The sequence below is a fragment of the Castellaniella denitrificans genome (assembly GCF_042653765.1).
Lineage (GTDB): Bacteria > Pseudomonadota > Gammaproteobacteria > Burkholderiales > Burkholderiaceae_B > Castellaniella > Castellaniella denitrificans.
Window position 1 is genome coordinate 56,856 of record NZ_JBHSEZ010000005.1, and the last position, 54,630, is coordinate 111,485.

At 69.6% G+C, this 54,630-nt stretch carries 44 protein-coding genes, 1 tRNA gene and 2 pseudogenes (1 of these 47 cut by a window edge); 20 read left to right on the plus strand and 27 right to left on the minus strand.

The features are described 5' to 3' along the window. Together ACFO27_RS08370 and ACFO27_RS08375 are read right to left on the minus strand one after the other, a co-directional pair. Positions 1 to 542, minus strand: partial view of a polyprenyl synthetase family protein gene (locus ACFO27_RS08370; RefSeq protein WP_376816936.1) — the 5' portion only. Its footprint begins 376 nt before the window's first position; the window shows 542 of its 918 coding nt (coding positions 1-542); the start codon lies at positions 540 to 542; its stop codon lies off the left edge, out of view. Continuing rightward, positions 539 to 817 carry an exodeoxyribonuclease VII small subunit gene (locus tag ACFO27_RS08375; protein ID WP_323023483.1) on the minus strand — a complete coding sequence of 93 codons (279 nt, stop codon included), beginning with the start codon at positions 815 to 817 and terminating at the stop codon, positions 539 to 541. The genes ACFO27_RS08370 and ACFO27_RS08375 overlap by 4 nt, the downstream gene beginning before the upstream one ends. 183 nt (positions 818 to 1,000) lie before the next feature. On the opposite strand from ACFO27_RS08375, the gene ACFO27_RS08380 reads away from it, so the two are divergent. After that, positions 1,001 to 2,239, plus strand: coding sequence for an aromatic ring-hydroxylating oxygenase subunit alpha (locus tag ACFO27_RS08380; RefSeq protein WP_376816937.1), 1,239 nt, complete (start codon positions 1,001 to 1,003; stop codon positions 2,237 to 2,239). A 46-nt stretch (positions 2,240 to 2,285) separates the two neighbouring features. Here ACFO27_RS08380 and ACFO27_RS08385 read toward each other — a convergent pair whose 3' ends face one another. Both ACFO27_RS08385 and ACFO27_RS08390 read right to left on the minus strand, forming a co-directional pair. Then, complete coding sequence (locus tag ACFO27_RS08385) at positions 2,286 to 3,152, minus strand: sulfurtransferase (RefSeq protein ID WP_376816938.1); 867 nt, start codon at positions 3,150 to 3,152, stop codon at positions 2,286 to 2,288. Next, entirely contained in the window at positions 3,149 to 4,069 is a 921-nt protein-coding gene (locus ACFO27_RS08390) for a DMT family transporter (RefSeq protein ID WP_376816939.1), read from the minus strand. The genes ACFO27_RS08385 and ACFO27_RS08390 overlap by 4 nt, the downstream gene beginning before the upstream one ends. 87 nt (positions 4,070 to 4,156) lie before the next feature. Between ACFO27_RS08390 and htpX the strand changes: the two genes are divergently transcribed. Both htpX and ACFO27_RS08400 read left to right on the plus strand, forming a co-directional pair. Continuing rightward, complete coding sequence (gene htpX / locus ACFO27_RS08395; RefSeq protein ID WP_376816940.1) at positions 4,157 to 5,032, plus strand: protease HtpX; 876 nt, start codon at positions 4,157 to 4,159, stop codon at positions 5,030 to 5,032. Positions 5,033 to 5,044: 12 nt separating this feature from the next. Further along, a complete protein-coding gene (locus tag ACFO27_RS08400; RefSeq protein ID WP_376816941.1) occupies positions 5,045 to 6,700 on the plus strand; it encodes a Na/Pi cotransporter family protein in 1,656 nt (551 codons plus the stop codon). Positions 6,701 to 6,747: 47 nt separating this feature from the next. Here ACFO27_RS08400 and polA read toward each other — a convergent pair whose 3' ends face one another. Continuing rightward, complete coding sequence (gene polA, locus ACFO27_RS08405; protein WP_376816942.1) at positions 6,748 to 9,468, minus strand: DNA polymerase I; 2,721 nt, start codon at positions 9,466 to 9,468, stop codon at positions 6,748 to 6,750. On the opposite strand from polA, the gene ACFO27_RS08410 reads away from it, so the two are divergent. The 7 genes from ACFO27_RS08410 (at position 9,467) to ACFO27_RS08440 (ending at position 15,627) form a co-directional block, all read left to right on the plus strand. Further along, positions 9,467 to 10,138: an LOG family protein gene (locus ACFO27_RS08410; protein ID WP_376816943.1), complete on the plus strand. Its 672-nt coding sequence runs from the start codon at positions 9,467 to 9,469 to the stop codon at positions 10,136 to 10,138. The genes polA and ACFO27_RS08410 overlap by 2 nt on opposite strands. Before the next feature lie 162 nt (positions 10,139 to 10,300). Then, complete coding sequence (locus ACFO27_RS08415) at positions 10,301 to 11,089, plus strand: transporter substrate-binding domain-containing protein (RefSeq protein ID WP_376816944.1); 789 nt, start codon at positions 10,301 to 10,303, stop codon at positions 11,087 to 11,089. A 176-nt stretch (positions 11,090 to 11,265) separates the two neighbouring features. Then, complete coding sequence (locus ACFO27_RS08420) at positions 11,266 to 11,955, plus strand: ABC transporter permease (RefSeq protein WP_376816945.1); 690 nt, start codon at positions 11,266 to 11,268, stop codon at positions 11,953 to 11,955. Then, positions 11,952 to 12,662: a histidine ABC transporter permease HisM gene (gene hisM, locus ACFO27_RS08425; protein WP_376816946.1), complete on the plus strand. Its 711-nt coding sequence runs from the start codon at positions 11,952 to 11,954 to the stop codon at positions 12,660 to 12,662. Before ACFO27_RS08420 ends, hisM begins: the two co-directional genes overlap by 4 nt. A gap of 5 nt (positions 12,663 to 12,667) precedes the next feature. Further along, a complete protein-coding gene (locus ACFO27_RS08430) occupies positions 12,668 to 13,435 on the plus strand; it encodes an ABC transporter ATP-binding protein (protein ID WP_376816947.1) in 768 nt (255 codons plus the stop codon). 130 nt (positions 13,436 to 13,565) lie between these two features. After that, entirely contained in the window at positions 13,566 to 14,489 is a 924-nt protein-coding gene (locus ACFO27_RS08435; protein ID WP_376816948.1) for a hypothetical protein, read from the plus strand. Positions 14,490 to 14,679: 190 nt separating this feature from the next. Then, a complete protein-coding gene (locus ACFO27_RS08440) occupies positions 14,680 to 15,627 on the plus strand; it encodes a DUF4351 domain-containing protein (RefSeq protein ID WP_376816949.1) in 948 nt (315 codons plus the stop codon). Positions 15,628 to 15,655: 28 nt separating this feature from the next. On the opposite strand, the gene ACFO27_RS08445 is transcribed toward ACFO27_RS08440, so the two are convergent. Together ACFO27_RS08445 and ACFO27_RS08450 are read right to left on the minus strand one after the other, a co-directional pair. Then, positions 15,656 to 16,189: a GNAT family N-acetyltransferase gene (locus ACFO27_RS08445; RefSeq protein WP_376816979.1), complete on the minus strand. Its 534-nt coding sequence runs from the start codon at positions 16,187 to 16,189 to the stop codon at positions 15,656 to 15,658. Beyond that, positions 16,172 to 16,798: pseudogene (locus tag ACFO27_RS08450) on the minus strand (YqiA/YcfP family alpha/beta fold hydrolase); the annotation flags it as partial. The gene ACFO27_RS08445 and the pseudogene ACFO27_RS08450, both read right to left, overlap by 18 nt. Before the next feature lie 178 nt (positions 16,799 to 16,976). On the opposite strand from ACFO27_RS08450, the gene ACFO27_RS08455 reads away from it, so the two are divergent. After that, entirely contained in the window at positions 16,977 to 17,651 is a 675-nt protein-coding gene (locus ACFO27_RS08455; RefSeq protein ID WP_376816950.1) for a helix-turn-helix domain-containing protein, read from the plus strand. Positions 17,652 to 17,789: 138 nt separating this feature from the next. Continuing rightward, positions 17,790 to 18,704: a DMT family transporter gene (locus tag ACFO27_RS08460; RefSeq protein WP_376816951.1), complete on the plus strand. Its 915-nt coding sequence runs from the start codon at positions 17,790 to 17,792 to the stop codon at positions 18,702 to 18,704. 60 nt (positions 18,705 to 18,764) lie between these two features. Here the strand turns inward: ACFO27_RS08460 and typA are convergent, their stop codons facing one another. The 8 genes and pseudogenes from typA to scpB form a co-directional block, all read right to left on the minus strand. Next, positions 18,765 to 20,585, minus strand: a complete 1,821-nt coding sequence (gene typA, locus ACFO27_RS08465) for a translational GTPase TypA (RefSeq protein ID WP_376816952.1) — start codon at positions 20,583 to 20,585, stop codon at positions 18,765 to 18,767. After that, the gene (truB, locus tag ACFO27_RS08470) at positions 20,582 to 21,340 is read right to left on the minus strand and encodes a tRNA pseudouridine(55) synthase TruB (protein ID WP_376816953.1); all 759 of its coding nucleotides are present in this window, start codon (positions 21,338 to 21,340) and stop codon (positions 20,582 to 20,584) included. The genes typA and truB overlap by 4 nt, the downstream gene beginning before the upstream one ends. Before the next feature lie 35 nt (positions 21,341 to 21,375). Further along, positions 21,376 to 21,786 (minus strand): 30S ribosome-binding factor RbfA, encoded by a 411-nt coding sequence (rbfA, locus tag ACFO27_RS08475; protein WP_376816954.1) that lies wholly within the window; start codon positions 21,784 to 21,786, stop codon positions 21,376 to 21,378. 16 nt (positions 21,787 to 21,802) lie between these two features. After that, a complete protein-coding gene (infB, locus tag ACFO27_RS08480) occupies positions 21,803 to 24,697 on the minus strand; it encodes a translation initiation factor IF-2 (RefSeq protein WP_376816955.1) in 2,895 nt (964 codons plus the stop codon). A gap of 55 nt (positions 24,698 to 24,752) precedes the next feature. Continuing rightward, on the minus strand, positions 24,753 to 26,237 hold the full coding sequence (nusA, locus tag ACFO27_RS08485) for a transcription termination factor NusA (RefSeq protein WP_376816956.1): 1,485 nt from the start codon (positions 26,235 to 26,237) through the stop codon (positions 24,753 to 24,755). Then, a complete protein-coding gene (gene rimP / locus ACFO27_RS08490) occupies positions 26,234 to 26,704 on the minus strand; it encodes a ribosome maturation factor RimP (RefSeq protein WP_323023508.1) in 471 nt (156 codons plus the stop codon). The genes nusA and rimP overlap by 4 nt, the downstream gene beginning before the upstream one ends. A gap of 268 nt (positions 26,705 to 26,972) precedes the next feature. Next, positions 26,973 to 28,673, minus strand: coding sequence for a pseudouridine synthase (locus ACFO27_RS08495; protein WP_376816957.1), 1,701 nt, complete (start codon positions 28,671 to 28,673; stop codon positions 26,973 to 26,975). Between the two features lie 61 nt (positions 28,674 to 28,734). Then, positions 28,735 to 29,430, minus strand: a pseudogene (gene scpB / locus ACFO27_RS08500) (SMC-Scp complex subunit ScpB); the annotation flags it as partial. A gap of 67 nt (positions 29,431 to 29,497) precedes the next feature. On the opposite strand from scpB, the gene ACFO27_RS08505 reads away from it, so the two are divergent. Next, positions 29,498 to 29,574: transfer RNA gene (locus ACFO27_RS08505), tRNA-Met, on the plus strand. 122 nt (positions 29,575 to 29,696) lie between these two features. Here ACFO27_RS08505 and ACFO27_RS08510 read toward each other — a convergent pair. Both ACFO27_RS08510 and ACFO27_RS08515 read right to left on the minus strand, forming a co-directional pair. Next, entirely contained in the window at positions 29,697 to 32,858 is a 3,162-nt protein-coding gene (locus tag ACFO27_RS08510) for a bifunctional diguanylate cyclase/phosphodiesterase (RefSeq protein WP_376816958.1), read from the minus strand. Between the two features lie 170 nt (positions 32,859 to 33,028). Further along, a complete protein-coding gene (locus tag ACFO27_RS08515) occupies positions 33,029 to 34,447 on the minus strand; it encodes a 4Fe-4S binding protein (protein WP_376816959.1) in 1,419 nt (472 codons plus the stop codon). Between the two features lie 80 nt (positions 34,448 to 34,527). On the opposite strand from ACFO27_RS08515, the gene ACFO27_RS08520 reads away from it, so the two are divergent. Beyond that, positions 34,528 to 35,547 carry a zinc-binding alcohol dehydrogenase family protein gene (locus ACFO27_RS08520; protein ID WP_376816960.1) on the plus strand — a complete coding sequence of 340 codons (1,020 nt, stop codon included), beginning with the start codon at positions 34,528 to 34,530 and terminating at the stop codon, positions 35,545 to 35,547. 68 nt (positions 35,548 to 35,615) lie between these two features. On the opposite strand, the gene ACFO27_RS08525 is transcribed toward ACFO27_RS08520, so the two are convergent. The 8 genes from ACFO27_RS08525 to ACFO27_RS08560 form a co-directional block, all read right to left on the minus strand. Continuing rightward, on the minus strand, positions 35,616 to 36,476 hold the full coding sequence (locus ACFO27_RS08525; RefSeq protein ID WP_376816961.1) for an FTR1 family iron permease: 861 nt from the start codon (positions 36,474 to 36,476) through the stop codon (positions 35,616 to 35,618). 25 nt (positions 36,477 to 36,501) lie between these two features. Next, positions 36,502 to 36,849 carry a cupredoxin domain-containing protein gene (locus ACFO27_RS08530; protein ID WP_376816962.1) on the minus strand — a complete coding sequence of 116 codons (348 nt, stop codon included), beginning with the start codon at positions 36,847 to 36,849 and terminating at the stop codon, positions 36,502 to 36,504. A gap of 1 nt (position 36,850) precedes the next feature. Beyond that, positions 36,851 to 37,387, minus strand: a complete 537-nt coding sequence (locus ACFO27_RS08535; protein ID WP_151025514.1) for an iron transporter — start codon at positions 37,385 to 37,387, stop codon at positions 36,851 to 36,853. Between the two features lie 121 nt (positions 37,388 to 37,508). After that, positions 37,509 to 38,081: a polyhydroxyalkanoate synthesis repressor PhaR gene (gene phaR / locus ACFO27_RS08540; RefSeq protein ID WP_376816963.1), complete on the minus strand. Its 573-nt coding sequence runs from the start codon at positions 38,079 to 38,081 to the stop codon at positions 37,509 to 37,511. A 2-nt stretch (positions 38,082 to 38,083) separates the two neighbouring features. Further along, positions 38,084 to 38,821 (minus strand): 3-ketoacyl-ACP reductase, encoded by a 738-nt coding sequence (locus ACFO27_RS08545; protein WP_376816964.1) that lies wholly within the window; start codon positions 38,819 to 38,821, stop codon positions 38,084 to 38,086. A gap of 13 nt (positions 38,822 to 38,834) precedes the next feature. Continuing rightward, positions 38,835 to 40,427 (minus strand): class I poly(R)-hydroxyalkanoic acid synthase, encoded by a 1,593-nt coding sequence (phaC, locus tag ACFO27_RS08550; RefSeq protein ID WP_376816965.1) that lies wholly within the window; start codon positions 40,425 to 40,427, stop codon positions 38,835 to 38,837. Between the two features lie 184 nt (positions 40,428 to 40,611). Next, positions 40,612 to 41,487: a peptidoglycan editing factor PgeF gene (gene pgeF / locus ACFO27_RS08555; protein ID WP_376816966.1), complete on the minus strand. Its 876-nt coding sequence runs from the start codon at positions 41,485 to 41,487 to the stop codon at positions 40,612 to 40,614. After that, positions 41,480 to 42,457, minus strand: coding sequence for an RluA family pseudouridine synthase (locus ACFO27_RS08560; protein ID WP_376816967.1), 978 nt, complete (start codon positions 42,455 to 42,457; stop codon positions 41,480 to 41,482). Before ACFO27_RS08560 ends, pgeF begins: the two co-directional genes overlap by 8 nt. A gap of 100 nt (positions 42,458 to 42,557) precedes the next feature. Between ACFO27_RS08560 and ACFO27_RS08565 the strand changes: the two genes are divergently transcribed. Then, positions 42,558 to 43,352, plus strand: a complete 795-nt coding sequence (locus ACFO27_RS08565; RefSeq protein ID WP_376816980.1) for an outer membrane protein assembly factor BamD — start codon at positions 42,558 to 42,560, stop codon at positions 43,350 to 43,352. Between the two features lie 16 nt (positions 43,353 to 43,368). Here ACFO27_RS08565 and ACFO27_RS08570 read toward each other — a convergent pair whose 3' ends face one another. Next, positions 43,369 to 45,369, minus strand: a complete 2,001-nt coding sequence (locus ACFO27_RS08570; protein ID WP_376816968.1) for an ATP-dependent DNA helicase — start codon at positions 45,367 to 45,369, stop codon at positions 43,369 to 43,371. A 126-nt stretch (positions 45,370 to 45,495) separates the two neighbouring features. Between ACFO27_RS08570 and ACFO27_RS08575 the strand changes: the two genes are divergently transcribed. Beyond that, on the plus strand, positions 45,496 to 47,865 hold the full coding sequence (locus ACFO27_RS08575) for a Tex family protein (RefSeq protein WP_376816981.1): 2,370 nt from the start codon (positions 45,496 to 45,498) through the stop codon (positions 47,863 to 47,865). A gap of 13 nt (positions 47,866 to 47,878) precedes the next feature. Here ACFO27_RS08575 and ACFO27_RS08580 read toward each other — a convergent pair whose 3' ends face one another. Beyond that, the gene (locus tag ACFO27_RS08580) at positions 47,879 to 48,574 is read right to left on the minus strand and encodes a TetR/AcrR family transcriptional regulator (RefSeq protein ID WP_376816969.1); all 696 of its coding nucleotides are present in this window, start codon (positions 48,572 to 48,574) and stop codon (positions 47,879 to 47,881) included. 97 nt (positions 48,575 to 48,671) lie between these two features. Here ACFO27_RS08580 and ACFO27_RS08585 point away from each other — a divergent pair, with 97 nt between their 5' ends. From ACFO27_RS08585 to ACFO27_RS08600, 4 genes are all read left to right on the plus strand, one after another. After that, the gene (locus ACFO27_RS08585) at positions 48,672 to 50,426 is read left to right on the plus strand and encodes a PHA/PHB synthase family protein (RefSeq protein WP_376816970.1); all 1,755 of its coding nucleotides are present in this window, start codon (positions 48,672 to 48,674) and stop codon (positions 50,424 to 50,426) included. A gap of 18 nt (positions 50,427 to 50,444) precedes the next feature. Beyond that, positions 50,445 to 51,905 carry an efflux transporter outer membrane subunit gene (locus ACFO27_RS08590; RefSeq protein ID WP_376816971.1) on the plus strand — a complete coding sequence of 487 codons (1,461 nt, stop codon included), beginning with the start codon at positions 50,445 to 50,447 and terminating at the stop codon, positions 51,903 to 51,905. 14 nt (positions 51,906 to 51,919) lie between these two features. Then, positions 51,920 to 53,011, plus strand: coding sequence for an HlyD family secretion protein (locus ACFO27_RS08595; RefSeq protein ID WP_376816972.1), 1,092 nt, complete (start codon positions 51,920 to 51,922; stop codon positions 53,009 to 53,011). A gap of 6 nt (positions 53,012 to 53,017) precedes the next feature. Next, a partial coding sequence (locus ACFO27_RS08600; RefSeq protein WP_376816973.1) for an ATP-binding cassette domain-containing protein occupies positions 53,018 to 54,630 on the plus strand: 1,613 nt, incomplete at its 3' end.

Here is a 54,630-nt window from a genome sequence, read left to right on the forward strand (position 1 = left end):
ATCGGCAGCGCCCGGCCGACGCTGGCGCAGTCGATGGCCTGGCCGCCGACCATGCCCTCGCTGCCCGCCGCGCGGGCCAGCAGCTGGACCGCCTGGACGGTCAGGGCCGGCGCGATGGGCATCTGCGCCAGGCAATCGAAGGCCAGCGGCTGCAGCGCGTCCCCGGCCAGCATGGCCAGGGCCTCGTCGTCGAACTGGCGGTGCACGGTGGGCCGGCCGCGCCGCAGGTCGTCGTCGTCCATGCAGGGCAGGTCGTCATGGATCAGCGAATAGGCGTGAATCAGTTCCACGGCGGCGGCGGCGGCGTCCAGCGCCAGGTCCTGGGCGGCGGCCGTCCCGGCCGGCGCGCGGCTGGCTTCGCCGGCCGCGTAGACCAGGGCGGCCCGCACCCGCTTGCCCGGCCCCAGGACGGCATAGCGCATGGCCTCGTGCAGGCGCGCGGCATCGTCCTGGACGGGCGGCAGCAGCTCGTCGAGCACCGCCGCGACGTGATCCACCCGATCGCGCAGCCAGGCGTCGAAATTCCCCATCGCAACGCTCATGTCGCGTCCCGCGCCGCGGCGTCGTCGAAGGGTTGGAGCAACTGGTCCTGGAGCACCTGGACCTGCTGCTCGACGGCTTCCAGCCGCCGCTGGCACACCTGGGCCAGCGCCACGCCGCGCTGGTACAGGGCGATGGATTCGTCCAGGCCCAGGTTGCCGTCGTTCATGCGGCCGGCCAGATCCTCGAGTTCGGCCAGCGCCGTCTCGAAGTCCTGGGGCAATGGATCGGCGGGCCGGGGCGTGCGGGCCGGCTGCGGAGTTTGATCGTTGGCCATGGGTTTCATCTGTGCATTCCAGACTGGATTGTACGGGAACCCCGCCGGACCATGAAACCGCCCCGGCCCCGGCCGCCTGCGGGGTGGGGTACAATTTCGTCCCTCGTTCCGCCCGCCAGGATCGCCGGCGCCTGGGGCATCCCGGTGGCGATCCGGGCGGTTCCATTCTTGCGGGGGGAACCAATGACCAACCCTTACATCCCTTCCGGCACGGATCTGGCCAGCCAGCTACCGGTCCACCACTATTTCGATCCAGACGTCCTGGCGCGGGAGCGCAGCCGGATCTTCGAGCGCAGCGCGCGCTACGTGGGCCACGAAAAGATGGTGCCGAACCCCGGCGACTGGCGCACCCTGGTCCACGAAGGCGGGGGACGGGCCCTGCTGCGCGACCGGACCGACGTGCGCCTGCTGTCGAACGTCTGCCGCCACCGCCAGGCCCTGATGCTGGGCAGCCAGACCGGGCGCGACGCCGGTTGCGCTCAAGGAAACGCCGGGCCGTCCCAAGTTTCCTTGCCCCCCTCGGGGGGCGGGCCGGGCGCAGCACGGTCCAGGGGACACTCTACGGGAAATTTGTGCGCAACGGGCGGACGCATCCTGTGCCCCATCCACCAATGGAGCTACGACACCCGGGGCCGCCTGCTGAACGCCCCGCTGTTCCCGGAAAAACCGGACCTGCGGCTGCGGGAATTCCCGCTGCGCAATTGCCACGGCCTGCTGTTCGAGGGCGAGCGCGACCCCCTGGGCGACATCGGCGGCCTGTTCGAGCGGCCGGAATTCGATTTTTCCGACTACGTGCTCGACCACGTGGAAGTCCACCCCTGCCACTACAACTGGAAGACCTTCATCGAGGTCTACCTGGAGGACTACCACGTCGGCCCCTTCCACCCCGGGCTGGGGCGCTTCGTCACCTGCGACGACCTGGAATGGGAATTCGGCGAATTCCACAGCATGCAGCGGGTCGGCGTCCACCAGGCCCTGGGCCAGCCGGGCACCGAGGTCTACCGCCAGTGGCACGACCGCCTGCTGCAATACCGGTCCGGCGCCGCGCCCGATTTCGGCGCGGTCTGGGTGACGTATTTCCCCACCCACATGATCGAGCTCTATCCCCACGTCCTGGTGCTGTCCACGCTGCACCCCGTCGGCCCCCAGGAAACCGTCAACGTGATCGAGTTCTACTACCCCGAGGAGATCGTCGCCTTCGAGCGCGAATTCATCGAGGCCCAGCGCGCGGCCTACCTGGAGACGGCGATCGAGGACGACGAGATCGGCGAGCGCATGGACGCCGGCCGCCGCGCCCTGATGGAGCGCGGCGAGAGCGAATGCGGCCCCTACCAGAGCCCCCTGGAAGACGGCATGGCGCACTTCCACGCCTGGTACCGCCGCATGATGAACCCGGTCACGGATCAGTCCCCTGCGGACTGATCCGTGACTGGTGAATCGGAGCGCCTTGCAAGGCGCGAGGCGGGAGTCACCCGCCTTTCGCCACCGGGCGGGTGGCGTCGGCGCACCACTCGCTCCAGGATCCCGGATACAGGGCCGAGCCGCGCAGGCCGGCCAGTTCCATGGCGAACAGGTTGTGGCAGGCGGTAATGCCCGAACCGCACTGGTGGACGATGCCGTGGTCCAGCCGGTCGCCCAGCAGGGATTCGAATTCCGCGCGCAGCTCGCCGGCCGGCTTGAAACGCCCGTCCACCCCCAGATTGCAGGCAAACGGCCGGTTCAGGGCCCCCGGGATGTGCCCCCCCACCGGGTCGATCGGCTCGACCGCCCCGCTGAAGCGCTCGGGCGCGCGCGCGTCCAGCACCGTGAAGCGCGGCTCGTCCAGGTTGGCCAGGATGGCGCGGGCGTCGACGACGGGCATGGACGGCTTGCCCGAAGGCACGAGGCCCTGGATCGCCTGGGCCTCGCTGAGGGAAGGCGCCCGCGCGCCGGTCTCGGAAGCCCCGCCGGCCGCCCGCCAGGCGGCCCAGCCCCCGTCCAGGACCGCGACGGACTCGTGCCCCAGCCAGCGCAGCATCCACCACAGGTGCGCCGCGAACATGGCGTTGTCGGCATCGTAGACCACCACGTCGGTGCGGGCCGTCAGGCCCTGGGCCCGCATCAGCGCGGCGAAATCGGCTCGATCCGGCAAGGGGTGGCGGCCGTTGCGCCCGGTCTTGAGGGCGCACAGCTGGGTTTCATGGTCCAGATACAGGGCTCCGGGCACGTGGCCCGTCTCGTAGGCCCGCCGGCCCGCCCCGTGGTCCGCTAGGTCGTGGCGCACGTCGAAGATCAGGCACCCCGGCCGGGTCAGGCGGTCGCGCAGGGCCTCGGGCTGAATCAGCAATGCGGTCATGACGGGTTTACCTCCTTCGTGGGAATGCCTGCGCCTTCGGGGCGCGCCGCCCGGCCGTCGCCCCGCAGGGCGCGCGCCTCGGTGTACGTGCGCCAGACCGACAGCAGGCCGGAACCGATGATCAGCGCCATGCCCGCCCAGGCCAGCGGCGCCGGCCGGTCGCCCCAGAACAGGACGCCGATCAGGGCGGCAAAGATGATGGTCATGTACTGCAGCGCCGCCGTCAACAGGGTAGACCCCAAACCGAAGGCCCGGGTCATGGCCAACTGGCCCACCAGCCCCGCCAGGCCCAGCCCGACCAGCGCCAGCAAGGCCAGGGGATCGCTGGTGCGCCAGCCCTGCAGCGCGATGCCGGCCAGGCCGCTCAGGCAGACCCCCAGCGAGAACAGCAGCACCGTGCGCCATTCGGGCTCGCCGACCTGGCCCAGCTGGCGGATCTGCATCATGGCGATCGCCGCCAGCCCGCCCGCCCCCAGCCCCATCAGGGCCGCGATCCACTGATCATGCTGGATGCTGGGGCGCAACACGCCCAGCACGCCCAGGAAGCCGGCCAGCACGGCCAGCACGCGCACCGGATCGCGCTGGGCGCCGCCGAAGAACAGCATCCAGCCGGCGATGAACAGCGGCGCCGTGTAGTTCAGGCTGATGGCCGTGGGCAGGGACAGGCGGGACAGCGCGAAGAACCCCAGCCACATGGACGTGATGCCGCTGAGATTGCGCCAGACGTGCAGGCGCCAGCTGGACGGGCGGATCGTGCGCCGCGTGGAGCGCGCCCAGAAATACAGCAGCAGGACGGAGGGAATGCCGCGGAACAGGACGATTTCCGGCAGCGTGGCGCCGAGATCGGCGGCGACCTTCACGAGGGCCCCCATCGCGGCGAACATGGCGCAAGCCAGCAACATCCACAGAGACTGCATGCGTCACCAAAGACAGGGATACGAACCGGAAGCCGATACTATACACTTCGCACATCGTCGTCCCCTTCTTGCGGAGCCCTGCCCCACATGAAACGCATCATTCTGTTCCTCGTCACCAACATGGCCGTGATGCTGGTGCTCAGCATCACCATGAACCTCCTGGGCGTCGGCCGCTACCTGACGGCCAACGGCATCGACCCGGTCGCACTGCTGGTATTCGCGGCGGTGCTGGGGTTCGCCGGCTCGTTCATCTCGCTGCTGATGAGCAAATGGATGGCCAAGTCCAGCACCGGCGCCCGGGTCATCGATCCCCAGGCGCCGCGCGACCGGCGCGAGGCCTGGCTGGTGGCGACCGTGCACCAGCTGGCCGACCGGGCCGGCATCGGCCGCCCGGAAGTCGCCATCTACGAAGGCGCGCCCAACGCCTTCGCCACCGGCGCCTTCCGCAACGACTCCCTGGTGGCGGTGTCCACCGGCCTGCTGTCGTCCATGACCGAAGAGGAAGTCACCGCCGTCCTGGGCCACGAAGTCGCCCACATCGCCAACGGCGACATGGTGACCCTCACACTGATCCAGGGCGTGGTCAACACCTTCGTCATCTTCCTGTCGCGCCTGGTCGGCTACTTCATCGACCGCGCCGTGCTGAAGAACGAGCGCGACGTCGGCATCGGCTATTACGCCAGCGTCTTCGTCTGTGAAATCCTCTTCGGCGTGCTCGCCTCGATCATCGTCGCCTGGTTCTCCCGCCAGCGCGAATTCCGCGCCGACGCGGGCTCGGCCCGGCTGCTGGGCGCGCGCGAACCCATGATCCGCGCGCTGGCCCGGCTGGGCGGGGTCGAGGCCGGCGAACTGCCAAAGTCCTTCGCCGCCTCGGGCATCGCGGGCGGCGCCATCGGCGCCCTGTTCGCCTCGCATCCGCCCATCGAACGGCGCATCGAGGCCCTGCGCCAGCAGGCAGCCTAGGGAAGGCCGGATGTGCGCGAACTCCAGGTCCTGATCGCCTTCGGCGGTTTCGTCGCCCTGCTGCTGTGGGGCGTACACATGGTGCAGACCGGCGTGCAGCGGGCCTTCGGCAAGACGCTGGGCCTGTGGATGGGCCGCGCCATGGGCTCGACCCCGCGCGCCTTCGGCACGGGACTGCTGATCACCGCCGCCATCCAGAGCAGCACGGCCACCGGCCTGATGATCACCGGCTTCGCCCTGGACGGCCTGGTGCCCCTGGTGCCGGGCCTGGCGGCCATGCTGGGCGCCAACGTCGGCACCACCCTGATCGTCCAGGCGCTGTCCTTCGACCCGACCGCCCTCGCGCCCGGCCTGGTGCTCGCCGGCGTCTGGATGTTCCGCCACTACGAGCCGGGCCGCGCCCGCGACCTGGGACGGGCCCTGATCGGCCTGGGCCTGCTGCTGCTGGCCCTGCACGAACTGGTGACCCTGTTCGAGCCGCTGCAGAACGCGCCGTTGCTGGGCAGCGCCCTGCTGGCCCTGGCCGGCGCACCGGTGATCGCCCTGGTGGCCAGCGCGGCGCTGACCTGGGCCTCGCATTCCAGCGTCGCCGTGGTGGTGCTGATCATGTCGCTGGCCCACCACGACCTGATCCCTCCGGAACTGGCCTACACGCTGGTGCTGGGCGCCAACCTGGGCACCGCCATCAACCCCGTCCTGGAAGGCGGCGGCGACGGCAACCCCGCCTCCCGCCGCGTGCCCATGGGCAACCTGGGCACCCGCGTCGCCGGCTGCCTGCTGGGCCTGGCCCTGCTGCCCTGGGCCGGCCCGGTCATGGCGGCGCTGGGCGACGCCGCGCACTCCGTGGCGAACTTCCACCTGCTGTTCAACCTGACGGTGGCCGCCTGCTTCATGCCCGCGCTGCGGCCCTACGCCCGGCTGCTGCAGCGGCTGCTGCCGCCGCGCGCCGACCCCCACGATCCGGCCCGCCCCCAGTACCTGGACGAGTCCGCCCGCGAAGTCCCGGCCGTGGCCCTGGGCCAGGCCGCCCGCGAGGCCCTGCGGCTGACGGACCTGCTGCGCGAATCGCTGCGGCTGACCGGACAGGCCCTGCTGCGCGAGGATCCCCGGGCCGGCGGCCAGGCCCGCTACCTGAACGGCGCCATCAGCCAGCTGGACCGGTCGGTGACCGCCTACCTGGCGACCCAGGACCAGGAAAGCCTCAGCGCCGACGACGCGCAGTACCTGAAGTCCATCCTGACCTTTTCCATGAATATCGCCCACGCCGCCGACGTGTCCGGCATGGGCCTGCTGGGCCACGCCGGCCGGCTGAACAAGAAGCACTGGACGCTGGACCCCGAGCAGCAGGCGGAACTGGCCGAAGTCCTGGAACGGCTGCAGCGCAACCTGCGCCAGGCCGCCGCCCTGTTCGTCTCGGGCGACCGCGCGGCGGCCCGCGCCCTGGCCTTCGAAAAGGAACACTTCCGCGCCCTGGAGGCCCGGGCGGCCGAACGCTACCTGGAGCGCATCAAGACCGGCCGCATCGACGCCGCCGACGTCGGCGCCTTCTACCTGGAAATCCTCCGCGACGCGGGCGGGGTGAATGCCTGCCTGGTCAACGCGGCGGCCTACCCCATCCTGGACCGGCACGGCGAACTGCGCCCCAACCGGCTGCGCGAATCGGAGTGAGCCGGCCGCGCCGCGCGGGGCGGCATGGCTCGGCGGATCGCCGCCGATCAGTGCGCGGCGCCCCAGTCGGGGCCGACGCCCACCTCGGCCACCAGCGGCACCGCCAGTTCCGCCACGCCCGCCATCAGCACGGGCACCCGCTCGCGCAAGGCCTCGATCTCGTCGTCGGCGGCGTCGAACACCAGTTCGTCGTGGACCTGCATCACCATCAGGCTGCGCAGGCCCTCGGCGTCCAGCCAGTCCTGGACCGCCACCATGGCCATCTTGATGAGGTCGGCCGCCGTGCCCTGCATGGGCGCGTTGATGGCGGCCCGCTCGGCGGCGGCCGCGCGCGGCCCCTTGGCGCCGGACAGCTCCGGAAAATACAGGCGGCGCCCGAACACGGTTTCCACGTAGCCCTGCTCGCGGGCCTGGCGGCGGATGCGGTCCATGTAGTCGGCCACGCCGGGGTAGCGCATGAAATAACGGTCGATGTAGGACTTGGCCGCCGCCCGGGTGATGCCCAGGTTGCTCGCCAGGCCGAATTCGCCCATGCCGTAGATCAGGCCGAAGTTGATGGCCTTGGCCGCCCGCCGGTGCTCGGCGTCGACCTGGTCCAGGGGCAGGCCGAAGACCTCGGCCGCCGTGGCGCGGTGGATGTCCAGCCCCTGGGCGAAGGCCTGGCGCAGGTTCGCGTCGCCCGACACATGGGCCATCACGCGCAATTCGATCTGCGAATAGTCGGCCGACACGATCTTCCCCAGGCTGGACACGAAGGCCGAGCGCACGCGGCGGCCCTCGGCCGTGCGCACGGGGATGTTCTGCAGGTTCGGATCGGACGAGGCCAGCCGCCCGGTCACCACGGCGGCCTGGGCATAGCGCGTGTGCACCCGGCCGGTGCGCGGGTCGATCATGCGCGGCAGCTTGTCGGTGTAGGTGGATTTCAGCTTGGCGATGCCGCGGTATTCGAGCAGCAGGCGCGGCAGGGGATAGTCGGCCGCCAGGCGGGTGAGGACGTCCTCGTCGGTGGACGGCGCGCCGCCCGCCGTCTTGCGCAGGACCGGCAGCTGCATGCGCTGGAACAGGATCTCGCCCAGCTGCTTGGGCGAATTCAGGTTGAAGGGCTGGCCCGCCAGCGCGTGGGCCTGGGCCTCGAGGTCGATCATCTGCCGGCCCAGCTCGTGGCTCTGCGCCGCCAGCACCTTGGCGTCGATGGCCACGCCGTTGCGCTCGATGCGCGTGAGCACGTCGGAGGTGCGGATCTCCAGTTCGTAGATGCGCTTCAGGCCGGCCTCGGCCTCGACCTTGGGCAGGAGGACCTGGTGCAGGCGCAGGGTGAAATCGGCGTCCTCGGCGGCGTAGTGCGCCGCCTGGTCCAGGGCGACCTCGTCGAAGCCGATCTGGCGCGCGCCCTTGCCGCACAGGTCCTCGTAGGTCGTGCCCGTGAGCCCCAGCCACTGGATGCACAGTTCCTGCAGGTTCACGCGCCGGTGGGACTGCAGCACGTAGGCCTGCAGCATGGTGTCGTGCCTCACCCCGCGCAGGGCGACCCCTTCATTGGCGAACACGTGGGCGTCGTACTTGGCGTGGTGCAGCAGCTTGGGCGCGGCCGGGTCCTCCAGCCAGGGGCGCAGGCGCTCGAGCACCAGGGCGCGGTCGAGCTGTTCGGGCGTGCCCGGCCCGCGGTGGCCCACCGGCACGTAGGCCGCGCGGCCGGGCTCGACGGCGAAGGACACCCCCACCAGGCGGGCCGCCATGGGATCCAGGCTGGTGGTCTCGGTGTCCAGCGCGGCCAGGGGCGCGGCCCGCAGGCGCTCCAGCCAGCGGTCCAGCGCCGCCTCGTCGAGGATGGTTTCGTACCGCACCTCGTCGGGCGCGGGCGGCGCCTCGCGCGCCGCGCGGGCGTCCTGGGCCGGGATGCGGTCCGGCTCGCCGGTTTCCTCGCGCAGCCAGGTCCGGAAACCGTAGGCTTCATACAACCGGACCAGCGCCTCGTGGTCGGGCGTGCGCAGGCCCAGCGCCGACGGCGCCCACTCGGGCTGCAGTTCGCAGTCCAGGCGGATCGTCAGCAGTTCCCGCGTCATGGGAAATTTCGGCGCCGCCGCGCGCAGGTTTTCCCCGGCCACGCCGCGGACGTCGCCGGCATGGGCGACCAGCGTGTCGATGTCGCCGTATTCGCCCAGCCACTTGGCGGCGGTCTTGGGGCCGACCTTGTCCACGCCGGGCACATTGTCCACGGCATCGCCGGTCAGCATCAGGTAATCGACGATGCGCTCGGGCGGCACGCCGAACTTGCGGATCACGCCTTCGCGGTCCTGGCGCTCGCCCGACATCGTGTTGATCAGTTCGACCCGGTCGTCGACCAGCTGGGCCAGGTCCTTGTCGCCCGTCGAAATGATGGTATAAAAGCCGTTTTCGCCCGCCTGGCGCGCCAGGGTGCCGATGATGTCGTCGGCCTCCACGCCCGGCGCCGAGATCACGGTCCAGCCCAGCGCGGCGGCCGCCTGATGGATCGGCTCGATCTGGGCGCGCAGGTCGTCCGGCATCGACGGCCGGTTGGCCTTGTAGTCGGGATAGATCGTTTCCCTGAAGGAGCCTCCCGGGGCGTCGAACACGCAGGCCCCATGGGTCGCCACGTCCTTGTAATCCAGCAACAGCCTCCGTAACATGGAGACGACGCCATACAGGGCTCCGGTGGGTTCGCCGCGCGCGTTGCGCAGATCGGGCATCGCATGATAGGCGCGGTACAGGTAGCTGGACCCATCCACGAGCAACAAGGTTTTTTTCATGACGGACAATAAGACGAAACGCGTTTCGGCCGAAGAACAGATTCCCACGATTATTGCAGAGATGCGCGCGGCGGCCGCGGCTTTCCAGAAAATCGGCCTGGGCGTGAGCCTCTTCGGCAGCGCCCGGATCCCCCGCGACCACCCCTTCTACGCCCTGGGCATGGAACTGGGCGCGCGCATCGCCCAGCTGGGCCTGCCGGTGATCGCCGGCGGCGGCCCCGGCCTGATGGAAGCCGCCAACCGCGGCGCCTTCGAGGCGGGCGGACGCAGCGTCGGCCTGAACATCCGCCTGCCGCGCGAAAAGACCGACAACACCTACCAGACCGACAGCCTGCACTTCGAATACTTCAATTCGCGCAAGGCGTCGTTCTTCATGCACAGCCTGGCCTACGTGGTGCTGCCCGGCGGCTTCGGCACGCTGGACGAGCTGTTCGAGGCCATCACGCTGGTGCAGACGATGAAGCAGCCCCCCGCCCCCATCATCCTGGTGGGCGTGGAATTCTGGTCCGGCCTGATGGACTGGGTCCGCGACCAGCTGCTGACCCACGGCATGATCGGGCCCTTCGACCTCGACCTGCTGCTGGTCTCCGACGACATCGACGAAATCGTCCGCCTCATCCAGGAAGCCGCCCAGATCGAGCAGCGCCGCGAACCCGCGCTGCCGACCTGAACCTCCCGGACGCGAGGGGCCGCGCGCGCCCTCCCGGGAGCGTCCCGGGCCGCCCCTAGGGGTAATGCTCGATGCGCCCGGGCGAAGACCTGGGTTAACATCACGCCTTGTTACCGCCGGCCGGCGCCGTCCGCCGCCCCGGCTCCCCAGGAGAACGATTCGATGAAAACCACCCTGCTTGGCGCCGCGCTGCTGATCGCGGCCGGCCTGATCCCCGCCGTCGGCTCCGCCGCCGACGCCAAGGAACTCAAGATCGCCACCGAAGCCGGCTACCCGCCGTTCGAATACCGCAACCCCAACGGCCAGCTCGAAGGCTTCGACATCGACATCGGCAACGAAGTCTGCAAGCGCCTGAACCGCACCTGCGTGTGGATCGACCAGTCCTTCGACAGCCTGATCCCCGGCCTGCAGGCGCGCAAGTTCGACCTCGCCAACTCCACCATGACCGCCACCGAGGCGCGCAAGAAGGTCATCGACTTCTCCACGCCGATGTACATCGTGCCGGTCAAGCTGATGGTCAAGAAGGGCAGCGGCCTGGAACCCACCGCCGAATCACTGAAGGGCAAGCGCGTCGGCGTCCAGCAGGGCACCACGATGGAAACCTACGCCCGCAAGCACTGGGCGCCCAAGGGCGTCGAAATCGTCGCCTATCCCAGCTACACGAACGCCTACGTGGACGTCACGGCCGGCCGCCTGGACGCCACCTTCCAGGAAGCCCAGAGCGCGGTCGACGGCTTCCTGAACAAGCCCGAGGGCGCCGACTACGAACTCGCCGCCATGACGCTGGACGATCCGATCCTGAACGAGCCCATCGCCATGGGCATCCGCAAGGGCAACGCGCTCAAGGCCGACGTGGACAAGGTCCTCAAGGCCATGCTGGCCGACGGCACGCTCCAGGGCTACGCGAAGAAATACTTCGCCGAAGGCCTGATCCAGTTCCCCGCCCAGTGATCCCGCGCCGGCCGCGCCATGCCGCCTGACTGCGCGTCCGGACCCGGCCTCCGCCCCGGCGGGGGCCGTCCGGCCGATCCGGTCGGGCGCGGCGCGGCCGGCGGCCCCCAATCCGGGCACGGCGGCCCCGGCGCGTACGCCGGGGCCGTCCATCCCATCGTCCATCCCCGATTTCCATGTTTCTAGACGGCTACGGCCCCCTGCTGCTGGCGGGGACCTGGGTCACCATCAAGCTGGCGTTGCTGTCCCTGGCCGTGGCCGTGGGACTGGGGCTGCTGGGCGCCTGGGCCAAGCTGTCGGCCTCGTGGGCGGCCCGCCTGGCCGCCACGGCCTACACCACCCTCATCCGCGGCGTTCCGGACCTGGTGCTGATGCTGCTGATCTTCTTCAGCATGCAGATCTACCTGAACGACCTGACCGACCTGCTCGGGCTGGACCCGATCGACATCGACCCCTTCGGCGCCGGCGTACTGACGCTGGGCTTCATCTACGGCGCCTACTTCGCCGAGACCTTCCGGGGCGCCTTCATGGCCGTGCCGTACGGCCAGATGGAAGCCGCCACGGCCTACGGCATGCGCGAGTTCCAGGTCTTCCGCCGCGTCCTGTTCCCGCAGATGATGCGCCATGCCCTGCCCGGCATCGGCAACAACTGGCAGGTCCTGCTGAAATCCACCGCCCTGGTGTCCCTGATCGGCCTGAGCGACCTGGTCAAGGTCGCCCAGGACGCCGGCAACGTCACCTTCCGGGTGTTCCTGTTCATCAGCCTGACCGGCCTGATCTACCTGGCCCTGACCACCCTGTCCAACGGCATCCTGTACTGGCTGGACCGGCGCTACAGCGTGGGCGTGCGCGAGGTGCAGCTATGACCGACGTGCTCGAACAATTCTGGCGCGCCTACCTGTATGCCAGCAACGGCAGCCCGTCGGGCATGGCCGTCACCCTCTGGCTGCTGGTGCTGTCGGTGTCGATGGGCTTCTTCATCTCGATCGGCCTGGCCGTGGCCCGCGTATCCTCGCGCCGCTGGCTGTCGATCCCGCTGTGGCTCTTCAGCTACGTGTTCCGCGGCACGCCGCTGTACGTGCAGATCCTGTTCATCTACGCCGGCATCTACAGCCTGGAATTCGTCAAGGGAACCCCCGCCCTGGCGGCGTTCTTCCAGAGCGGCTTCAATTGCCTGGTGCTGGCCCTGACGCTGAACACGGTCGCCTACACGACCGAAATCTTCGCCGGCGCCATCCGCGCCACCAGCGCGGGCGAGATCGAGGCCGCGCGCGCCTACGGCATGACGCGCTTCGCGATGTACCGCCGGGTGATCCTGCCGTCGGCCCTGCGCCGCGCGCTGCCGGCCTACAGCAACGAGGTCATCCTGATGCTGCACGCCACGTCCCTGGCCTTCACCGCCACCGTGCCCGACATCCTCAAGATCGCCCGCGACGCCAATTCGGCCACCTACCAGACCTTCGCCTCCTACGGGCTCGCCGCCCTGCTCTATCTGTGCCTGTCGTTTACACTGATCGGGCTGTTCCGCCGGTTCGAGCGCCGCACGCTGGCCTACCTGGGCACCCACCGCTGATCCCCATGTCCAAACTCGAAGTACTCAACATCCACAAACGCTACGGCGACAACGAGGTCCTCAAGGGCGTCTCCCTGACGGCCAACGCCGGCGACGTGATCTGCATCCTGGGCTCCAGCGGCTCGGGCAAATCGACCTTCCTGCGCTGCATCAACTTCCTGGAAAAACCCAACCAGGGCTCGGTGTCGCTGAACGGCGAACTGCTGAAGATCGTCCACGACAAGCACGGCGAACCCCACGCCGCCGATCTGGACCAGCTGCGGCGCCTGCGCTCGAAGCTGGCGATGGTGTTCCAGCACTTCAACCTGTGGGCGCACATGAACGTGCTGGGCAACGTGATCGAGGCTCCGATCCAGGTGCTGAAGCTGGGCCGGGCCGAAGCCGTCGAACGCGCCCGCCACTACCTGGCCAAGGTCGGCCTGGATCCCAAGGTCGAGACCCAGTACCCCTCGTCCCTGTCGGGCGGCCAGCAGCAGCGCGTGGCGATCGCCCGCGCCCTGGCCATGGAACCCGAAGTCATGCTGTTCGACGAGCCCACCTCGGCGCTGGACCCCGAGCTGGTGGGCGAAGTGCTGAAGGTCATGCAGAAGCTGGCCGAGGAAGGCCGCACCATGCTGGTCGTCACCCATGAAATGGGCTTCGCGCGCAACCTGGCGTCCCAGGTCATGTTCCTGCACCAGGGCGTGGCGGAAGAAACCGGCGCCCCGGCCGACATCTTCGACAATCCGCAGAGCCCCCGGCTGCGGCAGTTCCTGTCGGGCAACCTGAAGTAAGAGCCCCCCGCATGCTTCACCACGGCGCCCATCGGCGCCGTTTTCCTGAATGATGCCCCACGCGATTCGTTGCGATTCGTTCATTCGAATGAATCGCTTTCGCGCGCCGCTTGATAGACTGCCTTCAAGAATGAAAAAGGGAGGCGGCATGGAAGGCAAGGGCACCGGCCTGGCGCTGATCGTCATGGGCCTCACGGCCGTCGTGGCGCTGTCGCTGATCCACATCGCCTGGAAACGCACCGACATCCACGATCACATGCTGGGGGCGGTGCTGGGCATCATCCTGCTGGCGGCGGTGCTGGCCATGGTGTTCCTGTTCTTCGCGATGCCGGGCAACCGGCGGCCCGTCGTCTTTTTCCTGACGTTCTTCGTCCTGCTGACCCTGCCGGGCAGCGTCTTTCTGCACGCGCGGGCGTATACCGGTTTCAGTCTCAACGCCTACGACCTCGACGCGCCGGGCATGCCCTCGCCGCTGCTGTTCCTGCTGCCCTACATCGCGCTGGTGGCCCTGGTCTTCATCCGCCTGGCGAGCTGGTCCATGACCTTCGAGCCCGAACCGGGATCCCGCGCCATCGGCGCCCAGGATCTGCGGCAGCGCCTGCGGACCCTCGACGACGGCGCCGAATTTCCCTTCACCGTCACCCCCGGAAAGCGCGCGGACGAATTGATCGTGGATTGGAAATACGCCGACGCCGTCTGGCTGGACCTGCTCCGGCTGCACAAGATCTCGGAACTCGCCCGGCTCACGATCCGCCTCGACGAGTCCGATCACACGGCGCGGGTGCGCGAAATGCAGTCCCAGTTCAACGCCTCGGCCGGCGCGGGCGGCGCCGGCCTGTCATTCAAGATGCAATGGGGCGCCATTACGTTCTACGAAACCAAACGGGAGACGGTTTACGGCATCCAGATCGAGAACGGCCGCCCGGTGGCCAGGCTCGGCTACCGCTACGGCTTCGACATCCGGGAAATGCGCGATCCCCTGCTGAAACTGATCACGGCGAACGGCTGGACGTTCAAATGCGTGCCGCTGCCCATCAAATGGCTGACCGGGTAGGCGGGCAGGTCTACCGGGCAGCTCACCGTTGTGCGCTTTTCATCCGTCAGTATTTCCCAGTCTGGCGGGGCGACGGCGGCATCTCCAGAATGAGGCTTCCCGCCTCTGGAAGCCTGCCATGCCATCCCGGAAAGCCTCGCCGCTCCACACCGCGACAGCAGACGACCATGACAGTCCCTGGAAAGACGCCTTGGAGATTTTCTTCCAGCAAGCCATCGAATTGCTTGTCCCCGCATTGTTCGCGACCATCGACTGGTCAGCTGCACCGGTGTTTCTCGACAAGGAACTGCAGGCGATCGAAGTCCCGGACGGCCCCCCTGGCGATGGCCGTCTGTATGCGGACAAACTGGTCCAGGTCCGCCATCTGAACGGCGCCGATGCATGGGTCCTGGTCCATGTCGAAGTGCAAGGCGGCGACGCCGGCCCCCAGGCGACCGCCCGGATCACGCACCGTATGTACCGCTATCGGACGCGCATCGAGGACCGGCACGAAACACTCAGTGCCCAGGCCGGACAGCTCCCGCCGGCCCTGTTCAGTCTGTGCATCCTGGTCGCCAGCCGGTCGGGGCCGGATCACCTGGGATACCGGCGCGAATTCCTCGGCCAGGGTGTGAGTTTTTCCTTTCGCGTCGTACACTTGTCCCAGTGGCTGGACCGCTGGGATGAACTGGAATCGCTGGCTCGCACGAACCCGTTCGCGGTGGTGATCATGGCACAATTGCAAGCTTTGCGGCATCATGGGGCGCAGCGGATGGCACCCGCCGTATCGCTTGCGCGGCTGCTGTATGGATATGGCTACGATCGTGACCGGATCCGGCCGCTGCTGCGACTGATCGAATGGCTGCTGCGTCTGCCCAAGGACCAGGAATCAGTCTATCTGGCGGCGCTGAAGCGCATCAAACAGGAGCAAAAGATGGGTTATGTGATGATCGCGGAGCGTCTGGGAATGGAGAAAGGCGAGGCGCTGGGCGAGGTCAAAGGCCAGGCCAAGCTCCTGCTGCGCCAGATCGAACGCCGCTTCGGCCCGGTGGATGCCGAGATCACACGACGGATCCAATCCGCCCGTGCCCGAGACCTCGAAACCTGGTCGCTGAACATCCTGGACGCCACGACGCTGCCGGACGTCTTCCGTCCCTGATCCCTCTCGGGACCATTCCCGCGCCCTCTCAGAACCGCCGCCGCATCACCCGATGCGGGATCCCCGCGTCCATGAAGGTCCCGCCCTCCTCCACGAAACCATGGCGGGCGTAGAAGGGGCGCGCCTGCAACTGGGCATCCAGCACGACTTCCGCGTCGCCCCGGAGGCGGGCCGCGTCCATCAGCGCGTTCAGCAAGAGCGAACCGACGCCCTGGCCACGCCAGGCCTTGCGCACGGCCATGCGGCCGATGTGGCCGTCGGGCAGCAGGCGGCCGGTGCCCATGGCCCGGCCATCGGCGTCGTAGGCGATGGCGTGCAGGCACTGCGCGTCGCGGGCGTCCAGCTCTTCTTCCAGCGGCACCCGCTGTTCCTCCACGAAGACTTCCAGGCGGATGCGGCTGGCCTCGGCGCCCAGCGCATCCCAGTTTCCCGTGACGACGCGGCGGCCTTCGGCCAGCCCCTCATGCGGCTTGCCGGCGGACCCGTGCCGCGATTCGCCGGCGCGGGGCGCTTCCTCCGATGCGGACGCCCGGACGGCGCCATCCAGAGCGAATGCCAGCACTTCGGGCAGCCAGTCGGCGAAATCCGAGAGGCCGTGATCGCCGCCCTCGATGATGCGCTGGCGGCTGCCCGCGAAGCGGGCCCGCATTTCCCGCCAGTCCAGGACCTCGTCGCCGGTGGCGGCGAGCAGGAAATACCGTTCCGGACGCGTCAGGACCGGGATGTCGGCTTCGGCTCGCGCCAGTTCGTCCACGTAGCCGGGCAGGAACTCGAAAGGCTCGTCGCCATGGAAGGTGCGGTGCGAGCCGACCTGGGTCGCCAGGTCGCGGGCCGCATGGACGACGGGATTGAGCAGCACGGCGCGGCAGCCCAGGCGTTCGGCCAGCCAGGTGGCGTAGAAACCGCCCAGGGACGAACCGATGACGGTCAGGCGGTCCGCCGCGTCGTCCCGCGCCGGCGCCGCGTCCCGCCGTCCGCCCCGGAAAGCCGCCTCGGCGTTCAGGCCCGCCTCGGCCAGGCTGAGCGCCAGTTCCAGCGCGGCCGCCGGGCTGGCGGGCAGTTGCGGGCAGTGCCATTCGTGCGCCCGGCCGCGCTCGGCCACGGCCCGGGCCATCAGGCGGGCCTTGAAGGAGTCGGGAGAGGAACGGAATCCGTGCAGGTAGAGAATCATGGCATCCAGGCGGCGCGCGGCTGCCCGGGCGCCCGGCGGCGCGCGACGGAGCCCCGCCGCCTCATTGTAAGCAGCTTCGCGCGGGACCGCCGGCCCCGCCATCCGTCCCGCCCCGTCCGCCGCGAGACGCTGTAAGATCGACACATTCCCCATCCGGACATCCGTTTCCTTTCCCGCCATGCCGCTACTCGAACCGGTCAGCACGCTGCGTGACTACGACGGACAGGCCCACGTCCACGTCCACGATCATGCGCAGGTGATGGCGCCGCTGGCCGGACGCATGGAACTGGAAGTCGACGGACACGCCCTGTTCACGGACCCGTCCTGCGGGATGCTGATCCCGGCGGGCGCCCGGCACGCCTATTGCGCGCGGCCCGGCACCCGCATCCTGGTGATCGACGCGCCCGAATCGGCCGGCCTGGAACGGCTGCGGCGCTTCGCCCTGACGCCCGCCTGCCGCACCCTGGGCGGCCAGGGCGACGCCGCGCGGCAGCTGGCCCTGCTGCTGGATCTGCCCACGGTGCTGTCCTCGCGCCGGGGCCTGGACCTGGCGCGCCTGGACACCGCCCTGGCCGGGGCATTGCACGAATCCTGGCCGACGGCCCGCATGGCGCGGCTGTTCAATCTCAGCCCGCAGCGCTTCCACGCGCGCCTGCTGGAACTGTCCGGCCAGACGCCGGGCGACCATCTGCGCGCCCTGCGGCTGGAGCACGCGAGCCGGGCGCTGGCGCGGGGGGCGACGCTGGAAGTCGCCGCCGCGCAGGTCGGCTACCGGTCCGGCAGCGCCCTGGCCTACGCGCTGCGGCGCGACCGGGGCACCGGCGCCCGCGCCCTCCGGCGGTCCACCTCCTGAGCCCCCGCGCGCCGCATGCCGGGCGGCATGCGAGAGCCCGCGGCCGGCGATGCGCCCGGGCACCGCGCCGCCGGAGCGGGCGAAGACCACGAGCGTTTCTCGACAAATGGCCGCCGGCCGCGCTGCCATCATGGCGGCATGAGCACGATACCGAATCCCTCCCCGGCCGCTTCCCGGGTCCGGCCCCTGCGGGGCATCCTGCTGGTGCTGGGCGCCGGCATGCTGTGGGGCACCACAGGCACGGCCCAGAGCTTTTCCGACGGCGCGCTGTCGCCCTACTGGGTGGGCGCCCTGCGCCTGGGGGTGGCATCCCTCTTCTTCCTGGCCTACGCCGGCTCGATCAACGGGCTGCCCCACCTGGGCCGCCAACTGGCGGGCCTGGACTGGCGCCGCACCGCATGGGCCGGCGCCTGCATCGCGGGCTACAACCTGGCGTTCTTCGCCGGCGTGAAAGCCACGGGCGTGGCGGTGGGCACGGCGCTGGCCATCGGCAGCGGCCCGATCTGGGCCGGCCTGCTGCAACTGGCCGGCGGCGCCCGGCCCGGGCCGGGCTGGTGGACGGGCACGCTGCTGGCGGTGGGCGGCGGCGTGCTGCTGGTGTTCGGGCGCGGCGGCGACATCCAGGCCGATCCGCTGGGCATCGTCCTGTGTCTGGCCGCCGGCCTGGCCTACGCGCTCTACACCTTGCTGAACAAGCGGCTGGTGGATCGCTCGGCGCCGGCCGTCACCACACTGGGCGTGTTCCTGGTCAGCGCCCTGCTGGCCCTGCCGGCCGCCGGGCTGTGGGCCGGACCGCTGCAGATCACGGCCTCGGGCTGGCTGATGGTCGGCTTCCTGGGCATCGCCTCGACGGGGATCGCCTACCTGCTGTTCAGCACGGGCCTGCGCGGCATCAGCGCCGCCACCGGCGTGTCGCTGGCCCTGATGGAACCCGTCACCGCCTTCCTGCTGGCCCTGGCGGTGGTGGGCGAGCGGCCCGGCGCGCTGGCCTACGCGGGCCTGGCCGCGCTGCTGGCGGGCCTGGCGATCGTGATCCGGGCGGAGACACGGTAAACCCGGCAAAATGCAGAAACCCCGCGAAGCGGGGTTTCTGCATTCAGGCCATTCAGCGCATCAGGCCGATTCGCGCAGGCTGCGGCGGCGCTCGTGCTCCTGCAGGTAGCGCTTGCGCAGGCGAATCGACTTGGGCGTGACCTCGACCAGTTCGTCGTCGGCGATGAATTCGACGGCGTATTCCAGGCTCAGGGCGATGGGCGGCACCAGGTCGATGTGCTCGTCCTTGCCGGAGGCGCGGACGTTGGTCAGCTTCTTTTCCTTGATCGGATTGACCACTAGGTCGTTGTCGCGCGAATGGATGCCGATGATCATGCCTTCGTAGACCGGATCCTGGGGCGACACGAACATGCGGCCGCGCTCCTGCAGCTTCCACAGGGCGTAGGCCACGGCGGTGCCGTCGTCCTGGCTGATCAGCACGCCGTTGCGGCGCTCGCCGACGCCGCCCTCGCGCACCGGCGCGTAGTCGTCGAAGATGTGGCTCATCAGGCCCGTGCCGCGCGTGAGCGTCAGGAATTCACCCTGGAAGCCGATCAGGCCACGCGCCGGAATGCGGTATTCCAGGCGGGTGCGGCCGCGCCCGTCGGGCTGCATGTCCTGCAGGTCGCCCTTGCGCCGGCCCAGTTCCTCCATCACGCCGCCCTGGTGCGAGTCTTCCACGTCCACGGTCAGCAGTTCGTACGGCTCGCACTTCACGCCGTCGATGTCCTTGAACATCACGCGGGGACGCGACACCGCCAGCTCATAGCCTTCGCGGCGCATGTTCTCCAGCAGGATGGTCAGGTGCAGTTCGCCCCGGCCGCAGACTTCGAACACGGTGTCGTCGTCGGTGTCGTTCACGCGCAGGGCGACGTTGGACTTCAGTTCGCGGTCCAGGCGGTCGCGCAGCTGGCGGCTGGTGACGAACTTGCCCTCGCGCCCGGCCAGGGGCGAGGTGTTCACCATGAAGTTCATCGTCAGCGTGGGCTCGTCGATGCGCAGCATCGGCAGCGCCTCGGGCACGGCCGGATCCATCAGGGTGCAGCCGATGCCGATGTCCTCGATGCCGTTGATCAGCACGATGTCGCCAGCCTCGGCCTCGCTCACCAGCTCGCGCTCCAGGCCCTTGAACTTCAGCACCTGGTTGACGCGGCCCTTGAAGGACTCGCCCTCGGGGCCGAACTTCACCGCCACGTCCTGGCCGGCGCGCAGGCGGCCCCGGTTGATGCGGCCCACGCCGATCTTGCCGACGTAGCTGCTGTAGTCCAGGGAAATGATCTGCAGCTGCAGGGGGCCGTCGGCGTCGTCGTCGCGTTGCGGCACGTATTGCAGGATGGCGTCGAACAGGGGCCGCATGGTGCCGGAGCGCACGTCGTCGGTCAGCCCGGCGTAGCCCGACAGGCCCGAGGCGTAGATCACCGGGAAGTCCAGTTGCTCCTCGGTCGCGCCCAGCTTGTCGAACAGGTCGAAGGTGGCGTTGACCACGTAGTCCGGGCGCGCGCCCGGGCGGTCGACCTTGTTGACCACCACGATGGGCTTCAGGCCCAGCGCCAGCGCCTTGCGTGTGACGAAGCGGGTCTGCGGCATCGGGCCTTCGACGGCGTCGACCAGCAGCAGCACGCCGTCCACCATGGACAGCACGCGCTCGACCTCGCCGCCGAAGTCGGCGTGGCCCGGGGTGTCGATGATGTTGATGTGCGTGCCTTCGTATTCGACGGCGCAGTTCTTGGCCAGGATCGTGATGCCGCGCTCGCGCTCGATGTCGCCCGAATCCATCACCCGCTCGGACACCTGCTGGTTGTCGCGGAAGGTGCCGGACTGCCGCAGCAGCTGGTCGACCAGTGTGGTCTTGCCATGGTCCACGTGGGCGATGATGGCCACGTTGCGCAAAGCTCGTTTCATAGAATGTTTTCCTCGGTGGAAACACTTGCCGGGCGCAGGCCGTCCGGCAAGGCGTGTAAAGGGATCAGCGCCGTCGCCGGCGCTTCCATGGCCTGCAGGGCTTCCAGCCCCACGGCCCGCTCGATCGAAAACGGCCCGACGGCGGTGCGCCGCAAGGCCGACAGGTGCGCCAGGCAACCCAGGCGGCGGCCGATGTCCTGGGCCAGGGTGCGCACGTAGGTGCCCTTGCTGCAATGCACCCGCACCCGGGCGCCGCGGCCGTCGCATGCCAGCAGGTCCAGCGCGTGGATCGTGATCCGGCGCGGCGGACGCTCCAGCTCGATGCCCTGGCGGGCGTATTCGTACAACGGCTTGCCGTCGCGCTTGAGCGCCGAGACCATGGGCGGGATCTGCTCGATCTCGCCCCGGAACGCGGCCAGCGCGGCCTCCAGCGCGGCGGCGTCCACGCCGGAAAAATCATCCGGCGCGCGCGCCGTGACGTGGCCCGTCAGGTCGCCGCTGTCGGTCTCCTCGCCGAAGGCCAGGGTCGCCTCGTAGACCTTGTCGGCTTCCAGCATGGCGGCGGAAATCTTCGTCGCCCGGCCGAAACAGCAGATCAGCAGGCCCGTGGCGAACGGGTCCAGCGTGCCGGTATGGCCCGCCTTGCGGGCGTCCACGGTCCGCTTGGCGCGCTGCAGCGCATGGTTGCTCGACAGGCCCTCCGGTTTGTCCAGCAACAGGACTCCGTCGAGCATCTGCCCGCGTCGGGAAGCCATCGTTCAATCCGTCCAGATGAGTGACGACCGCCCTGTCAGGGCTGGCCGTCCGGGTCTTCGAGTTCGGGGATGTCCGAAGCGCCCGCCTGGGGACGGTTGGCCCGATCGATCAATTGCGTGAGTTCGATGCCGCGCGCCAGCTGCTCGTCGTGCACGAAGCGCAGGGTGGGCACCGTATGGATGTGCAGCAGGCGGAAGAGCTGCGAATGCAGCCAGCCCGCCTTGTCGTTCAGGGCCTGGGCGGCGGCGGCGGGCTCGGCGCCCAGCACCGTGAAGTAGACCTTGGCATGGGCGTAGTCGGCCGACAGATCGACGCCGGTGAGCGTGATCAGGCCGGCGCGCGCGACGTCGAGCTCGCGCTGCACCAGGGCCGCCAGGTCCTTCTGGATCTGGTCGGCCAGGCGCGTGTTGCGTCCGGGATTCGGCTTGGATTTATGACGACCCATGATTCTTGCCGCGCGCTCAGAGCGTGCGGGCGACTTCCTTGATTTCGAAGACTTCGAGCTGATCGCCGACCTGGATGTCGTTGTTGCCCTTGAGCGTGATGCCGCAATCGAAGCCGGCCTTGACTTCCTTGGCGTCGTCCTTGAAGCGGCGCAGCGAATCCAGGGAGCCGGTCCAGTGCACCACGTGGTTGCGCAGCAGCCGTACCTGGGAATCGCGGCGCACCACGCCTTCGAGCACCATGCAGCCGGCGATATTGCCCACGCGCGACACGGTGAAGATCTCGCGGATCTCGACCAGGCCGATGACTTCCTCGCGCTTCTCGGGCGCCAGCATCCCCGACATGGCGTTGCGCACGTCGTCGATCGCGTCGTAGATGATGTTGTAGTAGCGCAGGTCGATGTCGTTGGTCTCGGCCAGCTTCTTGGCGGGGGCGTCGGCCCGCACGTTGAAGCCGATCACCACGGCGCCCGAGGCGATCGCCAGGTTGACGTCGCTTTCGGAGATGCCGCCCACGGCCGCGTGCACGACCTGCACCCGGACCTCGTCGGTGGACAGCTTGAGCAGCGACTGCACCAGGGCTTCCTGGGAACCCTGGACGTCGGTCTTGACGATCAGCGGCAGCGTGCGCACGCCCTCGCCCAGGTTGTCGAACATGGATTCCAGCTTGGCCGCCTGCTGGCGGGCGAGCTTGACGTCGCGGAACTTGCCCTGGCGGAACAGGGCGATCTCGCGGGCCTTGCGTTCGTCGTTCAGGACCAGGACCTCGTCGCCGGCGGCCGGGACTTCGGCCAGGCCCTGGATCTCGACCGGGGTCGAGGGGCCGGCTTCGGCGGTGGGCTTGCCGGTGTCGTTCAGCATGGCGCGCACCTTGCCGAAGGCCACGCCCGCCAGCACGGCGTCGCCGCGATGCAGGGTGCCGCTCTGGACGAGGATGGTCGCCACGGGACCGCGGCCCTTGTCGAGGCGGGCCTCGATGACGATGCCCTTGGCCGGCGCGTCGACGGGCGCCTTGAGTTCCAGGATCTCGGCCTGCAGCAGGACGTTTTCCAGCAGCTCGTCGATGCCCTGCCCGGTCTTGGCGGACACGGCGATGAAGGGCACGTCGCCGCCGTATTCCTCGGGCACGACTTCCTCGGCCACGAGTTCCTGCTTGACGCGGTCGGGATTGGCTTCCGGCTTGTCGATCTTGTTGATCGCCACCACCAGGGGCACGTTGGCCGCGCGAGCGTGGTGGATGGCTTCCTTGGTCTGGGGCATGACGCCGTCGTCGGCCGCCACCACCAGGATGACGATGTCGGTGGCCTGGGCGCCGCGGGCGCGCATGGCCGTGAAGGCCTCGTGGCCCGGGGTGTCCAGGAAGGCCACCACGCCGCGATCGGTCTTGACGCTGTAGGCGCCGATGTGCTGGGTGATGCCGCCGGCCTCGCCCGTGGCGACCTTGGTGCGGCGGATATAGTCCAGCAGCGAGGTCTTGCCGTGGTCGACGTGGCCCATGACGGTGACGACCGGCGCGCGCGGCAGGGCCTCGACCTCGTCGGCGGTCTCGGTGTCGGCCAGGAAGGCTTCCGGATCGTCCAGCTTCGCGGCGATGGCGGTGTGGCCGAGTTCCTCGACCACGATCATGGCCGTTTCCTGGTCCAGGATCTGGTTGATGGTGACCATCTGGCCCAGCTTCATCAGGTGCTTGATGACCTCGGCCGCCTTCACGGACATCTTGTGGGCCAGGTCGGCGACGGAAATCGTTTCCGGCACGTGGATTTCACGCGCGATGAATTCGGCCTGCATCGGTTCCTGGTGATCGGCCTGGCGGCGGCCCTTGCCGCGCGCGCCCTTGCCGCCCCGACCGCCGGCCTTGCCGCCCGCGCGCCAGGCATCGCGCCCGGCGCCCGGCGACAGCGTCTCGGCCTTGGAAGGCTTCTTGCGGCCGTCGTTGGACCAGCTCGAGGACACGTCGGCCGCCTTGATGACCTTCTTGCCCTCGGATTCCTTCTTGACGGTGGCGGCCTTGGTGCCGGCGGGCTTGTGCAGCGTGCCGGTGGTGGGCGCTTCCTCGGGTTCGGGCGCGCGCAGGACCTTGCGCGGCTGGCGCATCATTTCACGCAGGGCGGCGGCTTCGGCCTCGGCGGCGCGGCGCGCGCGTTCGCGGTCGGTGTCCGCCGGGGCGCGGCGGGCCTTGCCCGGCGTGGCCTGGGGCGCGGCCACCGGCGCGGAGGACGCGGGCACGGGTTCGGCGCGCGGCGCGGGTTCGGCGGCCGGGGCCGGTTCGGCCGCAGGCGTCTCGGCCACGGGCTCGGCGACAGGGGTTTCGCTCACGATATCCTGTTGGGGTTCGGCCGGGGCCTGGGCCTCGGCGGGTTCTTTCTGTGCCGCGGGTTCGGCCGCCGCGGGTTCGGCCGGGGTTTCGGCCTGCGGCGCCTGGGGCGCGGCCGGCGCCGTCTCGGGCACGGAGGATTCCGCCGGACGGGCGTCGGCGGCCGGCTCGGCCGCGACCGGGGCCGCCGGCGTCTGGGCGGAAGGTTCTTCGGTCCGGGGCGCGGGCGCGGGCGCCGCTTCCGCGGCCGCCGGAGCGGCCTGGGCGGCGGCCTCGGCGCGGGCTGCCTCGGCCGGTTCGGGGCGGTCGCGCTTGACCAGCACGCGCTTCTTGCGGACCTCGACCTGGATCGTGCGCGAGCGGCCCGAGCTGTCGGCCTGGTGGATTTCCGACGTCTTGCGGCGCGTCAGCACGACTTTCTTGCCCGTGTCGGAGCCGTGCGAACGCCGCAGGGATTCGAGCAGGGCGCTCTTGTCTGCTTCGGTCACGTCGGCGTTCACCGAATCCAGCTCGACGCCGGCCGAGCGGAAATGATCCAGCAGGACGTTGGCGGGCATGTTCAGTTCTTCGGCGAATTGGGCGACGGTGTTACTCGGCATTCGACTCTCTCTTTGACTACGTTTAAGGGCGGCGCGGTTCGATGCGACGAAGCAATCAGGCTTCGTCGTCCTCGAACCAGTGGGCCCGCGCCTGCATGATCATGTCGCTGGCGGTGTCCTCGGGCAGCCCGGTCAGTTCGGCCAGTTCGTCCGCGGCCAGTTCGGCCAGGTCGTCCAGCGTGGTGATGCCGTTTTCGGCCAGCTTCGCCACCAGGGCCGGGTCCATGCCCTTGATTTCCAGCAGGTCGCGGGCGGTCTGCACGCGCTCTTCCTGGGCAATGGCCTCGGTCAGCAGGGCATTGCGCGCACGCGTGCGCAATTCGTTGACGGTTTCCTCGTCGAAGGCTTCGATGTCCAGCAGTTCCTGCAGGGGCACGTAGGCGATTTCCTCGAGGCCGGTGAAGCCCTCGTCGATGAGGATGTCGGCGACTTCCTCGTCCACGTCGAGCTTCGTGATGAAGGTGTGGCGCAGCGCGGCGCGCTCGGCCTCCTGGCGGCTCTGGCTTTCCTCGGGCGTCATGATGTTGATCTGCCAGCCGGTCAGCTCGGACGCCAGGCGGACGTTCTGGCCGCGCGCGCCGATGGCCTTGGGGAGGTTTTCCTCGTCGACGACCACGTCCATCGCGTGCTTGTCCTCGTCCACCAGGATCGATTCGACGTGCGCCGGCGCCAGCGCGCCGATCACGAATTCCGCCGGATCGTCGGCCCACAGGACGATGTCCACCTGCTCGCCACCGAGCTCGTTGCGCACGGCTGTGACGCGCGAGCCGCGCATCCCGACGCAGGTACCGATGGGATCGATCCGCTTATCGTACGCCACGACGGCGATTTTGGCACGCACGCCCGGATCGCGGGCCGCCGCCTTGATTTCGAGCAGGCCCTGCTCGATCTCGGGGACTTCGTTCTCGAACAGCTCGCGGATGAAGTCGGGCGAAGTGCGCGACAGGATGACCTGCTGGCCGCGGGCGGTGTGATCGACCTTCAGGACGTAGGCGCGCACGCGATCGCCGGCGCGGATGTTTTCCTTGGGGATCATCTCGGTGCGCGGCAGGCGCGCTTCCACCTTGCCGATCTCGATGATGGCGTCGCCCTTGTCCAGGCGCTTGACCGTGCCGGACACGATGGTCTCGCCCCGGTCCAGGAAGTCGTTGAGCACCTGCTCGCGCTCGGCGTCGCGGATCTTCTGCAGGATGGCCTGCTTGGCCGCCTGCGCGCCGATGCGTCCGAACTCGATGGGTTCCAGGGGTTCTTCGATGTATTCGCCGACCTCGATGCCCGGCACGATGTCCTGGGCATCGGTATAGAGTTCCTGGGCGTCGGGTTCCTGCAGGCCGGCCTCGTCGGGCACGACCAGCCAGCGGCGGAAGCCCTCGTGCTCGCCGGTCTGGCGGTCGATGGCCACGCGGATGTCCACTTCTTCCTTGAACCGCTTTTTCATGGCCGAGGCCAGCGCGCTTTCGAGAGCGCCGAACACCACATCGCGTTCGACGTTTTTTTCACGCGCCAGGGCGTCGACCAACAGCAGAATTTCGCGACTCATCGCTTCTTACCCTTGAAATCGAGAACGGGGTCCAGCCGGGCCCGGTCCACATCGTCAAAAGAAAACGGCAGCGTCCGTGTCTGGCCGGACTGGTCTTCCCAGTCCAGGCTGAGCACGGGCGGCTCATCCCCGCTGGCCCTCAGGATGCCGGTAAAGGTCTTGCGGGATTCGACCGGCTCGTGCAGGCGCAGTTCGATGCGCTCGCCGGCGAAGCGGACGTAGTCCGCGAGGCGGCGCAGGGGCCGGTCCACGCCGGGGGAGCTGACCTCCAGGCGCTTGTAGTCGATGTTTTCGACTTCGAACACATGCGACAACTGGCGGGACACCTGTTCGCAGTCCTCGATGCGGACCCCTTCGGGGCGATCGATCACCACACGCAAAAGCCCCAGGGGCGCGCGTTCCACATCGACCAGTTCCACATCGAAACCCAGCAGGGCCTGCTGGGCGACCGTCAAGATATCCGCCATAAATTCCAAAAAAAAGGGGCTGTCCCGCAGCCCTTTGTACCGCCCCGGTGAACCCGGGGCCCATTCAGGAACCGCCGAAGACCCGCCCGCGCCGGCCCGCATCGCCAAAATCGGCATGCGCGGCCAGGGTCAAAGACGGCAAAGCCCCCGGTGGACACAGCACAAAGGTGCTGTAAAGCCTTACATTATAACAGCATTTCTTTGCTGAAAACGCACTTTCGCGCGATCTTCGCGCGGGGCCCCGATACCGGACGGCCCCGCTCCCGGATCAGCGGCCGCGCCCCCCCAGGAAACCCAGGCGCGATTCGTGCGCATGGGCGCCCCGGGGCTGGCGTTCGCCGCCCCCGCCCTCGCCGCCCGCCTGCTTGCGGGGGGATTTGTTGCCCGGCTTGCCACCCGGCTTGCGGCCGGGCTTCTGGGCGGCCTTGGGCGGGCGCGCCGACGCGGGCGCCATGTCGGCCTGGGGCTGGCCCGCCCCGCCCTGGGCATGCTTGCCGGGCTTGCCGGCGCCAGGCTTGCCGGACCGGGCCGGCTTGCCGGCGGGTTTCCCCGCGGGTTTTCCGGCGGCGCCGGCGGGCTTGCCCGGTTTCCCCGGACGGGCGGGCCGGGCCGGCCGGTTCGAGGCGGGCCGGCCTTCGGCATGCGCGTCCTGGGCGTCGAAGCCCTGGGCATGGGATTTCCTGGCCGGCTTGCGGCCGGGCTTCGCGTCCTGGCGGGCCTTGCCGCCATCCGGATGGCCGTTGGCCAGCCCGCCGCTGATGAGCAGCCCGGTGGTGAACGGATCGATGCCGCCCTTGCGGCCGCCCGACACCTTCCCCCGGCGGTTCAGGCGCGCGCCGTTCTGGCCATTCTGGCCCGGCGTGCCGAATCCCGGCGGCAGGGCGCTGGCATGCGACAGGGGCTGGCGCTCGGACTGGCTGTCGTCCTCGTCGGCGCCGCGCAGCAGGCCCAGCTGGACCATCAGCGCCCCGACCAGGCCGGAATCCAGCTCGTCCCAGCGCCCCCGGCGCAGGTTGGTGGGCAGCATCACGTCGCCGAAGCGCGTGCGGATCAGGCGGCTGACGGTCACCCCCGCCGCCTCGAACATACGCCGCACTTCGCGGTTGCGGCCCTCGCTGAGCGTGACCCGGTACCAGCGATTGCTGCCTTCGCCGCCGATGTAGTCCAGGGAATTGAACCGGGCCTCGCCGTCTTCCAGCTGGATGCCGCTGGTCAGGCGGGCCTGTTCCGCTTCGCCCAGTTCGCCCAGGATGCGGACCGCGTATTCGCGTTCCGCCCCGTAGCGCGGATGCGACAGCCGGTTGGCGAGGTCGCCCGAGGTCGTCAGGATCAGCAGGCCCTCGGTGTTCAGGTCCAGGCGCCCCACCGACAGCCACTTGCCGGTGCGGATGCGCGGCAGGCGGGCGAACACGGAAGCCCGGCCTTCGGGGTCGTCATGGCTGACGATTTCGCCGGCCGGCTTGTGATAGAGGATCACGCGGGGCAGCTTGCCCGCCTTGGGACGGGTCACCAGGCGGCCGTTGACGCGGACCTTGTCGTCCGGGCCGATGCGCTGGCCCACGTGGGCGGGCTCGCCATTGACCGAGACGCGGCCGGCGACGATCAGCTCTTCCATCTCGCGCCGCGAGCCCACGCCCGCGTCGGCCAGGACCTTGTGCAGCTTCGGCATCAGGACGTCGCTGTTCAGGTAGCGGTCCAGGCGCCGGGCGGTCGGATGGGCGTCCTTCAGGTAATCCAGGGCGCGGTCGGCTTCTTCCGCCGAACCCGCGTCGACGGCCTCGGCGGCCTCGGCCTCGCGGGCCTCGCCACCCTGGGCGCCGGCCTGCTGGGCATCTCCCCGGCGGCGGCGAAACGGCGTGCGCAGCTTGCGCCCCCGCGGCTTGCCGTTTTCCGGCCGGTTCTCGGCCGCGGGCGGCGTTTCGGGCGCGCCCTGCGCGGCGCTCGGCATCGTCTCGATTTCTGCTGTCATGGGGTTCGGTGACTCCTACACAAAATTCCGTTCTTCATTCATCCGGGCCGCGCGGCCCCGGGGCCGGGGAATCGTCCGCATCGGCGTCCGGAGACGCGGCGGCATCCACGGGCGCCTGGCCGGGCGCATCCGCCCGGGCCGCCTCGCCGGCGCCATCCTCTTCATCCACCACTGCTTCCGCGCCCCGCGCGGCATCCGGTCCATCCGCCGCATCGAACGCGAGGACTCCCAGCGCTTCCGCGGCCTCCTCGGCATCGAGCGCGGGCAGTTCGTCCAGCGCCCGCAGACCGAGGTCATCGAGGAAGCGGCGCGTCGTCCCCAGCAGGGCCGGACGCCCCGGCGCGTCGCGATAGCCCAGGGTTTCGATCCAGCCCCGGTCTTCGAGGGTGCGGATGATCTGTGCCGAGACCGTGACGCCGCGGATGTCCTCGATGTCCCCGCGCGTCACGGGCTGCCGCCATGCGATGATGGCGAGCGTTTCGAGCACGGCGCGAGAATAGCGAGGCGGTTTTTCGGGGCTCAGGCGCCCCAGGTAACGCTGCATGTCGGGACGGCTCTGGAAGCGCCAGCCACTGGCGAGCTGCACCAGTTCGAGCCCCCGTTCCTGCCAGTCGAGCTGCAGGGCAGCCAGATGGCGGCGGATGTCGTCCCCGGAAATCGTGTCTTCGAAGAGACTGCGCAGATCGGCGACCGCGAGAGGCGCATCGGCGCACAATAAAGCCGTTTCCAATACGCGCAGGATTTCCGTTTCCGTCATTTTAGCTTGAACTCCGATCGGTTGCTTGCATTATTTTCGCAGACTTGCTATAGTCTTGTTTTCCAGACGCGGGGTGGAGCAGTCTGGCAGCTCGTCGGGCTCATAACCCGAAGGTCACAGGTTCAAATCCTGTCCCCGCAACCACAATTCGAATCAAGCCCGGATACCGCAAGGTTCCGGGCTTTTTTCATTCCGGCCGCCCGCATGCCAGGCGGCCAGGACGCGCCAGCCGGCGCACCGGCGCACCGGCGCGCCTGGCGGGCACGCTAGGCTCCGATCCCCGGCGCGTCCGGATGCGTCCGCACCGCCCGTTCCCGCACCAGCGCCTCGAATTCGGCCGCCGGCAGCGGGCGGCTCAGCAGGTAGCCCTGCCAGGCATGGCAATGATGCCGCTCCAGGAAGGCGCGCTGGGCCTCGGTTTCCACCCCCTCGGCGATGACGCGCAGGCCCAGGCTGATCCCCAGGGCGACGATGGTGCGCGCGATCGCCGCGTCGTTGGGATCGGTCAGCACGTCGCGCACGAAGCTCTGGTCGATCTTCAACTGGTCGAGCGGCAGCCGCTTCAGGTAGGCCAGCGACGAATAGCCGGTGCCGAAATCGTCCAGCGAGAACCCCACGCCATAGCCCTTGAGCTGCACCATCTTGCGGATCGTGTCCTCGATGTCCTGCAACAGCAGTCCTTCGGTCAGCTCGAGCTCGAGCCGGCTGGCGTCCGCGCCGGTGCCGGCCAGGGCCGCCAGGGCCTGATCGACGAAACCGGATTGGTGGAACTGGCGCGGGCTGACGTTGACGGCCAGGCTCAGGTGCGCGAACACGGGGTCCTGCGCCCAGCGGGCCAGTTGCTCGCAGGCGGCCCGCAGCACCCACTCGCCCAGCGGCAGGATCAGGCCGGTTTCCTCGGCCAGGGGGATGAAGGCGGCCGGCGAGACGAAGCCATCCTGGGGATGATGCCAGCGCAGCAGCGCCTCGCAGCCGATGATGCGGTCCCGGTCCACCTGGGGCTGGTAGAACAGCTCGAACTGGCCCTGCTCCAGGCCGATGCGCATGTCCAGCTCCAGCGCGGCCCGCCGATGCACCGCGGCCTGCATGAACGGATCGTAGAAGCGCAGGGTGTTGCGGCCCGCCGCCTTGGCCTGGTACATGGCTAGGTCGGCCCGCTTGAGATGCTCGTCCACTCCCTGCTCCAGGCCGTGGAACACCGCCGCCCCCATGCTGACCGTCGCGTGATAGTGCTCCGCGCCCAGCAGGTAGGGCGCGCTCAGCAGCGCCAGGATGCGCTGGCCGATTTCCTCCGCCCGCGCGGCGGCTTCTTCGGGAGAGGCGCCCAGGTCCTCGAGGACGACCACGAATTCGTCGTCCCCGTGCCGGGCCACGGTCTGCGAGTCGGGCAGGCAGGTCCGCAGGCGTTCGGCCACCTGGCGCAGCACCAGGTCTCCGCTGTCGTGGCCCCGGGTCTCGTTCAGGGTCTTGAAATGGTCCAGGTCCAGCATCAGCAGCGCGCCCCAGCGCTGATGGCGCGCGGCCGAGGCCAGGGTCTGCTGCAGCCGGTCCAGCAGCAGGCGGCGGTTGGGCAGGCCGGTCAGGGAATCGTAAAAGGCCAGGTAGTTGATCTCCTCCTCGGCCGCCTTGCGCTGGGTGTGGTCTTCCAGGGTCAGCAGATAGTCGTCGCCCAGCAGGACCCCGGCGACCTCGATCGTCCGGTGGCTGCCGTCGCTGCACAGGATCTGGTATTCGCCCGCCGCGATGACGCCTTCGCCCGACCGGCGGGCCGCGTCGCACAGGCGCGCCCAGCGCAGGCGCGCCCGATCGCGAATGTCCGGATCGGGACAGATGCGCGCCCACCAGGCCTGCACGTCCGGGACCTCCTGCTCGGTGTAGCCGAAGATCTGCACGAACTGCCGGTTGCGGAACGTGATGCGCTCATCGTGCCGCACCAGGCACACCCCCACCGGCAGGTGATCGAGGATGCTGCGCAGGCGCCGCTCCCGCTCCCGCAGCGCATCCTGCATGCGGCGCCGTTCGTCGATGTCCTGGATGACGGCGACGTGGTAGTCGGGCGCCTCGCCCGGCTGCCAGATGGGCGACACGGTCAGGTCCACCCAGATCGGCTCGCCGGTCTTGCGCAGGACGCGCTTTTCGAGCCGGAATTCGCGGATTTCCCCCGCCTGGACGCGCCGCATCTGCTCCAGGTCCAGCGCCAGATCGTCCGGATGGGTCAACTGCCGGAAATCGAGCTGCAGCAGTTCGTCGCGCGCATAGCCCAGGATGTCGCAGTATTTCTGATTGACGCGAACCAGGCGGCCGGTCTTCACGTCGGTCACGGAAACGCCGACCGCCGCCTGGTTGAAGACGGCGCGGAAGCGTTCCTCGCTGCGCCGCAGGGCCTCGTGGGTGGAAGCGACTTCGGTGAAAGCCCGCGTGCGCTGGCGCGCCAGCAGGCCGGCCAGCGCCGTCAGCAGCAGGGTCAGGGCCACGCCCGCGCCGCCGATCCACCAGGGCATCATCCGCTCGGTGGGGGACAGCAGGGGATGGCTGGGCGTGAAACCCAGACGCCAGACCCGGCCCATCACGTCCAGCAGGCGGGTTTCCTCGAGCGATGCCCGGGGCGCGGGGTCGTCCGGCGACAGCGCCGAAACGCCCAGCATGGCCGGCACCCCCGGGACGCCGCTGGCGCCGACGTCCTGCAGCCGCACCGACAGGCCGCGCAGGAATCCGGACGCGCGGATGGCGTCCAGCATTCCGCTGACCCGCACCACGGCGGCGACCGCACCGATGAAGCGATCGCCCTCGCCGTGATGGAACACGGGGAAACGCAGGACGAAGGCCGTGTTGTCCTCTTTTTCCTGCAACAGGGCGAAAGGCGCCGACACCATCGGACGGCCCGTCGCCCGCCCCATCAGCAGGGAGGCCAGGTTCGCGGGCTGGGAGGCGATGTCCAGCCCCCAGACGCCCGCGTTGCCTTCCCGGGGCCAGAGATATTCGACGACGTAATGGTCGGGCCGGTCGATGCGCGGGTGGACGACCGGCGCCGCGGGATCCGCCCCGGGGAAGCGGGCGCGCAGCCGCGATTCATAGGCGGGCAGTTCGGCGGCGGGCACCCAGCGCACGAAGGACAGGTTCACCAGTTCGGGATAGTTCCTGCGCACGTCGTGCTGCGCCACCACGCGCTCGAACATCCTGTCGTCCAGGTCGGGATTCACCATGAACAGGTCCCGCAGACCGGATACGACCTCGGCATAGGCCACGATGCGCTGGGCGATCGCGTCGCTGGAGGAACGGACTTCCTCGGAAAACCGGAGCTGGGCGATCGATTCCCCCGTCTCCCGCTGCTGCAGCGCCAGCGCGCCGGTGAGGCCGAGCCCGGACACGGCCACCAGCAAACAGGGGAACCAGAGGTTGAATGTTCGTCTTGCGGAAAATGCCGCCATGAGACTCCTCGATCGAAAGGGCAGGCAAAGACGCAGGGGAATTCATGCGCGCCCCGCCGGGCGGCGGCGCTCCCGGGGTAAGAATAGCGGTTTTTCCCCGGCTGTCGTGAAATGTTTCAAACAACGGCGCACACGGCCCTGAAGCACACGTCCGGGCAAAGGGGCGGGATTCACCAGCGCACGAAGAACAGCACCCAGGCCCAGCAGAACGGCAGCAGTCCGGCCGCCACCAGGACCACGGCCCCCAGTCTGCGCAGCGGCTCCGGCGTGCGCAGGCCCGCCAGCCGCCATTCGAAGCGCAGGCTCCAGGCGAGCGCCAGCGCCAGCAGGGTGAAGCGCACGGCATTGGCCCAGCCGGTGGGCACGCCCTCGTGCTGCAGCAAGGTCAGCGTCGTGGCCGACAGCCCCAGGAACACCCCCACGCCCGCCGCCGGGATTAGGCCCTGGGCAAGCTTGTGCACGCCCGCCAGGCGACTGCGCAGCAGCCGGCCGTCCGCGTCCCGCACCCCCGGGGTTTCCGCCGCCGGCAGCAGGCGATCCGCCAGCCACAGGCCGCAGAACACGGCGCCGCCCACGACGACGGCCGCGCCGCCGATGAAGAACAGGATGACGGCGCCGTCCAGCCAGCTGAAGCTGTCGTTGACGTCCGGGTAGTGGGTCAGGATGAACCAGGGCGCGTTGTCGGCCAGGGGCCAGTAGATGTCCCTCGCCACCAGCCAGGTCGCGGCGGACTGCTTGATGGACACGAACCAGGGGCTGGCGCTCCACAGGAAGGCGCCCACGGCCAGACCCATCAGACCGAAGACGATCAGCGCCGTCTGCCAGCCCCCGCCTTCGGCCACGTGGACGATCTCGGCCTCCGGCGAGCGGGGCGTCAGGGTGATGGCGCCCCGGTAGTCGCTGCAGCGCCCGCACATGTGGCATTCGGCCGCCCCCTGCATGTTGCGCAGGGGCAGCAGGGGCGCGCAGTTGATGGATTCGGTCCGCCGCACGGGCGCGCGCCAGGCGGCGGCGTCCACCCGGTAGTGCCAGGGCGCGAGCTTGGCCAGGAGGTTGAACACGCCATTGACCGGGCACAGGTACTTGCACCACACGCGCTTGTCGCGCCCGTAGAGCCAGCCGACGATCATGGCGGCCACGGTGGAGCCGCCCAGCACGGCGGCGACCGCCCAGGGATACTGGTAGACGCTGACCAGCTGTCCGTAGATCGTGGTCAGACTGAAGGCCACGAAGGGCCAGCCGCCCCAGCGCATCCAGCGCGGGATGGCCCGGCCGCGCCCATGCCGGCTGGCCCACTCGGTCAGGGCGCCCTCGGGACAGAACAGGCCGCACCAGGCGCGCCCGAACAGGGGGATGGACACCAGCACGAACGGCCACCAGATGCCCCAGAAGGCGAACTGTGCCAGGATGGTGAGATTGTTGAAGACGGAGGCGGTGCGGTCCGGCAGCGGCATGGCCGCCGGAATCGCCAGCAGGGCGACGTAGACGGCGACGATGGTCCATTGCACCCGCCGGATCGCGCGCTGGTGATCGCGCAGGAAATCCCCCGCGCGAGCGACACTGGAACGGAACGAATGCGACGAAATCATGCGGCTATGCCATTTCACGTCATGTGGCCAAGGCGGTATTCTCCCCGCATCCCCTCTTCCAAGCAAACAGGAGTTGCCTCATGAAAGCCATCGGATACCGACAGGCCGGCCCCCTCGACCGCGACGACGCGCTGGTCGACATCGAACTCGATCGCCCGGCGCCGCGGGGCCGCGACCTGCTGGTCGAGATCGCGGCGGTGTCCGTCAACCCCGTCGACACCAAGATCCGCAGGAACGTGTCCCCCGGATCCGGCGAGTGGAAGGTCCTGGGCTGGGACGCCGTCGGACGGGTCGCGGCCGTCGGCCCCGAGGCCACGCGCTTCCAGCCCGGCGACGCGGTGTTCTACGCCGGGGCGCTGAACCGGCAGGGCGCCAACAGCGAATTCCACCTGGTCGACGAGCGCATCGTCGGCCGCAAGCCCGGCACGCTCGGCGACGCCGAGGCGGCCGCCCTGCCCCTGACGGCCATCACCGCCTGGGAAATGCTGTTCGACCGGCTCGACGTGCGGCGCGCCGTGCCCGGCGCGGCGAACGCCATCCTGATCGTCGGCGGCGCGGGCGGAGTCGGCTCGATCGCCATCCAGCTCGCCAAGGCGCTCACGGACCTGACCGTCGTCGCCACCGCGTCCCGTCCGGAGACCCGCGCCTGGGTCGAGGCGCTGGGCGCCGACCACGTCGTGGATCACCGCGAACCCCTGGCCGCACAGGTGGCGGCCCTGGGCATCGGCCAGCCCGCCTTCGTCTTCTCGACCACCGCGACCGACCGGCACGCCGCGCAGATCGCGGAACTGATCGCGCCGCAAGGCCGCCTGGGCCTGATCGACGACCCCGAGAGCATCGACGTCAAGCTGTTCAAGCGCAAGTCGGTGTCCATCCACTGGGAATTCATGTACACCCGCTCGATGTTCGAGACCGTGGACATCGAGGAACAGGGCCGCCTGCTGGACGAGGTCGCCCGGCTGGTGGACGCGGGCCGGCTGCGCACCACGCTGACCGAGATCCTGCGCCCGATCGACGCAGCCAATCTGCGCAAGGCGCATGCCCTGCTGGAAAGCGGCCGCGCCCGGGGCAAGATCGTGCTGGAAGGCTTCGGGGACTGAAGCGGCGGCGCGGGGTGCGGGCGGCCCCCGGCCGCCGCGCCCCGCGCATGCCGCGCATCGGCCACAGGCTAGGCCACCACGCCCGCCTTGGCCCGGCCGGACGGCGCCGGCGCGGCGGCGCGCGAGGCGCGGCGCAGCAGCCACGCCACGGCGCACCAGTACGCCAGCCAGATCAGCAGTTGCGACAGCGCGGGGTAGGCGCGATAGCCGGCGAAATCGGCCAGGATCTTGCCCAGCCCGCCTTCGGTGTCCAGCAGCCAGGACGTGTCCCACACCGGGTCCATCAGGGCCGGCAGCACGTCCAGGGAAATCAGCCGGTCCGTGGCCGACACCAGCAGCGCGCCGGCCAGCAGCAGCAAGAGGATCTCCGTCAGCTTGAAGAAGCGCCGCCAGGTGATGATCCGCCCGCCCAACTGCAGCAGCCAGAAGGTCAGCAGCGCCGCCGCGAATCCCCCCAGGCCGGCCAGGACCATGGCGCCGACGCCGCCCGATTCCTGCGAGGACAGGACGGTGCCGTACAGGAAGACCACGGTTTCGCTGCCTTCGCGCGCGACGGCGATCATGACCAGCGCGAGCAGGCCCCACCAATGATCGCCGCCGATCTGCTCGGACGCGCCCGATTCCAGTTCGCGCTTCAGGCCGCGCCCATGGGCGCGCATCCAGACGACCATCTGGACCACCAGCCCGCAGGCCGCCAGCGCCATCAGGGCCTGGAACCATTCCTGCCCCTCGTCGGACAGCCAGGAGGAAATCCCCAGCAGCACCAGCGCCAGCGCGCCGGCCAGCAGCAGCCCGGCGCCCACGCCGCCCCACAGCCAGGGCAGCCCGCGCCGGCCTTCCGGCGAGGCGCGCAGCCAGGAATACAGGATGCCGACGACCAGCAGGGCCTCGACACTTTCACGCCAGACGATGAAGGCGACTTGTTCCATGATGATCAGGACCCGCTCGTACGCATCAGGGCTTGGGCAGCACCACCAGGGTGCCCTTCACCTGGGGATGGAAGTCGTCGAAGAAGGGATACTCGCCCGGCCGCGACAGGGACAGCACCACGAACGAGGTCACCCCCGGCCCCAGCACCTTTTCCTTGCGCAGCGGCAGGCTTTCGAATTCGACGGCCTCGCTGCTTTCGTTGACCAGGACGATCTTGAAGCGACCCGCCGGCACTTCCAGGCGGGCCGGTTCGAAGGTGCCGTCGGCCTTGAAGGTCAGCGTGTAGACCGGCATGTCGGCGGCACGGGCCGCCGGCACCGGCGCAAGCCAGCCCGCCCACGCCAGGGCCGCCAGCGCGATCCAGACGCGCATGTCAGTAGCCGCCCTTCTTGCCGGTGCCGGCATAGACGAACTCGTACTTGACCTCGAAGGTCTTGAACCACGGCGCGACGCCGGTTTCCTTGTCGACGTGGCGGCCGAAGTGGTTGTTGTGCGCGGTCTCGGGCGAGCCAATGACGAAGGTCAGGTTGTATTTGCCCGGGCCTTCGAGCTTGACGTTGTCGCCGTAATGCGGACCGTCGTTGGCCACCATAGGCATCAGGTCGCCCTTCAGGACCTTGTCGCTGCCCTGCTTCTGCAGCACGTACTGGATGTTCAGGTACGGCGCCCAGGCGCCTTCGGGCAGGCCGTTCTTGTTGTCCGCCGTGGCGTGGATGTCGGCTTCCAGGTGGATGTCGGAGTCCTTCGCGGCGCGCATCATGCCTTCCGGTTCCATTTCCACCGGCTGCAGATAGACCGCCGCCACTTCCAGCCCGTTGAGCTCGCTGGGCTCGCCGATGGGATATTCGGCCGCCAGGGCGGAAGAAGCCAGGCCGATGCCGGCCAGCGCGACGAACAGTTTTTTCACCATGAACGATCTCCGTGCTAATAAGAGGAATGATTCTCGTTACTATAACATCAGGAGACCGCCACGGAATGAAGCTGGATCAAGAAAATACGACGCGAGGCCGGACGTTTCGCCCGGCCCGCGGTCACTTCTTCTTTTTCCCGCTTTCGGGCGGCTGCCCGGGAAAGGGAAAGGCCGAGAACATGGTGCGCGTCTGGTCCTGCATCTGGTCCTGCATCTGGACGAACAGGCTGCGGCTTTGCTCGATGTAGTTGTTCATCATGTTCTGCAGGGCCGGCGTCTGCATGCTCATCAGCTGGGCCCAGGCCTCCGGGCCGAAATGCTGCTGGTACAGCCCCTGGGACTGCTCGGCCATGCGATCCTGGATGTCCATCAGCACCTGGATGTTCTTTTCCAGGAACGTGCCCATCACGCCCTGCATGGCGTGGCCGTAGAAGCGGATGATCTGCGCCAGCGCCTCGGCCGAGAACATGGGCACGCCGCCGGATTCCTCTTCGAGGATGATCTGGAGCAGGATGCTGCGGGTCAGGTCGTCGCCGGTCTTGGCGTCGACGACCTTGAACACCGCGTTGTCCAGGACGAGCTGCTTGATGTCGGCCAGCGTGATGTAGGCGCTGGACTGGGTATCGTAGAGGCGGCGGTTGGGGTACTTCTTGATGAGCCGTTCCGCCTGGGGTGAAGTGGTATGCCTCGCCATGATCAGCCCATGTGCAAGCCGCCGTTCAGCGAGAAATCCGCCCCGGTGGCAAAGCCTGAATCGTCGGACGCCAGCCAGGCGACGATGGAGCCGATTTCTTCCGGCGTGCCCAGGCGCTTGACCGGGATGGTGGCGACGATCTTTTCCAGCACGTCGGGGCGGATGGCCCGCACCATGTCGGTGCCGATGTAGCCCGGCGAGATGGTGTTGACGGTGACGCCCTTGCTGGCGACTTCCTGGGCCAGGGCCATGGTGAAGCCGTGGATGCCGGCCTTGGCGGTGGAATAGTTGGTCTGGCCGAACTGGCCCTTCTGGCCGTTCACCGAGCTGATGTTGATGATCCGCCCCCATTGGCGGTCCACCATGTCGTCGATGACCTGCTTGGTCACGTTGAACAGGCTGTTCAGGTTGGTGTCGATGACGGCGCGCCAGTCTTCCCGGCTCATCTTGCGGAAGACGCCGTCGCGGGTGATGCCCGCGTTGTTCACCAGCACGTCGACCGGGCCGAACTGTTCCTTGACCTTGATGAAGGCCTCGACCGTGGAATCCCAGTCGGACACGTTGCCGACCGAGGCGCTGAACTTGTAGCCCAGCGCGGCCTGCTCGTCGAGCCACTTGGCATGGTCCCGGCTGGGGCCGCAACCGGCCACCACCGTGAAGCCTTCCTTTGCGAGACGCTGGCAGATCGACGTTCCGATGCCGCCCATGCCCCCCGTCACGTAAGCCAGTTTGCCGCTCATGGTGTTCTCCTTTTCAGACTGCTTTGACTTTGACATAGCGCCCGGGTGCGGGTTCTATGGCGGGATATTTTCGATTGCCCGGGGTGCGGCGGGCGGGCCGCCAGTCGCCCGAATGCCCGGCCAGCCAGTCCAGCCAGTCGGGCCACCAGCTGCCGCCGGCATGGGCCGCCTGGTCCAGCCAGGTGTCTGGGTCGCCCGGCAGGACGGCGTCCTGGTCCCAGGACCAGTAGCCCCGGCGGCCGCGCGCCGGGGGATTGACGACCCCCGCGATGTGGCCGGACTCGCCCAGCACGAAGCGCAGCGGCCCGCGCAGCAGCCGCGTCGAGGCGTAGGCCGAGGTCCAGGGCACGATGTGGTCTTCGCGCGAGGCGTACAGATAGGCCGGCATGTCCAGGGCGCGCAGGTCGGCCGGCGCGCCGCAGATGCGCAGCTGGCCGGTTTCGAGGCGGTTTTCCAGGTAGGTGTTGCGGAAATACCAGGTGAAGAACGGTCCCGGCAGGTTGGTGCCGTCGGCGTTCCAGGCCAGCAGGTCGAAGGCCCTGGGCGACTCGCCCATCAGATAGTTGGAGCCGACGTAGTTCCACACCAGCTCCGAGGGCCTCAGGAAGGAAAAAGTGGTGGATAGTTCGCCCGCCGTCATCAGGCCACCCGCACCCAGCTGCTGCTCGCGCGCGCGGGCATGCTGTTCGTCGACGAAGACGTCGAGGATGCCGGTCTCGCGGAAATCCAGGAAGGTGGTCAGCAGGGTCAGCGCGGCCACCGGATCCTCGTCCCGGGCGCGCGCCACGGCCAGGGCGCTGGAGAGCAGCGTACCCCCCACGCAGAAGCCCAGGGCGTTGATCTGCGCCTGGCGGGTCACGTCGCGCACGACCTGGATGGCCCGCAGCACGCCGTCCTCGACGTAGTCGTCCCAGGTCTTGCGCTCGATGTCGTCCTGGTCCTCCGGGAGCGGATTGCGCCAGGACACCATGAAGACCTCGAACCCGGCCTGCACGGCGTGCAGCACCAGGGAATTGGCCGGCTGCAGGTCCAGGATGTAGTACTTGTTGATGCAGGGCGGCACCATCAGCAGGGGCCGGCGGCGGACCTTTTCCGTCTGCGGCCGGTACTGGATGAGCTGCATCAGGGGGTTTTCGTAGATCACCGACCCCGGGGTGACGGCCAGGTTCTCGCCCGGCACGAAGGCGGATTCGTCGGTCTGCGTGATGCGGCCCCGCGTCAGGTCGCGCATCAGGTTCGCCAGCCCCCGCTGCAGGGATTCGCCGCCGCTGTCGACCAGGGCCCGCTGGGCGTCGGGATTGGACGCCAGGAAATTGGACGGCGAGGCGGCCTCGACCCATTGCATGATCGAGAACTGCAGGCGTTCGCGCGCGGCGTCTTCGAGATCGGCGGCCTGCGCGAGGCGCCGCAGGGCGTCGGCCATGACGAGGTAGGCGTGCGCCGAGAACAGGGCCTGGGGATTGCCGGCCCAGGCGTCCGACGAGAAGCGGCGGTCGGCGGGCGGCGTCAGCGCGCCCTGCCGGAACCGATCCAGCAGCGACTGCCAGGCCTGGATGAAATCTGACTGAATGGACGCCAGTTGAGCGGGAGCGACCCCGGGCGGCATCCGCCTTTGTGAAGAATTCCGATCAGCCATTCCACCATCCCTTGTACCGCCAAGATTCCGAAACAACACGGAACCTTTCGTCTGTCTATTCTGTCATTGTGGCAAATCGCGTCAATTCGGGTAAGTCGCTAGCCCGAATAGCGCGCATGCCGGAGCCGGCATGGGTCAAAATAACGGTCTCCCGCTATGCCCGCCTCGCGGCCCGCATGCCGCTCGGATCCGTCAGGCACGCCACTGTCGCCTGCCGGCCCGACCCGGGATCGCGCCGATGGGAAAAGTACCGGTCCGCCCGCGTCCAGGTGCATTCCCCGCTCGCCTCCACCCGGTCCACGCCGGCGCGCAGCAGCCGGGCGCGCGCCAGGCCCGCCAGGTCGGCCAGCCATCGAGGCCCCCACGCCGCGCGGCCTGCGGCCGCTTGCTGTCCCCCGAGGAGGCGCTTTTCGCCTTCGGACGGTCCAGCGGCAAAAAGACCGCGATCCGGCTGGAAAACGAAGCAGGCCTCCAACCCCGCATCCAGATCCAGGAAGGCTTCCCGCACTTCGGGCCCGACCTGGAAGGCCCGCGGGCCGATGCCCGGCCCGATCCAGGCGCGCCAGCGCGCGGCCGGCGCCCGGCGGCGCATCGCGTCCAGCGTGTTTTCCAGCACGCCGGCCGCCAGTCCGCGCCAGCCCGCATGGGCGACGCCCAGCACGGTGCCGGCCTCGTCGGCCAGCACGACCGGCAGGCAGTCGGCGGTCATGATCGCCAGGGGGCGGCCGCGCCGGGTCGTCACGGCGGCGTCGGCGCGGGGGACGGGCGCATCGGACGCCGGCGCGGCGTCGGCGTCGAACACGTCGGTGCCGTGCACCTGTTCCAGCCAGACCGGCTCGTCCGGCAAGGCGCGCCGCAGCCGCGACCGGTTTTCCCGCACGGCCTCCGGGTCGTCCCCGACGTGCGTGCCCAGGTTCAGGCTGTCCCGGGGCGCCAGGCTGACGCCGCCGACGCGCCAGGTCGAGAAATAGCGCACGCCGGTCCAGGGTTCGCCCGTCACGCCCCGCAGGCCGGGAGCCGGTTCAAGCACGGTCGTCGCCATCGCCTTCCCAGAGTATGCCGTCGAGCACGCGGCGGAAATCGTCCGGCGGCTCCGCCGTGAAGGCGCAGGGCCGTCCGGTGACGGGATCGTCGAAGCCCAGCGCGCGCGCGTGCAGCATCTGCCGGCCGGCGCCGGCCTCCAGCCGCCCGCCATACAGGGTGTCGCCCAGCAGGGGATGCCTCAAGCGGGCCATGTGGACGCGGATCTGGTGCGTGCGGCCGGTTTCCAGGCGGCACAACACGCGGGACACGGCGAGCCCGCCGAAATGCCCGACGCCCAGGGACTCGTAATGGGTGACGGCGGGTTTGGGCGCCACCGGACGGTCCGAGCTCATGCGGACCGGAACCCGGGCGTCGCGGCCGATCGGCGCGTCCACCGTGCCCCGCCCCGACAGCGCGCCGTGCACCAGCGCGCAGTATTCGCGCTTGACCGTGCGGGCCTGGAGCTGGCGCACCAGTTGCGTCTGGGCGGTCTCCGTGCGGGCCACGACCAGCAGCCCCGAGGTGTCCTTGTCCAGCCGGTGGACGATGCCGGCCCGGGCCACGCGGGCCAGTTCCGGATAGCGGAACAGCAGGCCGTTGAGCAGCGTGCCGTGCCAGTTGCCCGCGCCCGGATGCGTCACCAGTCCAGCGGGCTTGTCCACCACGATCCAGTCCGGGGAATCGTCCACGACGCGGAAGGCGACGTCTTCGGGCACGAAGGCCAGATCCTCGGGCGCCTGCTGGGGCCAGACCTGGATGAGGGCGCCGGGCCCCACCCGGGTGCGCACCTTGCCCACGGCGCCGTCGACCTCGACGTGGCCGTCCTCGATCCAGGACTGCAGGCGGCTGCGCGAATGCCGCGGCATCAGGCGGGCGAGCGTCTTGTCCAGCCGGTCCGGCAGGATGTCCGGCGGCAGGCGGAACACCTCGGGCGCGTCGGGGCCGGTGTCTTCGGTGGCGATATCCGTGTACGGCATGGCGACAAATCATATAATCTGCCGACAATGCTAACACCTTGACCAAGGACGCCCCGTGGCCGCGCATGCCCCCGTTTTCCCGAAAGCCCTGTCAACCCGCATCCGGCTGGTCCTGGCTTGCCTGTGCATGGCCCTGGCGGCGGGCTGCAGCTCGACCAAGGGCAACATCGATCCGACCGCGGGCTGGAGCGCGGAACGCCTCTACAGCCAGGCCCGCTCCGACATCAGCTCGGGCAACTGGTCCGACGCCCGCAAGAACCTCGAAGCCCTGGAAGCCCGCTACCCCTTCGGCATCTACGCGCAGCAGTCCCTGATCGACCAGGCCTACGTCAACTGGAAGGACGAGGAACCCGAACAGGCCAAGGCCGCGATCGACCGGTTCATGCAGCAATATCCGAACCACCCCGGCACGGACTACATGCTGTACCTGAAGGGCATGATCACCTTCACGCCGCCCAGCGCCATCCTGTCGAACTTCACGCGCCAGGATCCCAGCGAACGCGATCCCAAGGGCCTGCGCGAATCCTACGAAGCCTTCAACGAGCTGATCCGGCGCTACCCCGACAGCCGCTACACGCCCGACGCCCGCAAGCGCGCCGCCTGGCTGGTCAACACCATCGCCGAGAACGAAGTCCACATCGCCCAGTACTACTACGAACGCGGCGCCTACGTGGCGGCGGCCAACCGCGCCCAGACCGTGGTCACCGACTTCAAGGGCGTGCCCATCGCGGAAAAGGCCCTCTACCTGATGATGCTCAGCTACGACAAGCTGAACCTGCCGGAACTGCGCGACGACGCCAAGCGCGTGCTCGACCAGAACTTCCCGGACAGCAAGTACTACAAGCAGGGCCTGGACGAGCCCGTCAACCGCTGGAACCCCATCAACTGGTTCTGATCCCCGGGCGCGCCGCTCAGGACCCGGCGGCGTCCTCGGCGGCCGGCTCCCGCTGGCCGGGCGGATGGCCCAGGAAATCCAGGGCCACCTCGGCGTCCCGGGTACGGGCGAAGGGCGGCAGCCCCTGCCACAGCAGCCGCCCGTAGGGCTTGTCCACCAGGCGCCCGTCGCCCACCACCAGCACCCCCCAGTCGGTCTCGGACCGGATCAGGCGCCCCGCGCCCTGCTTGAGCAGCAGCGCCGCCTGCGGCAACTGGTATTCCATGAAGGGATTGCCGCCCTCGGCCCGGCAAGCATTCAGGCGCGCCTCGAGCACGGGATCATCGGGCGGGGCGAACGGCAGCTTGTCGATCGCCACCAGGGTCAGCGCGTTGCCCGGCACGTCGATGCCTTCCCAGAAACTGGTGCTGCCCACCAGCACCGCGTTGCCGGCCGAGCGGAAGCGCTCGAGCAGCACGCCGCGCGAGGCCTCGCCCTGGCGCATCACCGGCCGGTCCGAGGACAGCATGCCGCGCAGCAGGGCATCGGCCACCCGGTCGACGGCGCGCAGGGTGGTGCACAGCACCAGCACCCCGCCCGCGCAGGCGTCCACCAGCGGCAGCAGGGCGCGCGCGAACGCATCCGTGAAGCCGGGATCGCTCGGCCACGGCAGGGACCGGGGCACGTACAGCAGCCCCTGCGCCGGATAGTCGAAGGGCGAGGCCCAGCTGCGCGTCTCGGCGTCCCCCAGTCCCAGCTGGCGCTGGAAGTGCTGGAAATCGCCGCGTACCGACAGGGTGGCCGAAGCCAGGACCCAGGACTGGCCCGGCCGCCGGAACCCCGAAAAGATCCGCGCCACCGACAGGGGCGCCCGCTGCAGCCGCACCGAGTGCGCGCTGTGCTCGATCCAGCGCACGGCGGCCTGGTCCTCCGTTTCCGCTTCGCCGCGGGCCGGATGGGCCCATTGCCACAAGCGGGCGCGCAGGGTGCGGGCGGTCCGGGCGGCCGCCGCCAGGTCCGGGTGGCGCTCTTCCTGGGCGCCCAGCGATTCGGCCAGCCCGTCCAGCGCCTGCGCCAGGCGGTCCAGGGACTGGTCGAAGGCCTCGGCCTCGGGTATCTGCTCGAAGGTCGCCCGGCCGCCCGGCAGCCGCCCCACGGGGGCGCTGACGAGGCGCAGGTCGCGCGCCGCCGCGTCCAGGGCCTGGCACAGTTCGCTCCAGCGGACGGTTTCGCGCGCGTGCGCCAGCCCGGCCGCCTCGGCCTGGCGGGCGCAATCCAGCACCTGGTGCAGCGACAGGCTCTGGCCCAGGAAACGGGTGGCGGTGTCGGGCAACTGGTGCGCCTCGTCGAAGACCACCAGCCGGGTCTCCGGCAGCAGGTCGGCGACGCCCTCTTCCCGCAGCGCCAGGTCCGCCATGAACAGGGCGTGGTTGACCACCACCACGTCGGCTTCCTGGGCATGGCGGCGCGCCTTCAGCAGGAAACAGTCGCGCACATAGGGGCATTCCTGGCCCAGGCAGTTTTCCCGGGTGGAGGTCACGCGGTTCCAGATGTCGGCGGTTTCCGGCACCTCGGGCAGGTCGGCGCGGTCGCCGCTGCCGCTTTCGCGCACGAAACGGCGGATGGCGCGCAGCTGGGGCATTTCCTCGCGCGACTTCAGGGCGCGCTCGTCCTGCTCGACGCGTTCCAGGTGGTAGTGGCAGACATAGTTGCCGCGCCCCTTGAGCAGCGCCACGTCCACCGGCAGGGCCAGCGCGTCGCGCAGGCGCGGGATGTCGCGGCGGAACAGCTGGTCCTGCAGGGTGCGGGTGCCGGTGGACACCAGCACCTTGCCGCCCGAGAGGAACGCGGGCGCCAGGTAGGCCCAGGTCTTGCCCGTGCCGGTGCCGGCCTCGGCGATCAGCACGCCGCCGCCTTCCAGGGTGTCGCGGATGGCCTCGGAAAGCTCCAGCTGGGCCGCGCGCGGCACGTAGCCCGGCAGCTGGCGGGCCAGCGGGCCGTCGGGGCCGAAGAGGTCGGCGAGGTCGTCGGAAAACATGATGCGGGGCGGGACGTGGATGCGGATCAACCTCCGGATGATACGCCAGGGAACCCCGGCCGGACGGAGCGGGTGTGGCAAAATGCGCCGCTTGTACCGGTACTACGCTACGCGACACACATGACCATGACCCGCTCCGATTCCCAGACCCATGCCGTCGATCCCGCCCGCGTCCTGCGGCTGCTGACGGCGGAACTCGACGCCCGCCCCGCCCAGGTCGCGGCGGCGGTGGACCTGCTGGACTCCGGCGCCACCGTGCCCTTCATCGCCCGCTACCGCAAGGAAGCCACCGGCGGGCTGGACGACACCGTGCTGCGCCAGCTGGAAGTGCGCCTGCTCTACATCCGCGAGCTGGAAGGCCGCCGCGTGGCGATCCTGGACTCCATCGCCGGACAGGGCAAACTGGATGACGCCCTGCGGGCGCAGATCCTGGAAGCCGACAGCAAGCAGCGGCTGGAGGACCTGTACGCCCCCTACAAGCCGAAGCGGCGCACGCGCGCCCAGATCGCCCGCGAGGCCGGCCTGGAGCCCCTGGCCGACACCCTGCTGGCCGACGCCGGGGCCGACCCCGAGGCCCTCGCGGTCGGCTACCTGAACGCCGAGGCCGGCTTCGAGGACGCGCGCGCCGTCCTGAACGGCGCGCGCGACATCCTGGCCGAGCGCTTCGCGGAAAACGCCACGCTGCTCGACACCCTGCGCACGGAGCTCTGGAACACCGGCCGGATCACCGCCCAGGTCGTGGCGGGCAAGGAAACCGAGGGCGCGAACTTCCGCGACTGGTTCGACTTCAGCGAAAGCCTGCGCACCCTGCCCTCGCACCGCATCCTGGCGCTGCTGCGCGGCCGCCAGCAAGGCATCCTGGACCTGCGCCTGGGGCTGGACCCCGAACGCGAGGCCGAAACCCCGCACCCCTTCGTGGCGCGCGTGGCCGGCATCCTGGACCTGGACGCGCGCTTCGACGCCCGCGCCACCCCCCGCCAGCACTGGCTGGCCGAAGTCTGCCGCTGGACCTGGCGGGTCAAGCTGCTGACCGGCTTCGAGACCGAGCTGATCGGCCGGCTGCGCGAAACGGCCGAGGCCGAGGCCATCCGCGTGTTCGCCGCCAACCTGAAGGACCTGCTGCTGGCCGCGCCCGCCGGCCCGAAGGCCGTGCTGGGCCTGGACCCCGGCATCCGCACGGGCGTCAAGGTCGCCGCCATCGACGCCACCGGCAAGCTGCTGGAGACCGCCACGATCTACCCCTTCGAGCCGCGCCGCGACGTGGAGGGCAGTCTGCGGACCCTGGCCGCCCTGGTCGCGCGCCACCGCATCGGCCTGGTGGCCATCGGCAACGGCACCGCTTCTCGCGAGACCGAACACCTGGTCGCCGCGCTGCGCGAGCGCCACCCCGAACTGGCCTTCGAGCGCGTCGTCGTGTCCGAGGCCGGCGCCTCGGTCTATTCGGCCTCCGAACTGGCGGCCCAGGAATTCCCCGAGCTGGACGTCAGCCTGCGCGGCGCGGTCTCCATCGCTCGCCGCCTGCAGGATCCGCTGGCCGAACTGGTGAAGATCGAGCCCAAGGCCATCGGCGTGGGCCAGTACCAGCACGACGTCAACCAGCGCGAGCTGGCCCGTTCCCTGGACGCCGTGGTCGAGGACTGCGTGAACGCCGTCGGCGTGGACGTGAACACGGCCTCGGCACCGCTGCTGACGCGCGTGTCCGGGCTGAACCAGTCCCTGGCGCGCAACATCGTCCAGTGGCGCGAGGCGCACGGCGCCTTCCGCAACCGCAAGTCCTTGCGCGACGTGCCCCGCTTCGGCGACAAGGCCTTCGAGCAGGCGGCCGGCTTCCTGCGCGTCCCGGGCTCCGACAACCCCCTGGACGCCTCGGCCGTGCACCCCGAGGCCTACCCCGTGGTCGAACGGATCCTGCTGAAGGCCGGCCAGCCCGCCGCGGCGGTGATGGGCAACGCCCAGGCCCTCAAGGGCCTGTCCCCGGCCGACTTCACCGACGAGCGCTTCGGCCTGCCCACGGTGCGCGACATCTTCGCGGAACTGGAAAAACCGGGCCGCGACCCCCGCCCCGAATTCAAGACGGCGAAATTCAAGGAAGGCGTCCACGACATCAAGGACCTGGCGCCCGGCATGGTCCTGGAGGGCGTGGTCAGCAACGTCGCCAATTTCGGCGCCTTCGTGGACATCGGCGTGCACCAGGACGGCCTGGTGCACGTGTCCGCCCTGGCCGACAAGTTCGTCAAGGACCCGCGCGACGTGGTGCGCGTGGGCCAGACGGTGCAGGTGCGCGTGCTGGAAGTCGACGTGGCGCGCAAGCGCATCGCCCTGAGCATGCGCAAGGACGATCCGGAACCGCGCCCCTCGGGCGGCGCAGCCGGCGCGGGCCAGGGCGCCGGACGGCCGGGCGGCCGCGGCGGCCCGCGCGGCGGACGATCCGACCGGCCCGCCGCCGCGCCCCAGGGCGCCATGGCCGAAGCCTTCGCGCGGCTGAGAAAGAACTGAGTCCCGGCCGGCCTCAGGCGGGGTCGTGCGGCAGCATCTGCTCCAGCAGCAGGCGGCGATGGGCCGCCCGCAGCCGGGGCAGCACGGCGCTCACGTGCGTGTCGTCCTGCAGCATCCTCAGGACGGCCGCCAGCAGGATGGGGGCGTGGATCAGCTGCACCATGTCCGTCAGCGCGCTGTCGCGCAGGGCGCCGCCCTCGACCGCGCGCCGCATCATGGCCTGCTGGCTCTGCAACAGGCGGAGATGATTTTCGCGCCAGCTTCCGAGGACCTCCGGCACCCTCGGCCCCTCGGCGATCAGCAGGTGCAGCGTGCGGATGAAGTCATCGTCCCCCAACCGCTCGTAGGCGCGGTCCAGGAAGCTGTCCACCAGGGCCGCCAGCGCCGCCTGCGGGGACTGCGCATCCGCCGAGGGCGGCCGTTCGCCGAACAGCAGGTCGGGCAGCAGCATGCGCTGCATCAGCGCCTGGAACACGGCATCCTTGCTTTCGAAGTGCGCGTACAGGCCGCCCTTGGACAGGCCGGCCCGGGCGGCGATGTCGTCCATCCGCGCCGCGCCGAACCCGCGTTCCGAGAATTCGTGCAAGGCCGCGTCCAGGATCTGGTCGCGGCGTTCGTGGGCGGGCAGGCGCCGATTCCGGGGTTTGCGGCCGGGAGCGGCCGGCGGAGGGCCGGCGGAGGGCGGGTTCGAGGACGAAGTGTTCGGCATGGCGATTGATTCTGGAAGAAAAGTTCGGCGGCGCCATTGATCTGCATCATGACTGGCGGGTGAATTATCGACTAAAAAGTCGTTAAGGGGGACCGCCATGCCACCATCTTCGAACGGCCGCACCACAGATTTCCGGGCCGCAGCCCGGGCCACCGACCAATATTTCCACGCCAGCCAGGCGCGCGCCTTCGCGTCGCTCTCGCCCGCCTCGCTCAGCCTGGCGTGGCTGGACTGGGCCCTGCACATGGCGGCCTCGCCCGGCAAGCAGACCGAACTGCTGCGCCTGGCCGCCAGCCACCAGCGCGAACTGGCGCTCTACCTGTACGACTGCCTGAAGGCGTCCGGGGATCCGTCCCGGGTCTGCGTCACGCCGCCCGAGACCGACCGCCGCTTCAGCGACCCGGCCTGGTGCCGCTGGCCGTACAACCTGCTGCACCAGGGATTCCTGCTGACCCAGGCCTGGTGGGAAGAAGCCACGTCCGACCTGTGCGGCACCGATCCTCACCACATGCAGCAGATCTCGTTCTGGGCGCGGCAGTGGCTGGACATGATGTCGCCCGGCAACCAGCTCTGGACGAACCCGGTCGCCCTCAACCGCACGGTCGAGGAAGGCGGGATGAACCTGCTGCGCGGCGGCGGCTATCTGCTGGAGGACATCATCCGCCACCAGGCCGAGATGCCGGTCGCCGGGGCGGACAAATTCCGCGTCGGGCACGACGTGGCCGCCACCCCGGGCAAGGTGGTCCTGCGCAACCAGCTGATCGAGCTGATCCAGTACGCCCCCACGACCGGAACCGTGCGCCCGGAACCGGTCCTGCTGGTGCCGGCCTGGATCATGAAGTACTACATCCTGGACCTGTCGCCGCACAATTCCCTGGTCCGCTTCCTGCGCGACCAGGGCTACACCGTCTACTGCATCTCCTGGAAGAATCCCACCGACCAGGATGCCGAGCTGGGCATGGACGACTACCTGCGCCACGGGTTCTTCGCCGCCCTGGACGCCATCGGGCGCATCCAGCCGGAGCGCCGCGTCCACGCCACCGGCTACTGCCTGGGCGGCACGCTGCTGTCGATCGCGGCCGCCGCCATGGCGCGCGACGGCGACGCGCGGCTCGCCAGCGTCAGCCTGTTCACGGCCCAGGTCGATTTCAGCGAACCGGGGGAAATCGGCCTGTTCATCGACGAGGCCCAGGTCCACATGCTCGAAGCCCAGATGGGACGCCGGGGCTACTTCAGCGCCGACCAGATGGCGGGCGCCTTCCAGATGCTGCGGTCCTACGACCTGCTCTGGTCGCGCGTCATCCACGAATACCTGCTGGGAGAACGGCGGCCCATCAACGACCTGATGGCCTGGAACGCCGACACCACCCGCATGCCCGCCCGCATGCATTCCCAATACCTGCGGCGGCTGTACCTGAACAACGACCTGAGCGCCGGCCGCTACCCCGTGGGCGGACGGCCCGTGTCCATCGGCGACATCCGCCTGCCGATGTTCGCCGTGGGCACCGTGACCGACCACGTCGCCCCCTGGCGCTCGGTCTACAAGCTGCACCAGTTCTTCCCGGGCGAGCTGAGCTTCGTGCTGACCAGCGGCGGCCACAACGCCGGCATCGTCAACGAGCCCGGCCATCCCCGGCGCCAGTACCGCATCCGCATCCGCCGGCCCGGCGATCCCTTCCTGCCGCCCGACGAGTGGATGGATTCCACCCCCGTGAACGACGGGTCCTGGTGGACCGCCTGGTCGCAGTGGCTGGCGGACCGCTCGGGCGCGCCCGAGGCGCCGCCGCCCCTGGGCATCCCCGGCCGCCCGGCCCTGGGCGACGCCCCCGGACGCTACGTGCTGGAAACCTGACCCCCCGAACCCCGCGACATGCCAAGCCAAACGAACCCGATTTTCCGCTCCCTGGGCGCCGCCGGCCTGCTGCTGGCCCTGACGGCCTGCGTCAACCTGGCCCCCCGGACCGAGATCCCGCCGCTGCCGGTGGCCGACGCCTGGCCGGCCGACACCCAGGCCGAAACCACCCGGGCGCTGGCCGACCTGGACTGGTCCCGCTATTTCCAGGACGCGGAGATGCGCCGGCTGATCGGCCTGGCGCTGGAACACAACCGTGACCTGCGGCTGGCCGTGCTGCGCGTGCGCGAGGCCGAGGCCGCCTACCGCATCCAGCGCTCGGAACTGCTGCCCGCGATCGGCGCCCAGGGCCAGGGCGCCCGCACCCGCGACATCGCCGCGCCGCTGCCGGACCGGACCGTGGCGCAATCCAAGTACCAGGCCGCCGTCGGCCTGACCAACTGGGAAATCGATTTCTGGGGCCGCGTCCGCAACCTGAAGGACGCCGCCCTGGATGAATGGCTGGCGACCGACGCCGCCCGCCAGAGCGTGCAGATCGCCCTGATCCGCCAGGTGGCCGACGCCGCGCTTTCGCTGCGCGAACTGGAACAGCGGGCCCTCCTGGCCCGGGACGCGGTCGCCAATCGCCAGCAGTCGCTGGACATCTTCGAACAGCGCCGGAAGATCGGCTCGTCCTCGGAGCTGGAACTCACCCAGGTCCGCACCCTGCTGATCCAGGCCCAGTCGCTCAGCGCCCAGATCGAACAGCAGCGGGCCGCCGCCCGGCACGCGCTGGCCCTGCTGACGGGCACCGATCCCGGGCTCCAGCCCGCCGCCTCCGTCAGCCTGGACGCCACCCCGCTGGCATCCCTGCGGCCCGGCCTGCCGGCCGACGTGCTGCTGGCCCGCCCGGACATCCGCGCCGCCGAATACCAGCTGCGGGCGGCCCACGCCCGGATCGGGGCCGCGCGGGCGGCGTTCCTGCCGCGCATTTCCCTGACCTCGTCCCTGGGCACCGCCAGCACCGAACTGGACGGCCTGTTCGAGAGCGGCAGCCGCGCCTGGGTGTTCACCCCCGTCATCGAGGTCCCGATCTTCACGGCGGGCCGGCTGCGGGCCAACCTGGACGTCGCGGAAGTCCGCCGCGACATGGCGGTGGCCACCTACGAAAGGGACATCCAGACGGCGTTCCGGGAAGTGTCGGATGCCCTGTCCTCGCGCCAGTGGCTGGCCGAACAGATGGAGATCCAGGCCCGCATGGCGCAGACCCAGGCCGAGCGCGCCGCGCTGGCGCAGCTGCGCTACGACAGCGGGGCCGCGCCCTATCTGGAGGTGCTCGACGCACAGCGCGACCTGCTGACCGCCCAGCAGCAGCTGGTACAGGTCCGCGGCGCCTGGCTGTCCAGCCAGGTGGCCCTGTTCGCCGCCCTGGGCGGCGGGGCGGACCCGGCGCCGGCCAATCCCCAGGCTCCCGCCCCGAAGGCCGGGACTGCAAACTGAAAATCGAATCGACCATGAACCTGACCGACCACATCAAGAAAAGACTCCCGCTGATCCTCGTCATCGCCGTGGCGGCCGGCGCCTACGGCATCTGGCGCGGCGCCCAGGACCAGGGGCCGGGCCCCGGCTTCATGCAGGGCAACGGCCGCATCGAGGCGACCGAAATCGACATCGCCACCAAGCTGCCCGGCCGGGTCGACCAGATCCTGGTCAACGAGGGTGACTTCGTCAAGGCCGGCCAGGTCCTGGCCATCATGAACCTGGATTCCCTGCAGGCCCAGCTCGACGAGGCCCGGGCCCGCCAGCGCCAGGCCGGGCATGCCGTCGCCGCCGCCCAGGCGCAGGTCGCCCTGAGGGAAAGCGACGTCGCCGCGCAGCAGGCCGTCGTCAAGCAGCGCGAAAGCGACCTGTTCGCCGCCCGGCAGCGCCTGAACCGCTCGCGTTCCCTCGCGCAGCGCGGAGCCGCGTCGCAACAGGAACTGGACGACGACCAGGCCCGGCTGCACAGCGCCGAAGCCGGCCTGGCGGCGGCCAAGGCCCAGGTCGTCTCCGCCCAGGCGGGCGTGTCGGCGGCCAAGGCCGACCTGGTGGGCGCCGAATCCGCCGTGGCGGCCGCCGCCGCGACGGTGGCCCGCATCGAGGCCGACCTGAAGGACAGCAGCCTGAAGGCCCCGCGCGACGGCCGCATCCAGTTGCGCGTGGCCCAGCCCGGCGAAGTCCTGGGCGCCGGCGGCCGGGTGCTGAACATGCTGGACCTGGCCGACGTCTCCATGACCTTCTTCATGCCCGAGGCCGCCGCCGGGCGCCTGGCGATGGGCAGCGAGGTCCGCATCATCCTGGACGCCGCGCCCGCGTACGTGATTCCGGCCGAAGTCTCCTTCGTGGCCAGCCAGGCGCAGTTCACCCCGAAAACGGTGGAAACCGCCAGCGAGCGCCAGAAGCTGATGTTCCGCGTCAAGGCCCGCCTGCCGGTCGAGCTGCTGCTGAAGAACCTGGAGCAGGTCAAGACCGGCCTGCCGGGCGTGGCCTGGGTGCGCACCGATCCCGCGCAGCCCTGGCCGGAATCCCTGGCCGTCCGCCTGCCCGGCGTCCAGCTGCCCGAGTAAGCGCCCATGACATTGCCTGCCGTCGCGGCCCGGGTCCGGGGACTGAGCCACCATTACGGAAAAACCCGCGCGCTGGACCGGATCGACCTGGAGATCCCGGCCGGTCGGATGGTGGGCCTGATCGGCCCGGACGGCGTGGGCAAGTCCACGCTGCTGTCGATCCTGGCCGGGGCCCGCGTCATCCAGGAGGGCCGGGTCGAGGTCCTGGACGGCGACATGGCGCAGCGCGCCCACCGCGACCGCGCCTGCCCACGCATCGCCTACATGCCGCAGGGGCTGGGGAAGAACCTCTACCCGACCCTCTCGGTCGAGGAAAACCTGCAATTCTTCGCGCGGCTGTTCGGCCACGGGGCCGCCGAGCGGCGCCGCCGCATCGACGACCTGACCCGCAGCACCGGCCTGCATCCCTTCCTGTCGCGCCCGGCCGGCAAGCTGTCGGGCGGCATGAAGCAGAAGCTCAGCCTGTGCTGCGCGCTGATCCACGACCCGGACTTCCTGATCCTGGACGAGCCCACCACCGGGGTCGATCCGCTCGCCCGCGCCCAGTTCTGGGATCTGATCGCCCGCATCCGCGCCGGCCAGCCGGGCGGGCACGCCGGGCCGCCCCAAGGGCCCACTCCCCCTCGGGGGGACGGCGCGCAGCGCCAAGGGGGCGGCATCACCGTGATCGTGGCCACCGCCTACATGGACGAGGCGCAGCGCTTCGACTGGCTGGTCGCCATGGACCAGGGCCAAGTCCTGGCCACCGGCGCGCCCGCCGAACTGCTGGCCTCCACCGGCCAGAAGACGCTGGAATCGGCCTTCATCCATCTGCTGCCGCCCTCCCGGCGCGAAGGCTACGCCCCGGTGGAAATCCCCCCGCTGCCCGAGGGCTCGGACGACGACATCGCCATCGAGGCCGAGGGCCTGACGATGCGCTTCGGCGATTTCGTCGCCGTCGATCACGTCAGCTTCCGCATCCGGCGCGGCGAAATCTTCGGCTTCCTGGGCTCGAACGGCTGCGGCAAGTCCACCACCATGAAGATGCTGACGGGGCTGCTGCCCGCCAGCGAGGGCCGCGCCTGGCTGTTCGGCCACGAGATCGACCCCAACGACCTGGACGTGCGCCGCCGGGTCGGCTACATGTCCCAGTCGTTCTCGCTGTACGGCGAGCTCACGGTCCGCCAGAACCTGGTCCTGCACGCCCGCCTGTTCCACGTCCCGCCCGACCGCATCCCGGACCGGGTCCAGGCCATGGTGGAACGCTTCGGCCTGGGCGAGGCGCTGGACACGCTGCCCGACAGCCTGCCGCTGGGCATCCGCCAGCGGCTGTCGCTGGCCGTGGCGATGGTGCACGAGCCGGAACTGCTGATCCTGGACGAGCCTACGTCCGGCGTGGACCCCATCGCCCGCGACGATTTCTGGCGCCTGCTGATCACGCTGTCGCGCCGCGACCGGGTGACGATCTTCATTTCCACCCATTTCATGAACGAGGCCGAGCGCTGCGACCGCATGTCCATGATGCACGCGGGGCGCGTGCTCGACAGCGACCGGCCCGCCGAACTGGTGCGCAAGCGCGGCGCCAGGACGCTGGAAGAAGCCTTCATCGGCTACCTGCTGGAGGCCAGCGGCGAAGCCGC

Excerpts from the sequence above, each read along its gene's own strand:
- ACFO27_RS08525 (WP_376816961.1), bottom strand. The coding sequence starts at position 36,476 with ATGGAACAAGTCGCCTTCATCGTCTGGCGTGAAAGTGTCGAGGCCCTG.
- ACFO27_RS08585 (WP_376816970.1), top strand. The coding sequence starts at position 48,672 with ATGCCACCATCTTCGAACGGCCGCACCACAGATTTCCGGGCCGCAGCC.
- rbfA (WP_376816954.1), bottom strand. The coding sequence starts at position 21,786 with ATGGGTCGTCATAAATCCAAGCCGAATCCCGGACGCAACACGCGCCTG.
- ACFO27_RS08390 (WP_376816939.1), bottom strand. The coding sequence starts at position 4,069 with ATGCAGTCTCTGTGGATGTTGCTGGCTTGCGCCATGTTCGCCGCGATG.
- ACFO27_RS08570 (WP_376816968.1), bottom strand. The coding sequence starts at position 45,369 with ATGTTTTCCGACGACCTCGCCGACCTCTTCGGCCCCGACGGCCCGCTG.
- ACFO27_RS08545 (WP_376816964.1), bottom strand. The coding sequence starts at position 38,821 with ATGAGCGGCAAACTGGCTTACGTGACGGGGGGCATGGGCGGCATCGGA.
- ACFO27_RS08580 (WP_376816969.1), bottom strand. The coding sequence starts at position 48,574 with ATGCCGAACACTTCGTCCTCGAACCCGCCCTCCGCCGGCCCTCCGCCG.
- ACFO27_RS08410 (WP_376816943.1), top strand. The coding sequence starts at position 9,467 with ATGACGGACAATAAGACGAAACGCGTTTCGGCCGAAGAACAGATTCCC.
- polA (WP_376816942.1), bottom strand. The coding sequence starts at position 9,468 with ATGAAAAAAACCTTGTTGCTCGTGGATGGGTCCAGCTACCTGTACCGC.
- ACFO27_RS08595 (WP_376816972.1), top strand. The coding sequence starts at position 51,920 with ATGAACCTGACCGACCACATCAAGAAAAGACTCCCGCTGATCCTCGTC.
- ACFO27_RS08380 (WP_376816937.1), top strand. The coding sequence starts at position 1,001 with ATGACCAACCCTTACATCCCTTCCGGCACGGATCTGGCCAGCCAGCTA.
- ACFO27_RS08530 (WP_376816962.1), bottom strand. The coding sequence starts at position 36,849 with ATGCGCGTCTGGATCGCGCTGGCGGCCCTGGCGTGGGCGGGCTGGCTT.
- phaR (WP_376816963.1), bottom strand. The coding sequence starts at position 38,081 with ATGGCGAGGCATACCACTTCACCCCAGGCGGAACGGCTCATCAAGAAG.
- truB (WP_376816953.1), bottom strand. The coding sequence starts at position 21,340 with ATGGCTTCCCGACGCGGGCAGATGCTCGACGGAGTCCTGTTGCTGGAC.
- rimP (WP_323023508.1), bottom strand. The coding sequence starts at position 26,704 with ATGGCGGATATCTTGACGGTCGCCCAGCAGGCCCTGCTGGGTTTCGAT.
- nusA (WP_376816956.1), bottom strand. The coding sequence starts at position 26,237 with ATGAGTCGCGAAATTCTGCTGTTGGTCGACGCCCTGGCGCGTGAAAAA.
- ACFO27_RS08575 (WP_376816981.1), top strand. The coding sequence starts at position 45,496 with ATGACCCGCTCCGATTCCCAGACCCATGCCGTCGATCCCGCCCGCGTC.
- ACFO27_RS08590 (WP_376816971.1), top strand. The coding sequence starts at position 50,445 with ATGCCAAGCCAAACGAACCCGATTTTCCGCTCCCTGGGCGCCGCCGGC.
- ACFO27_RS08520 (WP_376816960.1), top strand. The coding sequence starts at position 34,528 with ATGAAAGCCATCGGATACCGACAGGCCGGCCCCCTCGACCGCGACGAC.
- typA (WP_376816952.1), bottom strand. The coding sequence starts at position 20,585 with ATGAAACGAGCTTTGCGCAACGTGGCCATCATCGCCCACGTGGACCAT.
- ACFO27_RS08455 (WP_376816950.1), top strand. The coding sequence starts at position 16,977 with ATGCCGCTACTCGAACCGGTCAGCACGCTGCGTGACTACGACGGACAG.
- ACFO27_RS08495 (WP_376816957.1), bottom strand. The coding sequence starts at position 28,673 with ATGACAGCAGAAATCGAGACGATGCCGAGCGCCGCGCAGGGCGCGCCC.
- ACFO27_RS08510 (WP_376816958.1), bottom strand. The coding sequence starts at position 32,858 with ATGGCGGCATTTTCCGCAAGACGAACATTCAACCTCTGGTTCCCCTGT.
- htpX (WP_376816940.1), top strand. The coding sequence starts at position 4,157 with ATGAAACGCATCATTCTGTTCCTCGTCACCAACATGGCCGTGATGCTG.
- ACFO27_RS08430 (WP_376816947.1), top strand. The coding sequence starts at position 12,668 with ATGTCCAAACTCGAAGTACTCAACATCCACAAACGCTACGGCGACAAC.
- ACFO27_RS08415 (WP_376816944.1), top strand. The coding sequence starts at position 10,301 with ATGAAAACCACCCTGCTTGGCGCCGCGCTGCTGATCGCGGCCGGCCTG.
- ACFO27_RS08515 (WP_376816959.1), bottom strand. The coding sequence starts at position 34,447 with ATGATTTCGTCGCATTCGTTCCGTTCCAGTGTCGCTCGCGCGGGGGAT.
- infB (WP_376816955.1), bottom strand. The coding sequence starts at position 24,697 with ATGCCGAGTAACACCGTCGCCCAATTCGCCGAAGAACTGAACATGCCC.
- ACFO27_RS08375 (WP_323023483.1), bottom strand. The coding sequence starts at position 817 with ATGGCCAACGATCAAACTCCGCAGCCGGCCCGCACGCCCCGGCCCGCC.
- hisM (WP_376816946.1), top strand. The coding sequence starts at position 11,952 with ATGACCGACGTGCTCGAACAATTCTGGCGCGCCTACCTGTATGCCAGC.
- ACFO27_RS08420 (WP_376816945.1), top strand. The coding sequence starts at position 11,266 with ATGTTTCTAGACGGCTACGGCCCCCTGCTGCTGGCGGGGACCTGGGTC.
- ACFO27_RS08560 (WP_376816967.1), bottom strand. The coding sequence starts at position 42,457 with ATGCCGTACACGGATATCGCCACCGAAGACACCGGCCCCGACGCGCCC.
- ACFO27_RS08460 (WP_376816951.1), top strand. The coding sequence starts at position 17,790 with ATGAGCACGATACCGAATCCCTCCCCGGCCGCTTCCCGGGTCCGGCCC.
- ACFO27_RS08385 (WP_376816938.1), bottom strand. The coding sequence starts at position 3,152 with ATGACCGCATTGCTGATTCAGCCCGAGGCCCTGCGCGACCGCCTGACC.
- phaC (WP_376816965.1), bottom strand. The coding sequence starts at position 40,427 with ATGCCGCCCGGGGTCGCTCCCGCTCAACTGGCGTCCATTCAGTCAGAT.
- ACFO27_RS08535 (WP_151025514.1), bottom strand. The coding sequence starts at position 37,387 with ATGGTGAAAAAACTGTTCGTCGCGCTGGCCGGCATCGGCCTGGCTTCT.
- ACFO27_RS08435 (WP_376816948.1), top strand. The coding sequence starts at position 13,566 with ATGAAAAAGGGAGGCGGCATGGAAGGCAAGGGCACCGGCCTGGCGCTG.